Source organism: Actinomycetota bacterium, from assembly GCA_016700055.1.
Taxonomy (GTDB): domain Bacteria; phylum Actinomycetota; class Acidimicrobiia; order Acidimicrobiales; family Ilumatobacteraceae; genus Kalu-18.
In genome coordinates this window covers 1,933,787-1,990,950 of sequence record CP064997.1, presented here as the reverse complement: position 1 = coordinate 1,990,950, position 57,164 = coordinate 1,933,787, and the positions used below count along the sequence as shown (strand labels likewise).

At 67.5% G+C, this 57,164-nt stretch carries 54 protein-coding genes and 8 pseudogenes (2 of these 62 running past the window's edge); 28 read left to right on the top strand and 34 right to left on the bottom strand.

The window, feature by feature from the left end; translation table 11 throughout:
* Together IPM43_09780 and IPM43_09775 are read right to left on the bottom strand one after the other, a co-directional pair.
* Positions 1–225, bottom strand: the 5' portion of a protein-coding gene (locus IPM43_09780) for an MMPL family transporter (protein ID QQS23723.1). 2,013 nt of this gene lie to the left of the window's left edge; only the first 225 of its 2,238 coding nucleotides appear in the window; it begins with the start codon at positions 223–225; the stop codon falls past the left edge of the window.
* 103 nt (positions 226–328) lie between these two features.
* Positions 329–3,322, bottom strand: coding sequence for a winged helix-turn-helix domain-containing protein (locus IPM43_09775; GenBank protein QQS23722.1), 2,994 nt, complete (start codon positions 3,320–3,322; stop codon positions 329–331).
* A 95-nt stretch (positions 3,323–3,417) separates the two neighbouring features.
* Between IPM43_09775 and IPM43_09770 the strand changes: the two genes are divergently transcribed.
* Together IPM43_09770 and IPM43_09765 are read left to right on the top strand one after the other, a co-directional pair.
* A complete protein-coding gene (locus IPM43_09770; GenBank protein ID QQS23721.1) occupies positions 3,418–3,684 on the top strand; it encodes a hypothetical protein in 267 nt (88 codons plus the stop codon).
* Between the two features lie 164 nt (positions 3,685–3,848).
* A complete protein-coding gene (locus IPM43_09765; protein QQS23720.1) occupies positions 3,849–3,989 on the top strand; it encodes a hypothetical protein in 141 nt (46 codons plus the stop codon).
* A 14-nt stretch (positions 3,990–4,003) separates the two neighbouring features.
* Here the strand turns inward: IPM43_09765 and IPM43_09760 are convergent, their stop codons facing one another.
* Positions 4,004–5,245: a TetR/AcrR family transcriptional regulator gene (locus IPM43_09760; protein ID QQS23719.1), complete on the bottom strand. Its 1,242-nt coding sequence runs from the start codon at positions 5,243–5,245 to the stop codon at positions 4,004–4,006.
* A gap of 43 nt (positions 5,246–5,288) precedes the next feature.
* On the opposite strand from IPM43_09760, the gene IPM43_09755 reads away from it, so the two are divergent.
* Together IPM43_09755 and IPM43_09750 are read left to right on the top strand one after the other, a co-directional pair.
* Complete coding sequence (locus IPM43_09755; GenBank protein ID QQS23718.1) at positions 5,289–7,178, top strand: MBL fold metallo-hydrolase; 1,890 nt, start codon at positions 5,289–5,291, stop codon at positions 7,176–7,178.
* Between the two features lies 1 nt (position 7,179).
* Positions 7,180–7,857, top strand: coding sequence for a GAP family protein (locus IPM43_09750; protein ID QQS23717.1), 678 nt, complete (start codon positions 7,180–7,182; stop codon positions 7,855–7,857).
* A 1-nt stretch (position 7,858) separates the two neighbouring features.
* Here the strand turns inward: IPM43_09750 and IPM43_09745 are convergent, their stop codons facing one another.
* Positions 7,859–8,479: a TetR/AcrR family transcriptional regulator gene (locus tag IPM43_09745; GenBank protein ID QQS23716.1), complete on the bottom strand. Its 621-nt coding sequence runs from the start codon at positions 8,477–8,479 to the stop codon at positions 7,859–7,861.
* A 59-nt stretch (positions 8,480–8,538) separates the two neighbouring features.
* On the opposite strand from IPM43_09745, the gene IPM43_09740 reads away from it, so the two are divergent.
* Positions 8,539–8,946 carry a RidA family protein gene (locus tag IPM43_09740; GenBank protein ID QQS23715.1) on the top strand — a complete coding sequence of 136 codons (408 nt, stop codon included), beginning with the start codon at positions 8,539–8,541 and terminating at the stop codon, positions 8,944–8,946.
* 14 nt (positions 8,947–8,960) lie between these two features.
* Here the strand turns inward: IPM43_09740 and IPM43_09735 are convergent, their stop codons facing one another.
* Positions 8,961–10,127, bottom strand: coding sequence for a glycosyltransferase family 1 protein (locus tag IPM43_09735; GenBank protein QQS23714.1), 1,167 nt, complete (start codon positions 10,125–10,127; stop codon positions 8,961–8,963).
* Between the two features lie 153 nt (positions 10,128–10,280).
* Here IPM43_09735 and IPM43_09730 point away from each other — a divergent pair, with 153 nt between their 5' ends.
* Positions 10,281–10,769 carry a nuclear transport factor 2 family protein gene (locus IPM43_09730; GenBank protein ID QQS23713.1) on the top strand — a complete coding sequence of 163 codons (489 nt, stop codon included), beginning with the start codon at positions 10,281–10,283 and terminating at the stop codon, positions 10,767–10,769.
* A gap of 29 nt (positions 10,770–10,798) precedes the next feature.
* On the opposite strand, the gene IPM43_09725 is transcribed toward IPM43_09730, so the two are convergent.
* Complete coding sequence (locus IPM43_09725; protein QQS23712.1) at positions 10,799–11,227, bottom strand: MarR family transcriptional regulator; 429 nt, start codon at positions 11,225–11,227, stop codon at positions 10,799–10,801.
* 84 nt (positions 11,228–11,311) lie between these two features.
* Between IPM43_09725 and IPM43_09720 the strand changes: the two genes are divergently transcribed.
* Entirely contained in the window at positions 11,312–12,595 is a 1,284-nt protein-coding gene (locus IPM43_09720) for a hypothetical protein (protein QQS23711.1), read from the top strand.
* Here the strand turns inward: IPM43_09720 and IPM43_09715 are convergent.
* Entirely contained in the window at positions 12,592–13,197 is a 606-nt protein-coding gene (locus IPM43_09715) for a hypothetical protein (protein QQS23710.1), read from the bottom strand. The two genes, IPM43_09720 and IPM43_09715, sit on opposite strands and share 4 nt — an antisense overlap.
* Before the next feature lie 110 nt (positions 13,198–13,307).
* Here IPM43_09715 and IPM43_09710 point away from each other — a divergent pair, with 110 nt between their 5' ends.
* Both IPM43_09710 and IPM43_09705 read left to right on the top strand, forming a co-directional pair.
* A complete protein-coding gene (locus IPM43_09710; protein QQS23709.1) occupies positions 13,308–14,813 on the top strand; it encodes a sensor histidine kinase in 1,506 nt (501 codons plus the stop codon).
* A complete protein-coding gene (locus IPM43_09705; protein ID QQS26416.1) occupies positions 14,813–15,436 on the top strand; it encodes a response regulator transcription factor in 624 nt (207 codons plus the stop codon). Before IPM43_09710 ends, IPM43_09705 begins: the two co-directional genes overlap by 1 nt.
* 177 nt (positions 15,437–15,613) lie before the next feature.
* On the opposite strand, the gene IPM43_09700 is transcribed toward IPM43_09705, so the two are convergent.
* Positions 15,614–17,098: an arylsulfatase gene (locus tag IPM43_09700; GenBank protein ID QQS23708.1), complete on the bottom strand. Its 1,485-nt coding sequence runs from the start codon at positions 17,096–17,098 to the stop codon at positions 15,614–15,616.
* 150 nt (positions 17,099–17,248) lie between these two features.
* On the opposite strand from IPM43_09700, the gene IPM43_09695 reads away from it, so the two are divergent.
* A complete protein-coding gene (locus tag IPM43_09695) occupies positions 17,249–18,178 on the top strand; it encodes a formylglycine-generating enzyme family protein (protein QQS26415.1) in 930 nt (309 codons plus the stop codon).
* Positions 18,179–18,235: 57 nt separating this feature from the next.
* On the opposite strand, the gene IPM43_09690 is transcribed toward IPM43_09695, so the two are convergent.
* Positions 18,236–18,646 carry a YccF domain-containing protein gene (locus IPM43_09690; protein QQS23707.1) on the bottom strand — a complete coding sequence of 137 codons (411 nt, stop codon included), beginning with the start codon at positions 18,644–18,646 and terminating at the stop codon, positions 18,236–18,238.
* 56 nt (positions 18,647–18,702) lie between these two features.
* Positions 18,703–19,392 (bottom strand): hypothetical protein, encoded by a 690-nt coding sequence (locus tag IPM43_09685; GenBank protein ID QQS23706.1) that lies wholly within the window; start codon positions 19,390–19,392, stop codon positions 18,703–18,705.
* 107 nt (positions 19,393–19,499) lie between these two features.
* Between IPM43_09685 and IPM43_09680 the strand changes: the two genes are divergently transcribed.
* Entirely contained in the window at positions 19,500–20,639 is a 1,140-nt protein-coding gene (locus tag IPM43_09680; GenBank protein QQS23705.1) for an aminotransferase class V-fold PLP-dependent enzyme, read from the top strand.
* Positions 20,640–20,649: 10 nt separating this feature from the next.
* Here the strand turns inward: IPM43_09680 and IPM43_09675 are convergent, their stop codons facing one another.
* The 14 genes and pseudogenes from IPM43_09675 to IPM43_09610 form a co-directional block, all read right to left on the bottom strand.
* Positions 20,650–22,209: an MFS transporter gene (locus tag IPM43_09675; protein QQS26414.1), complete on the bottom strand. Its 1,560-nt coding sequence runs from the start codon at positions 22,207–22,209 to the stop codon at positions 20,650–20,652.
* A 140-nt stretch (positions 22,210–22,349) separates the two neighbouring features.
* A complete protein-coding gene (locus IPM43_09670; GenBank protein QQS23704.1) occupies positions 22,350–23,276 on the bottom strand; it encodes an amidohydrolase in 927 nt (308 codons plus the stop codon).
* Between the two features lie 45 nt (positions 23,277–23,321).
* Positions 23,322–23,480 (bottom strand): hypothetical protein, encoded by a 159-nt coding sequence (locus IPM43_09665; protein QQS23703.1) that lies wholly within the window; start codon positions 23,478–23,480, stop codon positions 23,322–23,324.
* 64 nt (positions 23,481–23,544) lie between these two features.
* Positions 23,545–24,707: pseudogene (locus tag IPM43_09660) on the bottom strand (MFS transporter).
* Complete coding sequence (locus IPM43_09655) at positions 24,704–25,009, bottom strand: thioesterase family protein (protein ID QQS23702.1); 306 nt, start codon at positions 25,007–25,009, stop codon at positions 24,704–24,706. The pseudogene IPM43_09660 and the gene IPM43_09655 overlap by 4 nt, the downstream one beginning before the upstream one ends.
* Positions 24,982–25,491 carry a thioesterase family protein gene (locus IPM43_09650; protein ID QQS26413.1) on the bottom strand — a complete coding sequence of 170 codons (510 nt, stop codon included), beginning with the start codon at positions 25,489–25,491 and terminating at the stop codon, positions 24,982–24,984. Before IPM43_09650 ends, IPM43_09655 begins: the two co-directional genes overlap by 28 nt.
* Positions 25,492–25,572: 81 nt before the next feature.
* Complete coding sequence (locus tag IPM43_09645) at positions 25,573–26,079, bottom strand: helix-turn-helix transcriptional regulator (protein ID QQS23701.1); 507 nt, start codon at positions 26,077–26,079, stop codon at positions 25,573–25,575.
* 73 nt (positions 26,080–26,152) lie between these two features.
* Positions 26,153–26,954: pseudogene (locus tag IPM43_09640) on the bottom strand (enoyl-CoA hydratase/isomerase family protein).
* Between the two features lie 82 nt (positions 26,955–27,036).
* A pseudogene (locus IPM43_09635) lies at positions 27,037–27,818 on the bottom strand (SDR family oxidoreductase).
* Positions 27,767–27,940: a hypothetical protein gene (locus IPM43_09630; GenBank protein ID QQS23700.1), complete on the bottom strand. Its 174-nt coding sequence runs from the start codon at positions 27,938–27,940 to the stop codon at positions 27,767–27,769. The pseudogene IPM43_09635 and the gene IPM43_09630 overlap by 52 nt, the downstream one beginning before the upstream one ends.
* Positions 27,941–28,079: 139 nt before the next feature.
* A pseudogene (locus IPM43_09625) lies at positions 28,080–29,508 on the bottom strand (aminotransferase class V-fold PLP-dependent enzyme).
* The gene (locus tag IPM43_09620; protein QQS26508.1) at positions 29,498–29,791 is read right to left on the bottom strand and encodes a hypothetical protein; all 294 of its coding nucleotides are present in this window, start codon (positions 29,789–29,791) and stop codon (positions 29,498–29,500) included. Before IPM43_09620 ends, IPM43_09625 begins: the two are co-directional and overlap by 11 nt.
* 17 nt (positions 29,792–29,808) lie before the next feature.
* Positions 29,809–30,351 (bottom strand): annotated as a pseudogene (locus tag IPM43_09615) (M20/M25/M40 family metallo-hydrolase).
* A gap of 285 nt (positions 30,352–30,636) precedes the next feature.
* Positions 30,637–31,861, bottom strand: a pseudogene (locus IPM43_09610) (cysteine desulfurase-like protein).
* A gap of 475 nt (positions 31,862–32,336) precedes the next feature.
* Here IPM43_09610 and IPM43_09605 point away from each other — a divergent pair.
* The 7 genes from IPM43_09605 to IPM43_09575 all read left to right on the top strand — a co-directional run bounded on the left by IPM43_09605 (position 32,337) and on the right by IPM43_09575 (position 38,555).
* Complete coding sequence (locus IPM43_09605) at positions 32,337–33,071, top strand: hypothetical protein (protein ID QQS23699.1); 735 nt, start codon at positions 32,337–32,339, stop codon at positions 33,069–33,071.
* 10 nt (positions 33,072–33,081) lie between these two features.
* A complete protein-coding gene (locus IPM43_09600) occupies positions 33,082–33,396 on the top strand; it encodes a hypothetical protein (GenBank protein ID QQS23698.1) in 315 nt (104 codons plus the stop codon).
* A 99-nt stretch (positions 33,397–33,495) separates the two neighbouring features.
* Entirely contained in the window at positions 33,496–34,092 is a 597-nt protein-coding gene (locus tag IPM43_09595) for a sigma-70 family RNA polymerase sigma factor (protein ID QQS23697.1), read from the top strand.
* Between the two features lie 110 nt (positions 34,093–34,202).
* Positions 34,203–34,850, top strand: a complete 648-nt coding sequence (locus IPM43_09590; GenBank protein ID QQS23696.1) for a hypothetical protein — start codon at positions 34,203–34,205, stop codon at positions 34,848–34,850.
* 153 nt (positions 34,851–35,003) lie between these two features.
* On the top strand, positions 35,004–36,620 hold the full coding sequence (locus IPM43_09585; protein ID QQS23695.1) for a hypothetical protein: 1,617 nt from the start codon (positions 35,004–35,006) through the stop codon (positions 36,618–36,620).
* Positions 36,617–37,354: an ABC transporter ATP-binding protein gene (locus IPM43_09580; GenBank protein ID QQS23694.1), complete on the top strand. Its 738-nt coding sequence runs from the start codon at positions 36,617–36,619 to the stop codon at positions 37,352–37,354. The genes IPM43_09585 and IPM43_09580 overlap by 4 nt, the downstream gene beginning before the upstream one ends.
* Positions 37,338–38,555, top strand: a complete 1,218-nt coding sequence (locus IPM43_09575; GenBank protein QQS23693.1) for an ABC transporter permease — start codon at positions 37,338–37,340, stop codon at positions 38,553–38,555. The genes IPM43_09580 and IPM43_09575 overlap by 17 nt, the downstream gene beginning before the upstream one ends.
* Before the next feature lie 331 nt (positions 38,556–38,886).
* Here the strand turns inward: IPM43_09575 and IPM43_09570 are convergent, their stop codons facing one another.
* Together IPM43_09570 and IPM43_09565 are read right to left on the bottom strand one after the other, a co-directional pair.
* Positions 38,887–39,255, bottom strand: coding sequence for a peptidase inhibitor family I36 protein (locus tag IPM43_09570; protein ID QQS23692.1), 369 nt, complete (start codon positions 39,253–39,255; stop codon positions 38,887–38,889).
* Positions 39,252–40,091: a hypothetical protein gene (locus tag IPM43_09565; protein ID QQS23691.1), complete on the bottom strand. Its 840-nt coding sequence runs from the start codon at positions 40,089–40,091 to the stop codon at positions 39,252–39,254. Before IPM43_09565 ends, IPM43_09570 begins: the two co-directional genes overlap by 4 nt.
* Before the next feature lie 233 nt (positions 40,092–40,324).
* Here IPM43_09565 and IPM43_09560 point away from each other — a divergent pair, with 233 nt between their 5' ends.
* Positions 40,325–40,909 (top strand): RNA polymerase sigma factor, encoded by a 585-nt coding sequence (locus IPM43_09560; protein QQS23690.1) that lies wholly within the window; start codon positions 40,325–40,327, stop codon positions 40,907–40,909.
* A 436-nt stretch (positions 40,910–41,345) separates the two neighbouring features.
* Positions 41,346–42,020 (top strand): hypothetical protein, encoded by a 675-nt coding sequence (locus IPM43_09555; GenBank protein QQS23689.1) that lies wholly within the window; start codon positions 41,346–41,348, stop codon positions 42,018–42,020.
* Positions 42,021–42,097: 77 nt separating this feature from the next.
* Here the strand turns inward: IPM43_09555 and IPM43_09550 are convergent, their stop codons facing one another.
* The 3 genes from IPM43_09550 to IPM43_09540 form a co-directional block, all read right to left on the bottom strand.
* Positions 42,098–42,625: a PIN domain-containing protein gene (locus tag IPM43_09550; GenBank protein ID QQS23688.1), complete on the bottom strand. Its 528-nt coding sequence runs from the start codon at positions 42,623–42,625 to the stop codon at positions 42,098–42,100.
* Positions 42,626–42,708: 83 nt separating this feature from the next.
* Positions 42,709–42,978 (bottom strand): excisionase family DNA-binding protein, encoded by a 270-nt coding sequence (locus IPM43_09545; GenBank protein ID QQS26412.1) that lies wholly within the window; start codon positions 42,976–42,978, stop codon positions 42,709–42,711.
* 260 nt (positions 42,979–43,238) lie between these two features.
* On the bottom strand, positions 43,239–44,378 hold the full coding sequence (locus IPM43_09540) for an acyl-CoA dehydrogenase family protein (GenBank protein ID QQS23687.1): 1,140 nt from the start codon (positions 44,376–44,378) through the stop codon (positions 43,239–43,241).
* Positions 44,379–44,569: 191 nt separating this feature from the next.
* Between IPM43_09540 and IPM43_09535 the strand changes: the two are divergent.
* Positions 44,570–44,837 (top strand): annotated as a pseudogene (locus IPM43_09535) (Rho termination factor).
* Between the two features lie 29 nt (positions 44,838–44,866).
* The gene (locus tag IPM43_09530; GenBank protein QQS26411.1) at positions 44,867–45,391 is read left to right on the top strand and encodes a tryptophan-rich sensory protein; all 525 of its coding nucleotides are present in this window, start codon (positions 44,867–44,869) and stop codon (positions 45,389–45,391) included.
* Here the strand turns inward: IPM43_09530 and IPM43_09525 are convergent.
* Both IPM43_09525 and IPM43_09520 read right to left on the bottom strand, forming a co-directional pair.
* Positions 45,381–47,669, bottom strand: a pseudogene (locus IPM43_09525) (molybdopterin-dependent oxidoreductase). The gene IPM43_09530 and the pseudogene IPM43_09525 sit on opposite strands and share 11 nt — an antisense overlap.
* Before the next feature lie 74 nt (positions 47,670–47,743).
* Positions 47,744–48,313 (bottom strand): hypothetical protein, encoded by a 570-nt coding sequence (locus tag IPM43_09520; GenBank protein QQS23686.1) that lies wholly within the window; start codon positions 48,311–48,313, stop codon positions 47,744–47,746.
* Between the two features lie 410 nt (positions 48,314–48,723).
* Here IPM43_09520 and IPM43_09515 point away from each other — a divergent pair, with 410 nt between their 5' ends.
* The gene (locus tag IPM43_09515) at positions 48,724–49,488 is read left to right on the top strand and encodes a hypothetical protein (protein QQS23685.1); all 765 of its coding nucleotides are present in this window, start codon (positions 48,724–48,726) and stop codon (positions 49,486–49,488) included.
* A 66-nt stretch (positions 49,489–49,554) separates the two neighbouring features.
* Here the strand turns inward: IPM43_09515 and IPM43_09510 are convergent, their stop codons facing one another.
* Both IPM43_09510 and IPM43_09505 read right to left on the bottom strand, forming a co-directional pair.
* Complete coding sequence (locus tag IPM43_09510) at positions 49,555–50,190, bottom strand: hypothetical protein (GenBank protein QQS23684.1); 636 nt, start codon at positions 50,188–50,190, stop codon at positions 49,555–49,557.
* Complete coding sequence (locus IPM43_09505; protein QQS23683.1) at positions 50,187–50,501, bottom strand: hypothetical protein; 315 nt, start codon at positions 50,499–50,501, stop codon at positions 50,187–50,189. Before IPM43_09505 ends, IPM43_09510 begins: the two co-directional genes overlap by 4 nt.
* 174 nt (positions 50,502–50,675) lie before the next feature.
* Between IPM43_09505 and IPM43_09500 the strand changes: the two genes are divergently transcribed.
* From IPM43_09500 to IPM43_09485, 4 genes are all read left to right on the top strand, one after another.
* Complete coding sequence (locus IPM43_09500; protein QQS23682.1) at positions 50,676–50,972, top strand: hypothetical protein; 297 nt, start codon at positions 50,676–50,678, stop codon at positions 50,970–50,972.
* A gap of 1,575 nt (positions 50,973–52,547) precedes the next feature.
* On the top strand, positions 52,548–52,799 hold the full coding sequence (locus tag IPM43_09495) for a hypothetical protein (protein QQS23681.1): 252 nt from the start codon (positions 52,548–52,550) through the stop codon (positions 52,797–52,799).
* A gap of 318 nt (positions 52,800–53,117) precedes the next feature.
* On the top strand, positions 53,118–53,873 hold the full coding sequence (locus IPM43_09490; GenBank protein ID QQS23680.1) for a hypothetical protein: 756 nt from the start codon (positions 53,118–53,120) through the stop codon (positions 53,871–53,873).
* 20 nt (positions 53,874–53,893) lie between these two features.
* Positions 53,894–54,370: a hypothetical protein gene (locus tag IPM43_09485; GenBank protein ID QQS23679.1), complete on the top strand. Its 477-nt coding sequence runs from the start codon at positions 53,894–53,896 to the stop codon at positions 54,368–54,370.
* Positions 54,371–55,292: 922 nt separating this feature from the next.
* Here the strand turns inward: IPM43_09485 and IPM43_09480 are convergent.
* Positions 55,293–55,886 (bottom strand): MFS transporter, encoded by a 594-nt coding sequence (locus IPM43_09480; GenBank protein ID QQS23678.1) that lies wholly within the window; start codon positions 55,884–55,886, stop codon positions 55,293–55,295.
* Between the two features lie 1,102 nt (positions 55,887–56,988).
* Between IPM43_09480 and IPM43_09475 the strand changes: the two genes are divergently transcribed.
* Positions 56,989–57,164: the start of a hypothetical protein gene (locus IPM43_09475; protein QQS23677.1), read on the top strand. The gene runs 520 nt beyond the window's last position; only the first 176 of its 696 coding nucleotides appear in the window; it begins with the start codon at positions 56,989–56,991; its stop codon lies off the right edge, out of view.

Sequence of the window (57,164 nt, the reverse complement as noted above, 5' to 3'; positions counted from 1 at the left end):
GATCACGATCCGGGCGGACAGCCCACCCTGGCTCGGGAACCGGTCGTTCAGAACATCGGCGGCGTGCTGTGACTCCACGCCGGGAACACGCTCGCTGTTGTCGAACTCGCCGCCGGCGCTGCCTTGCAGGGCGACGATGGCGACGGCGGCCAGCAGCCAGAAGGCGAGCACTCGAAATGGGTGCCTCGCGCTGTTACGGCCGAGTTTGTAGAGAAATGCGCTCACGGGATCCTCCTGGGTTGTGCCCCGCTTCATCCCGGGGGCGACCTCACCATCCAGGAGGGCGCTGATCTATGGCCGCGCTGGGGCTGACTTCCCTGATCAGGCGTCAGAACTCAAGGGCAGCGGACGCCGCCGCCCGGGCCCGGGCGACGTCGTCGGCAAGGAACGCCGGGACCGCTACGCCCGACTCGACTCGCAAGCGATCGGCGTCCGCGAGCAGCTCCGCCGCTCGTTCCGGCTCGTCGCGCTCTGCCCAGGTGACGGCAAGCACCTCGTTGCACACCGCTGCGGCTGCTTGCAGGTCGTACCACGGGTCGACCCGGTTTCGGAACCGGCGGAATCCGTCGGCCCGGTAGAGCTCCAGCGCCTCGGAGGCGCAGGTGACGGCGTCGTCGTTGCGTCCGTCGAGCCGATGGATCGCCGCCAGTCCGGCCTGTGCGTGGAACAGCACCATCGTGTGACTGACCCGGCGGGCCGTGTCGAGCGCGCCCTCGAACACGGACTTGGCTCGTGCTCGTTGACCGTCATGGAGAAGCACCCATCCGAGGTGCGCCGAGAGCGATCCGGTGAAGCCGCCCAACAGCGACTCGTTGGTCTCGATCGCCGCCTCGAGCCGCTCGATGGCGGCGGGATAATCACCGGCACGCTCATCGAAGTCGGCGACCATGCCGAGGCACATCGAGTTCATGACCGGCCGGTCGAGCCGCCCGAAGCCTTCGGTGGCTGCTCGGTAGTGGCGCTCGGCGGCGGCGAGGTCGCCGTCGATGATGGCCAGCTTCGCCAGCGAGTACGAACGGGCCGCTACCTCGAAGGCGCCGTCGGGAGATGCGCCGTAGAAGTCGAGTACGGCCAAGCGCCGACGGCGAGCCTCGGCGAGGCGGCCGAGCACCACTGGCTGTTCGGCGTAGAAGGAGTGGGCCAACGCCATCGATACGCGGTCGTGGTGACGCTCGAAGATCTCGAGGGCTGTCGCCAGGTCGTCGTCGCAGTGCTCGGTCTCGCCGGCGAGGAAGTCGAGCAGGCCGCGACCTGTCAGCGCCAAGGCGCGCGTCCGCTCGTCGACCGGGCCCCGGCATGCGAACGCGTCGGCGATCCAGCGCCGCCCTTCGACCACCATGCCGGTGAGCCAGTGCGGCCATGCAGCGCCGCCAGCGATCATCAGTGCGGTCTCGGCGTCGTCGTTGGCGACGGCCCAGTCGAGCGCAGCCCTGAGGTTGTCGTGGTTTCGGTCCATCGCGGTGAGCCACCATCGTTGCTGGTCGCCGGTGAACGCGGCTGCGCTCTGTGAGCACAGCCGGGAGAAGTGGGCGGCCATCGCGTCGCGGATGCGTACTGCGTCGCCTCGTTCGGTGAGCCGTTCGAAGCCGTACTGAGCGAGCGTCTGGAGCTGCGTGAACCGCAGCTCGCCATCGACGGGGACGGCCAGCACCAACGACTTCTCCACGAGAGCGTGGAGGTGATCGGCCACGTCGTCGGCGGCGATGGTGTCGTCGGCACATACCCGTTCGGCGGTGTCGAGGTCGCAACCGCCGGGGAACACCGACAGCCGTTCGAAGATGCGCTGTTCATCGTCGAAGAGCAGGTCGTAGCTCCAGTCGACAACGGCACGCAGCGTCTGCTGGCGCGGCAAGGCCGTGCGCGACCCACCGGTCAGCAGGCGGAACCGGTCGTTGAGTCGAGCGGCGATCTGGGTGATCGGGAACGCTCGGGTGCGAGCCGCAGCCAGTTCGATGGCGAGCGGCAGCCCATCGAGCTGGGTGCAGATGTCGGCGATGACCTCGCGATCGTCGTCGGCGAGCTCGATCGGCGCCCCCGCCGCCTGAGCGCGAGTCAGAAAGAGCCGGATCGCGTCGTCGGCTGCCAGCGGCGCCACGGGCCAGATCGTCTCACCGCCGACGCGCAAACCCTCGCGGCTCGTCGCGAGCAGACGCAGTCCGGGACATCGGCTCAGCAAGTGTTCGACCACCGCAGCAGCGGCGGTGATGACGTGCTCGCAGTTGTCGAGCACGATCAACCGATCCTGCTCACCGATCAGCTCGGCAAGCCGGTTCGGATCCGCGAGGTCGAGTGCCGAGGCGATCGCCGCGGGAACGCCGGCCGGGTCGCCGACCGGAGCCAGCTCGACCAGGTGTCCGCCGAAGCTCAGACGTTCTGCCTCGGCCCGTCCGACCTCGATCGCCAGGCGGGTCTTGCCCACTCCCCCGGGACCGACGAGGGTGACGAACCGGTGGTCGACGAACAGGGCGGAGAGGTCGCGCATCTCGGCGTCGCGGCCGACGAGGGGTGTCAGCGCCTCTGGGATGCCTGGGGAGCGGGAGGAGGCGACCGGGCGTTGAACGGCAGCTGGCGGCGCAGGTGCGGCCAGCGTCGCGTCGTGGTTGAGGATCGCCGACTCCAGTCGGCGCAGCTCGGGCCCCGGCTCCAGGCCGAGTTCCTCACCCAATAGCTGACGGCCCTCCTGGAAGATGCGCAAGGCGTCGGCCTGCCGCCCGCCGCGGTAGAGCGCGAGCATCAGCAACCCTCTCAGCGCCTCACGAAGGGGGTGGGCGGCGACAAGTTCCTCGAGCTGAACGATGGCCCGGTGGTGAAGGCCGAGCTGGAGCTCGAGGTCCAGCCGTTCCTCGGCGGCCACAAGTCGCAGCTCGGACAACCGGGCGATCGGCGCCGACGCGAACATCTCGTATGCGAAGTCGGCGAGAGGATCGCCTCGCCAGATCGCGTCGGCCTCGGCCAGCAGTTCGGCCGCAGGAGCGAGAGCGCCGGTGCCGGCGAGCGCCCGCCCTTCGGCAACCAGCTGCTCGAACCGCCCGATGTCGACGTCGCCCGGTGTCAGCTCCAGTACGTAGCCGTCGCCGCGCATCACGACCAGGTCGGCCGACCCCAACGCCCGTCGAAGCTTCGAAACCAACCCCTGCAGGCCATTGCGCACCTCGGCCGGCGGATTGTCCCCCCACAGCGCCTCGACCAGGTGCTCGGCGGGAACCACCCGGCCCACGTGCAGGGCCAGGATCGTGAGGAGCGAGCGCAGCTTGGCACCTGCCACCAAGACGTGCCGCTCGTCGTGCACCACCTCGAGTTCACCGAGCAACCCGATGTACATGTGGGCTGACGGTACCGGCGCCCCGAGCACCGACGTTCCGAAGCGCTTCAGTGACAGCTCAGCCCCAGATCAGCCAGCTGGTGGATGGTGGCGATGTGGACACCCGGACGAGCGCCGTCGAGCACGCCCTCTACGCCGTGTTGGCGGCCGACCGTGGCGACACCGCCGCCGCCCAAGGACACATCGCCGAGGCGCAACGGCAAACGCGCACCACCGCCCGCCGCGAGCGCCAAATCGTCGAGATCGCCGCCCTCGCCGTCACGGGCCGAGCACTTCGCGCCGGCGGACTGGCGCTGGAGCACGCGAAGGAGTTCCCGAGCGATGCAGAGCTCCTTTCCCACCTTGCGCCACAAGACGCCTGACGCCGAGGGCAGCTGGTTCGGGGCGGTCCGGGATGCCGATGGACTGTCCGAACGGGGCCAAGGACCCTGCTTGAGACTCTGCCCGAGACCCGATGATGGTGGTGACCTCTATCCACGCGATACAGGAGGTTGAGGTGTCACGAACTACTCGATGGACCATTGGCATGACCGTCCTCGGGCTGACCAGCGGCGCCATCGCCTTCGCCGCCACCGGCAGCTGGGTTTGGGGCCTCGTCGCCATGCTCGGAGCCGGCATCGTCGCCAACTCGATCGCATCTGCACGCGCACCCAGACGCTCCGGTTGAGCGCGGGCGCTACCTCATCGGCGAAGCCCCACGACAGGTTGGTCGGGATGCGGCGCGTCGAGCAGGGCGCGAGCGATGTCCGACACGGCCTGATCGAGGTCGACGCGCCGGTCGATGCCGGTGACCGCACGCAGCGGTGTGTCCCAGATGGCGGAGCCGAGAACGAGCGCGACGACAGCCGCCACCGCCAGGCGCGGATCGTCGAGCCCGCCGGTACCGGCGCCGGTGGGCACAGTGGGGTAGGCGTCGACCAATCGCCGCACGATCGGGAACTGCTCGCGCACGGATGTGATCTCGAAGTCGTCGACGAGGATGCGGGCGATGAGCAGCGGGGCCAGGGACTCGCGGCGGACCTGGCGGACGACGGTGTCGAGGTCGAACCCGGCGTCGGAGAGGGCGGCAGGGAACAGCGGCATACTCCCCTGTTCGATGGCCTCGGCGATCAACGCGGCCTTCGAGCCGAAGTGGCGATGCTGCAGCCCGAGGTTCACGTGCGCGTGGCGGGCGATCTCGCGCGTCGTCACCGCCGCGGGTCCCCGGACTGCGAACAGCTCGATGGCCGAGTCGATCAGTGCGGTGCGGGGATCGATGGGCCGGACCGGTTCGGGTGTCGTCGCGCGGGATTGGCGCGTGACAGCGTCCTCCGCCTGGAGACGTAACCGGAGTTCCGGATGATCCGCCGTGGCCATCGCCGCCACGGCGCGAGCCGCCATGGCGATCGCGTCGTCGCGCCGGGTCGCCGAGATCGGCGTCAGCCGGGCCGCCTCGCTGATGAACCCGTCGAAGGTGAGCCAGCCCAGCACGAGGCTCGCGGCCGCGTACGCGCACAGATCCGGCCGTTGCGGGCGGCGTCTGGTGGCCGAGGTCGGGGTTGCGCCCAGCGCCTCGACCAGCCGCCGCAACGGTCCGTCGTCAGCGGCGAGAGGTTCGCCCGGCAGCTCGCCGAGCCCGCAACGGATGAGGAGCTGCACGCTGACGCGGTTCGCGTGTGCACGCTCGAGGAGCACGGCCACCGGATCCGCGCCAGATCTCGGACCGATGTCGAGAGCCTCGGTCATCTCGGCGGCCAGGCTGTCGACCACGGCGTCGATCAGACCAGCCTTGGACCCGAAGTACCGCGCAACCAGGGTGTGACTGCGGTCGCTGGCGGACGCCACCTCGCGGAGCGACACTCCGTGGGGCCCGGAACCCGCCAACAGCGCTCGGGCCGCTGCGACGAACGACTTCCGCGTTGTAGGTGCTGATACTGTAGTCATTCGGTTACACGATGGTACCCGTCCCAGATGCAGGAGCGCCGACATGAGCCAGAGCCAAGCCACCGATGCGACCCGCGCCGCCATTGCCACGTTCGCGCAACACCTGCCGATGGGTGACACCCAGGACTTCGAAGATGCCGAGCGGGGGTTCGTGGCCCGCAGCGAGACCCGCCAGGTCCGCAACGCCGAGGGCCGCGTGGTGTGGGACCTCGACGCCTACCGCTTCCTCGAAGGACCGGCACCGGACACGACCAACCCGAGCCTGTGGCGCCAGGGCCAGCTGCTGATCAAGGACGGCCTGTTCGAGGTGGTGCCCGGCATCTATCAGCTGCGTGGGTACGACCTGTCGGTGATGAGCGTCATCGAAGGCGAAACCGGTGTGATCGTCGTCGACCCGTTGATCAGCAAGGAGACCGCGGCTGCGGCGTTCGAGCTCTACACCGCCAACCGCGGCCAGCGCCCCGTCGTCGCCATGATCTACAGCCACTCCCACATCGACCACTTCGGTGGCGTGAAGGGCATCCTCACCGACGACGACGTGGAGTCGGGCCGCACCCAGGTGATCGCCCCCGAGGGGTTCATGGATTACGCGGTGTCCGAGAACGTGTTCGCCGGTACCGCCATGGCGCGCCGCGCTGGCTACATGTACGGCGCCGCGCTCGACAAGGGCCCCGCCGGCCAGATCGGCGCCGGCCTCGGCCAGACCACCTCCACCGGTGAGCCCACGCTCATCCCGCCGACGGTCGACATCGGCACCACCGGCCAAGAGCTCACCATCGACGGCGTGCGCATCGTGTTCCAGGTGACCCCAGGCACCGAGGCGCCGGCGGAGATGAACTTCTACTTCCCGGGCTTCAAGGCGTTGTGCACCGCGGAGAACACGTCGCACACGCTGCACAACATCCTCACCATCCGCGGCGCCGAGGTGCGCGACGCCCGCGCATGGGCCGCCTACCTCACCGAGACCGTCGACCTGTGGGGAGACGACCTCGAAGTCGTGTTCGCGTCGCACCACTGGCCCACCTGGGGACGCGAGCGCGCTGTCGAGTTCCTCGAGATGCAGCGCGACATGTACTCGTACGTGCACGACCAGACACTGCGCCTGATGAACCAGGGGTACATCGGCGCCGAGATCGCCGAGATGCTCGAAGTGCCCCCGGCGATGGAAGCCGCCTGGCACACCCACGGCTACTACGGCTCGATCAGCCACAACGTCAAGGCCGTCTACCAGCGCTACATGGGCTGGTACAACGCCAACCCGTCGACCCTCTGGCCGCACCCGCCGGTCGAGGCCGCTCGTCGCTACGTCGCCGCCATGGGCGGAGCCGATGCCGCTGTTGCGCTCGCGCGCCGGGCCTTCGACGAAGGCGACTACCGGTGGGCGGCCGAGGTCCTCAACCACGTGATCTTCGCCGACGAGTCCCATGCCGAAGCACGGAATTTGCAGGCGGAGACCCTCGAGCAGATCGGGTTCGGCGCGGAGAACGGCACCTGGCGCAACGCCTTCCTGTCCGGCGCCCACGAGCTCCGCCATGGCCAGTTCGGCACCCCCACCAGCGCGGCCGCACCCGACATCATGGGCGCGCTGACCGTCGACCAGGTCTTCGGCAGCATCGGCATCCGCATCGACGGACCTCGGGCCTGGAACGAGCACATCGTGCTGTCATGGGTCGTCACCGACGAAGACACCACTCACATCATCGAGCTCCGCAATGGCACCCTCAACCAGCGCCGAGCCAACGCCGCCAAGCCCGGCACCACCACGTTCACCCTCACCCGGAGAGCGCTGATCGGGCTCGTCACCGGCATGTTGGACCTCGGCGCGGCCTTGGCCGACGGCACCGTCGTATGCGACGGCGACCCCGCGGATCTCGGCCGGCTCGTCGCCCTCCTCGCGCCGGTCGACCCGAACTTCGCGATCGTCACTCCCTGAGATGCTCTGGACCGCCGTCGGCGAGGCGCTGCCGCAGGCGATCGGCATCGCCGTCAGCCCCATCCCCGTCGTCCTACTGATCCTGGTACTGGTTTCGGCTCGGGCACGCGGCAACGGCGTTGCGTTCGCCGGCGGATGGACGTTGGGCGTACTCGCGGTCGCGGCGGCGGCGTTCGCCCTCGCCGACGGCGCCGACGTCGCCGGTGACACCGGCGCAGCCGATGGAGGAAACGCCCTTCAGGTGGTGCTCGGTCTGCTTTTCGCGGCGCTTGCTGTACGGCAGTGGCGCCAACGTCCGAGGCCAGGCGTCGAATCCACCCCTCCCAAGATCTTCGGCGCCATGGACTCGATGCCCACCTGGAAGGTCTTCGGTCTCGCCTTCGCCGCCGCCGCGGCCAATCCCAAGAACCTGCCACTCGCGATCAGCGGCGGGCTCGCGATCGCTCAGACAGGTGCGTCGACAGGACTAGGCCTGACTGCCATCGTCATCTTCAGCCTCGTCGCCTCGGCCACCGTGCTGATCCCTGTCGGCGCGGTGCTGCTCCTCGGCGACCGCACCCGCCAACCGCTCGACGATCTCAAGAACTGGCTGCTCGCCAACAACTCGACGATCATGATCGTGCTGTTCACGGTCCTCGCCGCCAAGATGCTCGGCTCCGGCCTCGACCTCACCAACTGAATCAGCCGCTGATGCCGCCGCGCCACGCGGCGTTCACCGACCGGCGGGCCGAGGCAGGGTTGTCCCCGGCATCGACGAACAGCGCGACGGCCATGGCCGGTGCATGTCGTCGCAGGTCCGCGACGCTCAGCACTCCGGTCACGGCGAGCGACACGATGCCGTGCCCGCTCGCCCAGAACCGAAGGGCGATGTCGGTCGGATCCTGGCCGTCCTTGAAGCGTCCCACATCGACTGACCGCGCAGCTTCCGCCACGAGGTGTCCGAAGGTCTCGTTCGCGGCGTCGGGGTCCGGCAGATCGAATGCAGCGTCGAACATCACGCGGTAGAGGTTTGGATTCGACAGGGCGTTGTCCACGTAGGCGACGCCGAGCGCGGCAAGGCGGCGGACAGAGTCCTTCCCGGGGGCGACGGATCTCGCCCGTTCGCCGAGCCGACGGAACCCCTCCTGACGAACCGCGCCCCAGAGGCCCGGCATCCCGTCGAAGTAGGTGTACACGGCCATCGTCGAGACGCCAGTACCGGCCACCAGCGAACGCAGCGTGATGGGCTCTCGCCGCGCCAGCATCGCTGCGGCGCGATCGATGAGCTGCGAGCGGACTTCGGGAGACGGCGGTCTGGGCATTGCGTTCGTAGTATAGCGTTGCTATGTTACGGGCACCAAGACCCGAGGAGGACGAAGAGATGGCCGTTGAAGTGATGAACCCGGAGGGGCTCGTGAAGCCCGATATGTACCGTCAGATCGCGGTTGCGACCGGCTCGCGACTCGTATTCATCGCCGGTCAGGTGGCCCGCGATGCCGACGGTCAACCTGTCGGCGAAGGCGACCTCGCCGCACAGACCGAGCAGGCGTTCAAGAACGTCGCCATCGCCGTCGAAGCAGCCGGTGGTCAGTTCTCCGACATCGCCAAGTTGAACGTGTACGTCGTCGACTGGTCGCCGGACAAGATGGCGGCGCTCGGCGAGGGGGCGTTCCGGGCCGCCGCCGGCGGGAACGTCGACCCACTGAGGCCCATCACCCTGATCGGCGTCGCCGCCCTCGGTGAACCCGATCTCCTGATCGAGATCGAGGCGACGGCCGTACTTGCCTGACCGGCCTCGAACGATCAGCTGGCGACGAGTGCCTCGATCTCCGGGACCAGATCGCTCGCTGTCGGCATCGCGGCGATCTCTCCGGCGACCCGAGTTGCGGCGTCACGGTGTGACGATCCGGCGAGCACCGTAGACATCGACCGTTCGAAGTCGGCGGCGCTGCGTCCGCCCGGTTCGAGGACCATGCCGCAGCCGGCGGAGTCGACGGCGACACCGTTCTCCCATTGATCGGCGAACAGCGGCACGACCAGTTGCGGCCGCCCGTGCGCCGCGGCGCCAAGGACGGTGCCGGCGCCGCCGTGGGAGACCACCGCGCTGGCCCGCCGCAGCAGGTCGGCTTGCGGGACGAAGCGCTCGACACGCACGTTGCCCGGCACGGCGCCCAGTGCCTCCGGGTCGACGTGCGTCCCGATGGTGGCGACGGCGTCCACGTCGATTGCGTCCAACGCTGCGAACAGCTCCCGCCAGGGGAAGGTGACCGATGCGCGCTCGGTCCCCGATGTCACGTAAACGAAGGGCCGCTCGACGCCGAGCGCCGCCACCCAGGCGGCCGGCTCCGGGCTGGGCGCACCCCGATCGGGACGGATCGGACGAACGACTGGCGAGTCGGGACGCTGACCGAACGAGACGGGGAACGGGTGGAGGTACAGCTGCCCGTACACGTCGGCCCACGACGGGTCGCCGAGCCCCTCGGCGTGCCACAGCGGTCGCAGGTCGTCCATCAGCTGGGCATTGGCGCCTTGGGGAAGCACACCGCTGAAGGCCACCGTGACGAGCGGTATGCCGCGAGCGGCCGCCATCGGCGCGGCGGCGAGCTCGGCCGTCTCGCGCAGCACCACGTCGGGTCGGACGCGGTCGATGATCGGCGTCAGGTCTCGCTGCATCACCGGTCCCGCCGCCCGAGCGAACATCGCCGCGAACAGCGGCCCTCGCCGTTCGCCCATCGGCAGCTCCATGATCCCGCCCAACGCAGGGGTAACCGCCTCGCGGCGAGCCGCGGTGGTCAGGCCGGCGGCGGACCACTCGAACCCCATCGCCCCGACCGCCTCGCCGCCATCGGCGGAGACCGCCCACCGCACGTCGTGGCCCCGCTCTCGCAGCGCCAGCGCGACGGGCGACAGGGCATGGACGTGCCCCGCGCCGCCGGTGCTCGTGCACAGGACCCGTAGCGGAGGCTGCATCTTCGCCAGCGTGCACCCTGCACGCTCGCGGCGCAACGCTGCGCGAAGGCCGGAGGTGACCGAGGGGTTACAGCGGCGCCGCTGGCCGGTTGCATGATGGAGCAAACGAGAGGGGAACTGCCGCCAACCCCGCTCACGGAGGAGGCCAACGCCATGAAGATCGACATCCCCACCTCGCCCGACACGCCCTTGGGGCGATGCCTCACCGTCTGGCACGAGTTCCTCAGCGGCGACCGGTCCGCTCTCGAGCGAGTGATCGCCGACGACGCAGTGCTTCACTCACCGGTGCTGTTCGCGCCGCAGCACGGCAAGGACCTCGTCGTCATGTACCTCACCGGGGCATCGATGACCTTCGTGGGCGACGGCTCCACCGCCGACGAGCCCCGGTCGTTCAAGCATCCCTCGGGCGAGAAGTGGGACGGGCGGTTCCGCTACATCCGCTCCGTCCTGGGTGATCGCGATGCCATCTTGGAGTTCGAGACCGTGATGGCCGGCAAGTACGTCAACGGGGTCGACATGATCACCTGCAACGACGATGGGCTCATCGTCGACTTCAAGGTGATGGTCCGGCCGATGCAGGCGGTGGACGCGGTGCGCCAGCAGATGATGGCCGCGCTCGAGCAGATCAACGCGGGTCGATGAGGCCGACGGGCCGACGTCCGAACACGACCTCAGGTGGTCGTGGGATCGGCGACGAGGTGACGATGGACGCGGCTCAGCAATGTCACCGCGAGCGCCTGCTCCTCGTCGGATAGCACGGAGAACCACCGGGCGACCTCGGCCTGGTCCCCGTCGTCTCGCGGTCGAAAGAGCTCGGCGACCGCTGGGGTGGCGGTGACTCGTCGGGCGCGCCGGTCATCCGCGTCGACGTGGACGTCGACCAGCCCCTTCCGTTCGAGCGCGGCGACGATCTGGCGCACGTTCTGGTGACTCGAGCCCATTGCGCGCGCGATGGATCCGAGCGTGGGCGGTGGATCGCTCTGGTCGACGATGGTTAGGGCGGCTGCCTGCTGGGTGGTGAGACCCAGCGGCGCCAGCCGGGCGTCCATCCGGCTGCGCACCTGGTTGCCCATCACGAGCAACAGGCGGAACAGCTGCACCGAGGTCGTACTCCCGAGAGATCGCGGCAACTCGTCCAAGATAGGTAATATATTGCCTTGTTTGGGGTGAGGAGGGGGTAGATCGTGATCGTCCTGCTGCCGCACTGCGGATTCCTGTCCGAGGTCTCGCGTTCCATCGAGATCGCTCGAGCACTGGTCGCTCGGGGCGCGCCTGTGCTGTTCGCAGCGCGCGGCGGAACGTACGCCCACCTCGTCACCGACGCCGGGTTCCCGATGCGAGCGCTAGAGCCCGCCATGGACCCGGCCTCGTTCGCGCAGTTCGTCCGGGCGCTGTCGGCGATGGACGGGGCCGAGCCGATGTTCGGCGACGACGAGCTGAACCGCGCCGTGGCCGCCGAGGTGGCGCTGTTCGAAGAGGTCGGGGCCAAGCTCGCCGTGACGGGCTTCACGCTGTCCGCCCACTTGTCGACGCGCGTCGCCGGCATCCCTCTGGCAACCGATCACGGCGGCTCCTTCGTGCCTCCTGTGCTGGCCCACGGGCTGTGCCCCGTGCCGGTCAACCCGCCCGTGCCTCAGCTCGCGAAGCTCCCGGCGTTCGTCCAGCGGCGTCTCGTCAACCGGATCCCGGCGCTGATGCGCAAGGTCACAGCTCAGTTCAACGCGCATGCCGACGCGCTGGGCGTCGAGCGCATTCCCGGGATGCTCGGCCTCATGTGCGGGGACCTCACGCTGGTCACCGAGACAGCCGAGGTGCTCGGGCTGTCAGCCGACCAGGTCGAGCAATGGCGACCGCGCCGGCCCTTCCGGCTGCGTTCGGGGACGACCTTCCGGCTCACCGGGCCGTTGTTCGCCCACCTCGACATGCCCGTGCCCGCGGAGGTCGACGCCTTTCTCGAGGGTGACGAACCCGTCGTGTACCTCGCACCGACCAGCGTCGAGGAGGCGTTCCTGCGCGAGTTGGTGGCGGCAGCCCGCACCGCCGGCACGAAGCTGCTGGTCGGTAGCACCGTGCACCAGGTGGACGACCTCGGCGACGACCGGACGCTGGTGACGGGCGTCGTGCCCAACCACATGGTCATGCCCAGGGTCGCCGCAGCCGTCATATTGGGAGGCCAGGGCAGCGTCCAGACCGCCCTCGCGTCGGGCACCCCGTTCGTCGGCCTGCCGCTGCATGGCGAGCAAGAGCTCAACGTGGCGGTGGCAGAACGGCTCGGCATGGCCATACGCATCAGTCCGAGCCGAGCCACCACACCCGAACTGGGCACGGCCATCCGACGCCTGCTCGACGAACCAGCCTTCGCCACTGCCGCGCAGGCGGCTTCGACGCACTACGACGGCGTCGATGGCGCCGCAGGTGCCGCCGACGCCATCCTCTCCCGGCTGGCCGAGGCTGGGGTCCGCATCTAGTCGCGCGGGGCGGTGCCGCGGCTGATCGCCAGGCCGATGAGTGCGGCAGGGATTCCCCATCCGCCGATCGCGAGCGAGTTCAGCTCGCCGATGATTGCGAACGGCAACATGACGGCGAAGAAGTACAGGCCCATGACGATGCTCGCGACGCGCAGTCGCCGGTCGGCAAGTCGCGCGAATGCGCCGTAAGCGATGCTCGACAGCGCGGTGAGCAGCGCAGCCATCGGAAGGAGGATGTCGTTCTCGGTTCCGGTGACGAGTCCGCTGACCTCGGCAGCGGCGAAGAGCACCCGGGCGGCGAGTGCTGCGATGAGTGCCACCGCAGCTCCGCGACTTGGCCCGTGCGGCCGCAGGACCATCAGGCCGACGAGGCCAGCGGCGAGAACGACGTCGGCGGCCAGCCAAACGGCCGAGCTGGCCCGGAACCTCCAGCCGCTCTCTGCATAGAGCAGCCCGGCGGCAATCCAGAGTGCCCCGCCCACGGTCCAGGCAAGTCCCGTTCGCCGGCGAGTAGCGGTGGTGTCGTCCGCCGTGCCCGTGTGGAGCGTGCCGGCGTGATCGGTGGCGAGGTGATGGGTGTGTGGCGCTGTGTTGGATGTCATGCACGTCATCGTCGGGCGCCACCGTTCCCGAGGTCACGGGCACGCGTTCCCGACCGATCGGGAAGATCGCTCGTAGCGACCGGGATCGCTCCTCGACAAGGATTGGCGTCATGCGCTTACGCGGTCGGCCGGTGATCGTCGCCGGGATCGTCGGCACGACGATCGTCGCTGCTCTGGTTGTGGCGTTCGTGCGCAGTGACGTCGTGGCCGAGGCCGACGTGCCATCGCCGCAGCTCCCGCTGGTGCAGGCGGCGCTCGCGGTGGCGTGGTGGTTGCCCGGCGCCGCGCTCGCGTGGTGGCGCCCGACGCTTCCGTTCGCGTGGCTGGCCTTGGGTGCGTCGGCTGCGCACGCCGTTGCCAGTCTCGTCAGCGGGCTCGCGCCTGCCGACCAGTGGGCGCAATGGGTGGTGTCATGGTTGATCCTCGTGGAGCTGCCGCTGCTCGGTGCGTTCCTGCAGCTGTTCCCGTCCGGCCGGCCCGTCGACCGCTGGCGTCGCTACTTCGTGGTCTCCCTGGTGGCCGGCGCACTGGGCCTGGTCGCTGCCGCGATCGAAGCACTCCCGACGGCGTCCTCGTCGCTGTCGGACGTCGCCGGCGTGGTCATGATCCCGTTGCTCGCGTTCAGCGCGATCGGGTGCGTGATCCCGCTCGTCGCCCGGTTCCGTCGCAGTGTCGACGGCGAGCGCCGCGCCGTCGGGTTCGTCATCGCCGTCGTCGTCGCCAGCCTGGTGGTGCCAGGCGCGGTCGCGGGCGGCGGCGAGAGCGGTGAGGTCGTCGGCCAGGTGTTCACCGCGGTGATGATCGCCGTCGTCACGATCGTGATCCTGCGCAACCGGATCTGGGGGTTGACCCCGATGCTGCGCCGATCGCTGCACCACGCGGTCAACGCCACCGACGCCGAACGTCGGCGGATTCGTGCCGAGTTGCACGACGGTGTCGGCGCGGGGCTCACGTCGGTGCGCATGAAGGTCGACGCGGCCAAGCACCTGGTCGACAGCAGGCCCGAGCGCGCCGCGGAGATGCTCGGCCTTGCCAGCACCGAGATCGGGACGCTGGTCGACGACGTGAGGCGGATGGTCGAAGCGATCCGGCCCGCCGTGCTGGATCACCTCCCGGTGCTCGATGCGCTGGTCGCCCGGGCCAACGAGCTGTCGGCCGCCGGTTCGATCTCCATCCACGTGGGTCGGATCGACGATCTCGGACTCACGCCGGCGGCCGAGACGGCGCTCTACCGAATCGTCAACGAAGCGCTGACCAACGTCGTGCGTCACGCGCGTGCCAGCCGCTGCATCGTCCGGTTCGCAACGACGCCCGAGAACCTGGTCGTCGAAGTGATCGACGACGGCATCGGGGCCGGGCCGAGCGAACCCGGCCGGCATGGTGTCGGTCTGTCGTCGATGGCGGCTCGGGCCAACGAGGTCGGTGGGTTCGTGACGGCAGGCCCACTGCCCGGCGGCGGGTTCTGCGTCACCGCGACGCTCCCTCGCACCCAGCCCAGCCACCACGCGTCAACCCCGTCGGCGAAGTCGGAGACGCTCGATCCGGGTGACGAGTCGCTGTTACGGCCGTCGCCGACCGATACCACCGAGGAGTCGGCACAGTGCCCCTCACCGTGATGATCGTCGACGATCACCCCCTCGTGCGGTCGGGGTTTCGTTTCCTCGCCGAAGCCCGGCCCGAGATCGAGCTCGTCGCCGAGGCCGCCACCGCAGAAGAGGCCATCGCCATGGCCCGCAGCGCACGGCCCGACGTAGTCGTGATGGACATCGGACTCGGCTCGCGCAGCGGCATCGAGGCGGCCCGCGCGATCCGTGCCGCGCAGCCCGAGACCAGGGTGCTGTTCGTGACCATGCACGACGACGAGACGACCGTCCTGCGTGCCCTCCAGTCGGGAGGCAATGGCTACGTGCTCAAAGGAGCCGACGACGACGAGCTGATCCGCGCCATCCAGGCAGTCCACGCGGGAGAAGTGATCCTCGGTCGCAAGGTCGGCGACATCGTGCTGCAAGGCGTCGGGCGCATCGAACCGGCACGGGCCCGGTTCCCGCACCTGACCGACCGTGAGCACGAGGTGCTCGACCTGCTCGCCACCGGCAAGCCGAACGGGACGATCGCAACCCAACTGGGTGTCTCCCGCAAGACCGTCGCCAACCACGTCGCCAACATCCTCACCAAGATCCAAGCCGTCGATCGCAGCCAGGCAATCCTGCTGGCCCGCGAGGCCGGCTACGGCCGCTGACCCGATGCTCGGCCGCTGTTCCAGCGGGTTGGAACTCGGGGAGCGCCGTGTAGGAAGCGACCATCAAGAACCACGCGGGCGTGAAGTGCTCACCAGCGGTCTCGTTGGAGAGCTCCGAGAAGCGCCGGATCAGCTCCTCGAGCTGAACAGCGTCGTTGTGGGCAGAGCGTCGCGGCTTCAGTTCCCGACGCTCAGGCTGCCTCCCTGCTGCTTCGGCGGGTATTGCTGCAGCGTGGCCAGGTGTCGTCCGACTCGCTCCACGATGTCGTTGTACAGCCAGGTCTTCTGCTGGGTGATCGTCGCGCGAGGTCCGGGTGCCTGGTCGTAGCTCTCGTACGGGTCCTGCCGTACGTTGAACAGGTAGGCGATGTCGAGCTTCGTGGTGTGCCCGTAATACCCATCGCGCACGAAGAAGTGAGCCTTCCACTGATTGATCCGCACCGCTTGTAGGCGGGATTCCGCGTAGTAGACGTATTCGTCCCGGGCCGACTCATCTGTCGCCCCACACCAGTAGTCGAGATTGTCGACTCCGTCGATGTAGTTCTTGTGTTCCACATCGGTGCCTAGCGTGTCGCCAGTAGCGATCCGCTCACGGATGTCGGCCACCCCGGCGGCCGCCGACAAGGTCGTGAAGACGTCCTCGTGGCTCTGGATTCCGTTGAGCTCAGTTCCTGGCTCGATCCTGCCCGGCCAGCGCACGAGCATCGGAACGCGCACGCCGCCCTCCCACGTCGTCATCTTCTCGGAGCGGAACGGTGTCGTGCCGCCATGGGGGAACGTCGAATGCTCGACGCCGTTGTCGGTCGAGTAGATGACGATGGTGTCGTCCGCGACCCCATTCGCGTCCAGCCAATCGAGGATCGAGCCCACGTTCTCGTCGTGCTGGATCATGCCCGCGCCGTAGTCGTCGTGGTAGCTGGTGTACTCCCTCGCCATGTCCCGGTACTTCTGCGGCACCCTGGTGAACGCGTGCATGCGGGAGGTCGCGAACCAGACGAAGAAGGGCCTTCCGTCCGCGTGCGCCTTGTTCATGAACTCGAGGCCCGCCTCGATGAACTCCTCGTCGACGGTCTCCATGCGCTTGCGCGTCAACGGACCCGTGTCGACGATCCGTTGCTTGCCCACCTTGCCGAATCGAGGATCGACGGAATCGTCCTCGGTGTCGCTTGCCCAGGTGTGCAACACCCCACGGGGTCCGTGACGTTCCTTGAACGAGGGATCGCGAGGGTAATCCTCGTCTTCGGGTTCTTCTTCGGTGTTGAGGTGATACAGGTTGCCGAGGAACTCGTCGAATCCGTGCAGCGTCGGCAGGTGTTCGTTCCGGTCGCCCAGGTGGTTCTTGCCGAACTGCCCCGTCGCATAGCCCTGTGTCTTCAGCACCTCGGCCAGCGTGGCGTCGTGGGCCTGCATGCCCACAGGTCCACCGACCATGCCCACCGTGGTGAGGCCAGTGCGAATCGGATACATGCCCGTGATGAACGCCGCACGCCCGGCGGTGCAGGACGGATGCCCGTAATGATCGCTGAACACCGCCCCCTCGCTCGCAATGCGATCGATGTTCGGTGTGCGGTATCCCATGACTCCGCGGCTGTACACGCTGAGGTTCGTGAAGCCCACGTCATCGCCCCAGATGACGACGATGTTCGGCTTTCCATCCGGCATGGCTCACGACCCCCTCGCTCAGCTGACGCTGCGACGGACGAGCGTAACTCAGAGGCCTTCCGAGGCCGGTCGAGGCCGGTCGTGCCGGGCCACCGACGACGGCCACTCGACCCGGGCTACCGTCTCACCGTGAGCGGGTCCGAGCAACGCATGACGCAGGGAGTCCGCATCGAGGGCGGGACATTCCTCATGGGCTCCGACCACCACTATCCCGAGGAAGCCCCCGCTCATCTGGTGCACGTCGAATCGTTCGTGATCGCCGCCCACCCGGTGACGAACGCGCAGTTCGCCGAGTTCGTCGACGCCACCGGCTACGTGACGGTCGCGGAACGACCGCTCGACCCGGCCGACTACCCCGGGGCGCCACCCGAGAACGTCGTGCCCGGATCGTTGGTGTTCACCCCCACATCGGGCCCCGTCGACCTGCGCCACCTCTACCAGTGGTGGACGTGGACCCCCGGTGCGTTCTGGCGGCAGCCGGAAGGCCCGGCAAGCTCCATCGGTGACCGCTCGGACCACCCCGTGGTGCAGGTCGCCTACGAGGACGCGGTGGCGTACGCGTCGTGGGTCGGCGGCACACTGGCGTCCGAGGCGCAGTGGGAGTACGCCGCCCGCGGCGGCTTGGAAGGAGCGGAGTTCACCTGGGGTGACGAACAGCGTCCGGGCGGACGGATCATGGCCAACACGTGGGACGGTCCGGACTTTCCGTGGCGCAGCACCGGGGAGTCGGGCTTCACCGGAACCTCGCCCGTCGGCTCGTTCCCGCCCAACCGCTACGGCCTCTACGACATGGCGGGCAACGTGTGGGAGTGGACCGACGACTGGTACGTGTCGCGCCACCCGGCGGCTGCGGACAAGCCCTGCTGTGTGCCGACCAACCCGCGGGGCGGGTCCGCCGAGGGCAGCCTCGACCCGGCGCAGCCGGCGTTTCCGGTGCCGCGCAAGGTGATCAAGGGTGGCTCGCACCTCTGCGCCGACACGTACTGCCGGCGGTACCGGCCGGCGGCACGGCGACCGCAGATGATCGACTCGGGCATGAGCCACATCGGCATGCGCGTGGTCTGGACGGAGGCGTCGTGACCGAGCCCCCGTCTGGCGCCCGCGCTTCGGGCGAAGGCACCAGTGCGCGGTGGCCTGCTATTCGCCGACGGCCGAAGAGGCGTAGAACGTTCCGACGTCCTTGGAACGAATGATCTTCTTGCCAAACGGCTGAAGCGCGAGGCCAGCCATCTTGATCGACTGGATGCCGAATGGAATGCCGATGATCGTGAGGCATAACACGGCGCCCGAGATCACGTACCCGATCGCCAGAATGATCCCCGGGATGAACCACAGCACGGCGCCGATCACTCCCAACTTCGTCGCCGACGGATCCTTCACGATCATTCGCCCGAACGGCCACAGCGAGAACCGAGCCAGCTTCACGCACTGGCGGGCAAATGGCAGCCCGACGATCGTGATCGCGAGGATCGCTGCCCAGAGCAACCAACCGAGAGCAGACCACAACCCGCAGAACACCAGCCAAAGGATGTTCCCCACCGTCTTCATTACCGCCCCCTCTGCATTCGGACCCTAGTGGTGCGTCGCGGATTCAGGGACGCGGTCTACGCGTCGGTGAGGCCCCAGAAGGCGCCGTGGAGCCCGACTTCACGGAAGTAGGAACGCGCGTCGGCGGGTTCGCGACGCGTGTAGCCGCGATCGAGGCGTCCGGCGTACCACCCAGCGGCGAACCGCCAGAGCGTGGCGAGGTCCATGCGGTAGCCCTCGTGGTTGCCGGTGCGTTCGAGCCAGGTGTCGATGCAGGAGTCGTCGCAGAACAGCAGTTGGTTGCTGCAGGTGTGGATGACGTCGTCCCACATGTGCTGAGTCGGCACCAGGAAGTGGGCTCGCTCAGCTCCATCGGGTGGGCTGGTGGTATCGATCCGCCAGACCATCGGGCGCTCGCATGCGGGACACGATCCGGCGATGATCGTCGGTCCGCAGTCGGGAACGAGGTGAGGAATGGCGAATGCATCCCAGCAGCAGCCTCCCCACCACAGGGTCGTCGCGCTCATCACGCTGTACCCGAACGATCTGGTGGCGAACGGGTGGGCGAGCACGATTCCGCCGTCGGCGCCGAGCGCCCACGCCCGCTGCCGGGCAAGCTCGAGCGTGGCCAGCGCAGCGCGCACCGGGCTGCCGGCGATCTCGGCGAGCCGGTCGGCGCTCGGGAGCCGCCCGGTGGCCGCGAGCGACCGGTATACGGCCAAGCGGACGTCCTCGAGTACGTCGGCGGTCAGATCATCCGGTTCCATTTGGTCTGCTCCACGGCTGCGGCGACCCCGATGACGCCCATCGTGATAGGCCGCACGTCATGACGCTGCAAACCGTAGACGCCCCCTGACCACCGAACGAGGCGCACATGGCCAGCACGACACCGCTCCCCGAGCTCAAGGCGAAGTTCCCGTCCGCCAACGAAACGATCCACTTCGACCACGCGTCGGTCGGGCCGATCTCGACAGACGTGCGCGACACGATCCGCCACGTGGTGGACAAGTACTGCGCGGAGGGCTTCGACAACTCGTGGCGAGACGACGCCGAGCACGTACGCGCCCGGATCGCGCTGATGGTCGGATCCACCGCGGGCAACATCGCGTTCACGCAGAACACCTCTACCGGCCTGTCGATCGCGGCGAACGGGATCGACTGGCGGCCCGGCGACAACGTCGTGCTCCCCGAGCGCGAGTTCCCCTCCAACTACTACCCGTGGCTCAACCTCGCGCCGCGAGGCGTCGAGCTCCGCACCGTGCCCGCACCGGAAGGGCACACCACACCCGAATCGATCGAGTCCGCGATCGAACATCGCACCCGCGCCGTGACCGTCAGCGCCGTCCAGTACTCCAACGGGCACCGCTACGACCTCGACACGATCGGCGCCCTCTGCCGCGAGCGTGACGTCCTGTTCGTCGTCGACGGCACCCAATCGGTCGGCGCGCTCGCGATCGAGGTCGAACGGTCGAACATCGACGTGCTCGCCGTCAGCAGCCACAAGTGGATGCTCGGTCCCGCCGGCATCGGCTTCGTCCACCTCTCCGATCGCGCGCTCGAACGCATCCGGCCCGACATCGTCGGCTGGCTGTCAGTCGAGCAACCGTTCGCGTTCGACTACCGCCTCGACCTCCCACGAACCGCCGACCGCTACGAGCCCGGAACCGAGAACATCGCCGGCATCCTCGGCCTCGGCGCAGCGGTCGACCTGTTCCTCTCCCACGGCATCCAACAAGTCGAGCACCGCGTCCTCGCGATCACCGACGAGCTGTGCGAACGCCTCGAACACGACGGCCACACCATTGTCAGCCCGCGCGCCGGACACCAGAGGTCGGGCATCGTGATCTTAAGCACCCCCGGCATCGCCCCCGAGGCACTCCACGCGCACCTCACCGCCGACGGCATCCGCTGCGCCCCACGCGGCGGCGGCATCCGCTTCTCACCCCACGTCTACAACGACCGAGACGACATCGACGCTGCACTCGCCGCTCTTCGTCGCGCACCGAGACCCTGAACGCGAGGCTTCAGTCGGTGGTGACGAGCGATTCGGCGAATCGCGGGTCGCTCGGTTGCACCTTGGGAAGCCGGCGCGCGGCGATGACGGCCACGATCGAGAACAGCCCGAGTACCGCCAACGCGGTGCGCAGTCCGTCGATGCGTGCGGTGGCGTTGGCGTCGACGATGGCGTCGGCGACTGCGGGTTCGACGTCGGCGTCGGCGAGCGCCGCTTCGAGATCTCTGTCGGAGATGAACGGGATCCCGCTGGTCAGCTGCACCTCGGCTTGCGAGACGATCTGGTCTGGCACGTCCGGGTGGTCGGCCAGGCCCGTGAAGAACGACGCCGTGAGCGCCGAGATCAGCAGCGCACCTGCGAGGGCGGTGCCGATCGAGGCGCCGAGGTTGGTGACGGTGTTCTGGAGCCCGCCGACCTCGCCGCTGCGCTCGTCGGGCACCGACGAGACGGTGACCGCGCCGAGCTGCGAGGCCAGTGCACCCACCCCCAGCCCGGCGAGCAGCATCGGCCAGGTCACGATCTCGGGTCCGGCGCCGAGTTCGAGCACGCCGACCATCACGGCGATGCCGGCGAACAGGGCGAGGAAGCCGACTCGCACGACGAAGCGCGGCGAGGCGTTGGGGAAGAGACGCGGGATGCCGACGGCGGCGAGCAGCAGCGTCACAGACAGCGGCATCAGTCGCACACCGGTGGCGATGGCCGACAAGCCGAGGGCAACCGACAAGTAGAGCGGCACGACGAAGAACAAGCCGGCCTGCAACAGGTACTGGAACATGAACGCCATCAGTCCGCCGCGAAGAACCGGGTTGCTCAGCCGCGGGAGGTTGATCAGCGGTTCCTTGCCCTGCGCGATCAGACGATCCTCCCATCTCAGGAACAGCAGGAGCACCAGCGCACCGATCGTGATGAGCCAGATAACCGGTGACAGGCCGAGCCACTCCGGTGCACTGGGCTTCGGCGTGACGAACCCCCACGAACCGGAGCGCAACACGCCATACACGACCAGACCGAGCCCCAATGCCGACAGCGCAGTCCCGACGAGATCGAGCTTGACGTCGCGGTCCGCCGGCGTGTCGGCCATCCGTCGCGTCAACACGAGGATGACGATCACCAACAGGACCTCGCCGGCGAACACCCAGCGCCACGACGCATACGTGGTGAACAACCCGCCGATCAGCGGACCCGCTGCCACGGCGATCGCCCCCGCCGACGCCACCATGCCATAAGCCCGCGGCCTGGCCTCGCGATCGAAGTTGCCCGCCACCAGCGCGACGATGGCGGGAAGAATCAGGCACGCCCCCAACCCCTCGAGCAGCGACCAGCCGAACAACAGCACCGGCAGATTCGGCGCGAGGGCGGTCGTCAACGACCCGCTCCCATAGATCACCGAGCCGATCGCGAAGGCACGCTTGCGGCCGATGATCTGTCCGATCTTGCCGCCGGTGATCATGAACGCAGCCATCACCAACGTGTACATCGTGATCGCCGTCTGGATGCCGGTCACGGTCGTCCCCACATCCGCGGCGACGGTCGCGATCGCCACGTTCATCACCGACGTGTCCAACGTCATCAAGAACTGCGCCGCCGCCAACGTGACCAGAACGACCGAGGCCCCACCAGACACCGCGGCCTCGCCCCTACCACCAGTCCCCCCGGTCACCGGGCGCAGCGTAAACGCACACCCGCCCCATCGACGGGACGCTCGATGGACTACCGGCGGAGCCTCGGGAAGAGTGCCTCGGCCGCGTCGCGGTCGATCGATGCGCGCTCGTCGTCGTCGAGCTGGTACGTCTCGTAGAGGCCAGTGAACGCGGCGACGGCGGAGTCGGGGGCATACGGCCAGTCGGTGCCGAACAGCACGTGCCCGGGTCGGGCGAAGGCGAGCAGGCTGGGGAGTGCAAACGGGCTGCCGGACAGGGCGATGTCGAAGTAGAAGCGGCTGAGCATGTCGAGGCCGTCGACGGGGTTTCCCGTGGGCGACGCTGCTTGGGAGAGGCGCATCGCGGCGTAGGGAACGAAGCCGCCCGCGTGGGACAGGATCATGCGCACGTCGGGGCAACGTTCCACGGTGCCGGACCGGCAGAGGTTGATGGCGGCGCGCGTGGTGTCGAGCAAGAAGTCGGCCACGAACGGTGGGATGCCGTCCATCGGCGCCAGGCCGGGCAGGGTGGAGGGGTGGATGAACGCAACGGCCTTGCGCCGTTGCAGTTCGTCGAAGACGGGATCGAAGGTGGAGTCCCCGAGGTAGAAACCCCGATTGTTGGCGAGCAGCACAACGCCGTCGGCGTGGAGTTCGTCGAGGGCGCGAGCGAGTTCGGTGAGTGACGCGTCGACGTCGGGGAGGGGCAGCGTGGCGAAGAACCCGAATCGGCCCGGATGCTTGTCGACCATCGCGGCGGCGTAGTCGTTGACCAGTCGGGCCATCGCCGCCGCGTCGCTGCCGTCGCCGAGGTGCGTTCCGGGTGTGGAGACCGACAGCACGGCGGTGTCGATGCGGTGTCGATCCATCAGTTCGAGCGCTGCGCGCGGCGACCAGTCCGGGATCGGCAGACCACCGGCGAGTTGGCCTTTGGCGTGGAGCCACTTCGCGTAGTCGGGTGGCACGACGTGGTGATGGGTATCGATGCGACCGGTCAATCTTCCTCCAGGTGCACATCGGGCATCATGCTCTGCGCGCGATCGTCAGTGGAACGTGTTCGGCGGCGTACCGGTTCGGAGCTCGACGTTGGCCCACGAGGTGTAGGCGGTGTCCATCGCGTCGCAGAGGTGGCTGCCCCCCGTGCGCAGGTCGCGCCAGTAGCGCTCGAGCGGGCGGGTGGTCCAAACTGCGGCGCGCGACACCGCACGACGCCAGACAGTTGGCGATGCTGACGCTCCGCCCGGAGATCCTCGCCATTGGGGGTGCTCAGCTGGGCACCGCAACGGCCGGGATGGGTTGGTTCGTGTGGTGTTTGATGCGGGTGACGCCGGCGGCGGCGATGATGCATGCGATCCCGGCGGCGATGAAGGCGGGGCGGTAGGAGCCGGTGATGTCGCGGATCTCGCCGGCACCCCATGCCGCGACGGCGGCTCCGGCTTGTGGCCGGCGAACACCCAGCCGTACACGAGGGGACCGCGGCTGATGCCGAACTGGTTGATACAGAGGGCGACGGTCGGTGGCACGGTTGCGACCCAGTCGAGGCCGTAGAACGCCATGAAGCCGAACAGGCCGGCGCCTTGGGCCGCGAGCGCGGGGTCGATGACGAGCAGGCTGAGGCCGCGGAACGTGTAGTAGATGACGAGGAGGCGCTGCGGGTCGTAGCGGTCGGTCAGCAAGCCGGAGCCGATCGTGCCGATGACGTCGAACACGCCGATGAAGGCGAGGTAGGTGGCCGCCATGCCCGCCGCGATGTGGTGGTCGTGGGCAGCGGAGATGAAGTGGGTCTGGATCAGCCCGTTGGTCGACAGGCCGCAGACGAAGAAGCTGCCGAACAGCAGCCAGAACGTGCCGCTGCGCCATGCGTCGCCCAGGGCGCTGAACGGCGTGCACGGGTCGGACCTCGCGGTCGCTGCTCGGCGCCGGTGGTTGCTCGGTGGCGCCGTAGGGCAACAGGCCGACGTCGGCGGGTTATCGCCAGGAACAGCGCCACCATCGGCACGACCGCAAGCGCCGAGATGGCGATGGCCAGCCCGACCCACCGCCAGCCCATCCCGTCGGCGAGGCGGCTGAGGAACGGAGGAACACGAGCTGACCGCTGGCGGTCGCGGCGGTGAGCGCGCCGAGCACCAGCCCGCGGCGGGCGACGAACCAGCGACTGGCGACGGTCGACGCGAACACCGTGGCCATGCAGCCCGAGCCGAGACCGACGACCACACCCCACAACAGGAACAGGTGCCAGCTCTCGGTCATCTGGGTGGTGCCGAGCGCGCCGTCGCCCGGCTCCAGCCGAACTCGTCGCGTAACGGATCGATCAGGATCGCCGGTGTCGACCGGAACCCAGCCGCGCCGAGCAGCGTCACGAACGCTGTGGCGAAGACCACCCACGCGTAGTGGACCCGGCGCGCCCGAACCGGCGGCGTCACCGTCATGTCGGTCGGAGTTGAACGAGAAGAGGCTGGCTGCACGTGCCCACCGGTCCCAGCTCATCGCTGAGGTCGGCGTGCACGGTGCCGATGCCGTCGCCGGCGAGCAGGGTGTGGGCGTCGAGGTGGAGCCAGTCGCCGTGTTGATGGCGAGCGACGGTGATCGCGATTCCGGTGGGCACGAACAACCAGTCGCGCGGGTCGAGCTCACACGACACGCCGTTGGCGGAGTCGGCGACGATGGCGAGTCGTTGCAGGCCGCTGGTCGGTTCGCCCTCGATCAGCGGGAGCCGGGTCCGCGCCCACACCGACGCCGGGCCGGTCTCGGTGTAGCTGCCGTCGATGAAGCGCCACTCGATCGCTCGCCCGTAGGGCCACGTCGATGAGACGCCGGGAAGGAACGTGGTGCTGGCGGCGATGCCATGGGGTGAGCGCGGTCGCAGTTGCGTGGCCGGTCGTGGTTCGCGCTCGTCGACGCGGATGCACCAGCAGCGTGCGATCGCACGGGCGTGTCGGTGGCGTGCATCGTCGCCTCCATCAGTTGGACGCGACGACCGGACCGCACGACCGACACGGTGACGTCGACGACGCCTCGCGGTATCGCTTCCAAGAACTCGGCGGTCACCGACGTCGCTCGCAGTCCGCTTCCGCTCAGTTCGCGTTCGACCGCGGCGATCAACAGCGCGGTCGCTGGCCCGCCGTGCTGAGCGGTGGCGTCCCAGGGCGACTCGGTCGCGGAGGTGGCCTCGTACGTGTCGTCGTCGATGCGACGGTAGAACGCCGCCGGCAGACCGGCGACCTCGCCCTCCTCCTGGCCGGCCGGTTCCGGACCTGTCGCGGCTTCGGTGTCGTCATCGTTCCCGCTGCCTCGTCATCGAACGCGACCTCGGCGAGATCGCGGGCCTGGCGAGCGGGCCGCCGAACGCTGCACCGCACACGCCGTCACAGCGCCGTCGATCAACATCACCAGCCGGCCCACCGTCCCAGCACAGGTCGACCAAACCGGCAGCTTGAAGGTGGTAGTCGGCCCGCTCTGCAAGCTGACGTCTGTAGTCCAACACGACCGTCCGACCCGGATGGCCCACCGGCAGCTCCAGCGCCGCCCGAACGAACGGACACCCCGAAAGCCGGGCTTGCGAGCCGCGCCGGCGATCCGGTCGAACACCGCCAGTACCTGCGCCTCGCCGGGGGCGTCATCGGCAACAACCAGTCGAGATGCTCGACGACCCGCTCGCCGCAGTACCTCCACCACGAGATCGTCCTTGCCGTCGAAGTGCCGGTACAACGACATCTTCCCCACGCCCGCCTCCGCCGCGATCCGATCCACGCCAGTCACGGCAATGCCGTCTCGATAGAACAGCATCGTCGCCGCCTTCATCAGACGGTGCCGAGCGCCCCGGTCTCCAGTCACGAGCCCTAACGATACCGACCTGTCTCGTCCCTCGCTTCACTTAGGCGTGGCGCTCCGGGAACACCGGTGCCCGCTTCGCGGTGCGAAGCGAGCCCTCGGCCGCGCCGGCGCCGCCGAACCCGAGGAACTCGAGGCCGAGCGAGGCGTCGAAGATCGGTCCGGCGGTTCGGAACCAGTGGTTCAACGAGTGCTTGGTCCAGCGCAACGCCGGCTGCGCCATGGAGGCCAGTTCGGTCGCCACTTCCAGCGCGCGGGTGTGGACCTGGTCGTCGTCGACGCACAGGGACACCAGTCCGATTCGCTCGGCCTCCTCACCCGTCAGGGTGGCAGGTGAGCAGGTAGTACTTGGCCTTGGCCATGACGCACAGCAGCGGCCAGCAGATGGCGGCGTGGTCGCCGGCGGCCACGCCCAGCCGGGTGTGGCCGTCGATGATCCGAGCGGTGCGGCCCACGATCGACACGTCGGCGAGCACGCCGGCGATAAGCTTCCGCCCCGACGGCGGGGCCGTGGATCGCTTGACGATCGGCTTGGAGCACTCGAGCACGTTCATCACGAGGTCGCGGGCTTCGCGCATGACCTTCATGCGGAAGTCGTAGTCGGCGATCATCCCCTCGAGCAGTTCGAAGCTGCCGCCCGCCGAGAAGCCCTTGCCGGCGCCGCGCAGCATGGCGACGTTCGTGTCGGGGTCGCGGTCGACGTCGCGCCAGACGTCGGCGAGCTCACGATGCCCGTCGGGCGACACGGCGTTGAGACCGGGCGCGTCGAGCGTGATCTGCAGCACCCGTTCCGCAGGGCGGTCGAACGTGAGGGTCGGATAGCGGGCGGCGTAGTCGATGGTCACGTAGAGCTCCTGTTGCCGGGTCGGTGTGGAACGGGGCGAGCGGGTGCGACTTCGCACCACTTGGCGATGTTGTCGGCTCCTGTCAGGTCACGGTGAGGCCACCGCTGACCGACAGCGCCCGGCCGGTGATGAAACCTGCGCCGTCCGGGACACGAGGAAGGCGATCGCCGGTGCCACGTCGTCAGGTGTGGCGAGGCGGCGCATCGGGATCGCCCGGCCAGGGCATCGACGAGCTTCTCGTCGGTGCCGAGCCTCGTCGGCCATCCCGCGGATCAGCGGCGTGTCGGTGGGGCCGGGGACACACCACGTTGACGGTGATGCCGTGCTTGGCGACCTCGCGAGCCACGCTCTTGGAGAACGAGATCACCGCCCCTTGGCGCCGGCGTAGATCGACCCCGAGCGACGAGCCGACGCGGGCCGCGCCGGACGCGACCGACACGATCCGGCCTGCGCCTGCGCTCCGATCATGCCGGGCAGGATCGCATGCACCGTGTTCAGCGTGCCGCGGTAGTTGACGTCGATGACCCGGTCCCAGAAGTCCGGGGTGGTGTCGACGAAGGCGACGAGCGGTCCCACCCGGCGACGTTCACGAGCGCATCGATCGGGCCGACCTCGCGCTCGATCCGCTGACACGTCGCCCGCACGGCGTCGGTGTCGGCGACGTCGAGAGCGGTGCCGACGTGCCCGGCGCCGGGCGACTCGCCGGGCCAACGCCTCGGCCGCCGCCCCGTCGAGGTCGGCAACTACGACGGTGTGCCCGTCGGCGGCGAGCTGGCGGCACACGGCGGCCCCGATCCCGCCCGCGCCGCCGGTCACGAACGCGAGGGAGGCTTGTGTCTCGCCGAGGGCGAACCATGCCTGCATCTTCGTCCGGAGCCCACGGCGACGAACACGTTGCGCGCGCCGGCGTAGTCGAAGTCGGCGACGACGACGGCGTCGAACCAGTGGCGGTAGAACTCGAGCGACGCGTCGATGTCGCTGGCCATGAGATGCGTGTGATGCACGGATGCCCGCCACTTCGACACGTAGCCCCCTTTCCGATGGGTCAACCGGCCGGTTCAGCTCCGCGGAGATTCCGACCGGATCCGATGGCGCAGGATATGGCCCGTCATCCGCATCCTCGGGCTACGGAGGCGCGATGACGACGCGAATGGTGGCGAGTGTCGGGTCCGCGGCGTAGGCGATCCTGATGCCGGCGGCGCGGGCGTGGTCGAGTGCCGCGAGCACTTCGGCGGTGAACCGTTCGCCAGGTGCGATGACGGGGATGCCGGGCGGGTATGGGGCGATGAGCTCGGCGCTGGTACGGCCAATTGCGGCCGCGATCGGGAGGGTTCCGGCGGGGGCAAAGAACGCGGCGCGTGGGGACACGTCGATGACGGGATCGACCCGGTACGCGGCTGGGCTGACAAACGGGCGTGGGTCGCTGCGGTGACGGTCGATCGACTCGGCGAGCGCTGCAGTGAGCGCGGAGACGGTGCGGTCGGTGTCGGCGAGCGTGACGACAGCGACCAGCACGTCGCGGTCCGCCGACTCGATCGGTAGACCCGCGGCGAGGAGATCACGTTCGATCGCGTTGCCGTCGGCGCCGGTCCCGGCGAGCAGGACGGTGAGCTTGAGGGGGTCGACGTTCGGACCGTCGAGCACCGTGACCCCCTTGATCGTGCGCAGAACGTCGCGGGCGGATCGAGTGGCGGCGATGGCTTGGCCGAGCAGTTCTTCGCCGCAGCTTTCCAGCAAGGCTCGGGCGGCATCGATGCTGGCGAGGATGGAACCGGCGGGGCTCGTCGTCGCCGTGGCCTCGAACCCTGCGTCCAGTCGAGCCGGATCGATGCGCTGGGTGCGGGCGAGCAGCAGCGCCGCCTGGCTGTACGCAGGCAGGGTCTTGTGCGCGCTCGCCACCATCACGTCGGCCCCGAGCGCCAACGCGTGTGGCGGCAGCTCGGGGTGGAACCCGAAGTGCGGGGCCCAAGCAGCGTCCACCACGAGGGGAACGTCGTGCTCGTGCGCGACCTCGGCCAGGCCGGCGATGTCGCCGACCGTGCCTACGTAAGAGGGGTCGCCGACGAACACAGCCCTGGCGCGCGGATGCCCGCGCAGTGCAGCGCGGACGGCATCGGGGGCGACGCCCAGCGGAAGGCCCGTCACCCGATGAACCTCTGGTCGCACCCAGACGGGGGTCAATCCGGCGAGCACCAGGCCGAGCAGCAGCGACCGATGCAGCGTTCGACTGACCACCACCTCGTCGCCGTCGCCGCCCACTGCCAGGGCGATCGCCTGGTTGGCGTGCGTCGAGCCACCGGTGGAGAACCGGCAGACATCGGCGCCCCACAGCGCCGCGGGCCCGCCGTTCTGCGTCGGCGAGCACGCCCTGGCTCAGCTTCATGGTGTCGAGTCCGGCGTACAGCGGGACGTCGCCGGCGATCACGTCACCAACCAGATCGTGCCGCTGCTTGTGCCCTGGGATCGTGAACGGCGTCGGCGTTGCGTCGTGGAAGCGAAGCCACGCGTCGAGCAACGGTGCCGAGTGGCGCAGACCCCTCGGGTCAGTCGGCATCGAAGACCCAATCGGTGAGTACCTCGACCAGAGCTGAGGTGAACGCCCGCACCTGGCGCAGGTCGACCCACTCGTCGACGGAGTGCATGCCGCCACCTTGGGGTCCACAGACGAGGGTGGGGCACACCGATTCCCACAGCGGTGCTTCCATCCAGTAGGGCGCGTCGAACGTCGGCCCGGTGCCGAGCACTGCGCCGAGCCGTGCGGCGAGGTCGGCGGCAGGGCCGGTGGTCTGGAGACGCCAGCCGTCACGGGCAGCCAGCACCTGGACTGCGCCTGCCATCGCGGGTCGCAGCAGCGCACCTCGTGCAACGCCGCCGCGCCCGGCAGATCTGGTGGCGTGCGCATCTCGACAATGCAGTGGGCCGAGTCGGGGATGACGAAGGGCGAGCTGCCGCCGCCTACGACGGTGACCGTGAGATCACCGCCCGTCGACCGGACGTGCGGAGCGCGCACGTCGACGGCGGCGAGCAGCCGTCCGAGGTACCTGATTGCGTTGACACCGAGCTCCGCTTGCGAGCTGTGTGCGGCACGCCCGGTGAACGTCACCTCGACGAGCCCGAACCCTCGCAGCGACCTGCTGAGTGCGAGATCGGTCGGTTCGGCGATCAGGCAGACGTCGGGAACGAGGTCGAGCTCGGCCAGCGCGGCGATCACGGCTTCGCTGCCGAGGCTGGCGTCCTCCTCGTCGGCGACGAGGGCGAGGACCGGACAGACCGGCGAGTCGACGGCGACGAGGTGTTCGGCGGCGACGACCAGCGCGGCTATGCCACCTTTCATGTCCGCGGCGCCGCGTCCGTAGAGCCGGTCGCCGTCGATTCGGGGCACGAAGGGGTCGGCCATCCCGGCGACGCCGACCGTGTCGAGATGGCCATTCAGTACGACGGTCCGGCCGACGCGGCGTCCCCGGGGGACGGCGACGATGCTCGTCCGGTCACCGGCCGGACCTCCGTTCACGACCGTCACGTCGAAGCCACTGAGCTCGAGTCGTGCACGCAACGCATCGGCTATCCCGGACTCGCCGGCCGCCCCGGGGACGAGCCCAGGGTTGACGCTGTCGATGCCGACGAGTTCGCCCAGCAACGCGACTGCCGGACTGCAACGACTCCATGTGGACAACGCTAGGCATCACCGCTTCCCCGGCAGCTGCTCAGTTCGATGCGAGGAAGTCGGCGAGCGCGGCGGGTGACGCGGGCGACGTCGTCGGTTGTGCTGTACGGCGAGCCGGAGCCGCAAGGCGTGGTCGCCGTCGAGGTCGAGACGGCGGAACGGCTCGCAGGCGCGAAGCCTGCCGGCCGGGGCAGGATGTCGCGCGCGCGAGGTGTTCGTAGGCGTCCCAGCAGCGACGCCCGGGGAATGTCACGAGCAGCGTGGGTGTCCGGTCGGCGGCGCGGGAGTGCACGATCGCCTGGTCGCCGATGCGTTCGAGGGCGTCCTCGAGTTGGCGGCGGAGTCCCATCCGTGGTCGTCGATGGCGTCGAACGCCCCCGGAGGCGTTCACGACGGCTGGTGTCGTCGCCCGGTGCGAGACCGGCGAGGAAGTCGACCGCTGCGGTGGCGCCGGCCATGATCTCGTAAGGCAGGGTGCCGAGCTCGAACTGCTCGGGACCACGTTCGTGGACGGCAGCAGCTTGTCGGGATGGATCCCCTCCAGCAGGTCCGTCTTCGCGGCGAGGACACCGCAGTGCGGTCCGAGGAACTTGTAAGGGGAGCACACGAAGAGGTCGGCCCCGAGGGCGTCGAGGTCGACAAGGTGATGCGCTGCGTAGTGGACGCCGTCGACGTGCACGAGCGCGCCGACCGAGTGGGCGAGGTCGGCGACGGCGTGCACGGGAGGTTTCGTGCCGAGCAGGTTGGATGCGGCGGTTACCGCGACGAGGCGGGTGCGTGCAGTGATCGCCTCTTCGGCACGTGCCAGGTCGAGTTCGGCTGACTTGGGGTCGATGTCGATCCAGCGCACTGTCGCCCCGGCGGCGTCGGCGGCTTGCACCCACGGGCGGACGTTGGCGTCGTGGTCGAGGCGGCTGACGACGATCTCGTCGCCCGGCTTCCACGTCTTCGCCAGCGCGCGGGAAAAGTCGTAGTTGAGCTGTGTCGCTGCGGCCGTAGACCACCCCGTTGGCCGGCACACCGAGGAAGTCCGCGAACGCAGACCGGAACGCTTCACAGCAGACTCCGGCGTTGAGTTCCGACGCGATCCCCGCCCGCGCATTCGACAGCGGTGCAGCGAGCGCCGCGCCGATCGCATCGATCACCGGCGAGGGCGTCTGGGACTTCTGGGGCCGTCGAAGTGCGCGATCCCAGAACGCAGCGACGGGAACTGCTCACGAAGAGCGGAGACGTTGTAACTCATGGGTCCTTCGATCAAGTCGGCGCGATGCCGCCCTGGACGGATGAACGGTGACCAGACGGCCGGTGCACGTGATGTGTACTACCGCCAGCCCGCGCGTGCCCACCAGCATCGAACTGGGCAAGCGGGCAGTGTCAGGAACACTTCGTGAGTTGCCGACACCTAATACGTGAGGACTCGATGGAACGGTCGAAGGAGGTGCGTGTGCGCTCACATCAGCGGAGACGATGGGCAGCCCTCGCGCCGACACTCACCCTGCTCGGATGTAGCACCAGCGAGGACTCGGTCCAGCCAGGTGTCGATGCCGCAAGCATCAGGACAATGTCAGTCTCCTACGAGGACGACAAGCTGTTCTTCGACGTCCGTCAGCGCCTGATCGAAGCGTGCATGGCCCAGCGCGGTTTCGACGTGCCGAGCGTCGCATTCGGACCTCCATCGTTGTACGCGACCGGCGAGAAGCGGTGGGGTCTGCCGGAGAGTGATCTCGATTCCGCCAGGGTGCACGGGTATCACTCTCCCGCGAGACCCGGCCCTCATTGCGTCTGAGGAGCGTGCAGCCGCCGAAACCGAGTTTCTTGCAGGGCTCTCCGCCGACGAAAGGGAGCGATACTGGCAAGCTCTCACTGACGAACCCGTCGACGGCGCGCCACGCCCGTCCCGCCGGATCGAGATCGAAGGCAGCGACCTGGTCATCGAGGTGACCGACAGCTTCGGGTCGAACGGATGCGCTGTTCGGGCCGACGACGAGCTGTTCGGTAGCAGGGATCAGTACTTGGCGACCTTGAACGCCGTTCAGAAACTGAGATCCGAGATCGACCAACGTGCCACCGCCTCCGAAGCCTTCCAGGCGGTGATCAAGAACTGGTCCGAGTGTTTCGAAGACCTCGGATACGAAGCCGCTGATCCATTGGACGCAAACGATCGATACGTCGCCCCCGGTGACACCCCCAGTGCCGAGGAGCTCGAGGCGGCGGTGGCCGACATCGAATGCAAGCGCAAGCTCGGCTTCGAGAAGGCGTGGTCCGCAGCCGTCGAGGAGGCGATCGGCAACTACGACGACGAGCTGGCATCAGCCGTTCCGGTTTGGCTGGAGATGAAGGCAAGAGCGCTCGCGGAGGCGACCCGAATCACCGCAGAGGGTTGGCAGAGAGGGCGAATGGGATCAGGTCTTGATTACAGGTGCGGCACTCCAGACGTGTCACTCGGGAGATGAGGAGGTGGAGATGCGCAGGGCGAAGAAGTTCCCTCACCCTGATTTCGAGATGTGGCAGGCGCCTCGCGCGTGCACGCCGTCCGCCGGGTTCTTGTCGGTGCCGGATCTGATCGATGCGATTGTTGCCGCGGATGAGGCAAGACGATTGTCGATGCCGCACGTGGTGCATCTCGTCGACCGGGCGAGCGGGTTGCCGAGCGTGTTCGGCCCGTTCGGAGATCCGCTCGCTGCGTCGGTGTTCGCCGATCGCTTCGTGGCAGACCTGGCCGATGAGGTGCCATCGGGATTCGTCGTCACCGTGGCTCCGCTCGAGCCGCCGGAGTGAGGACTGATGGCAGAGATGCCGGGCGCGAGAGGAACACTTCCGTCCGGCGCGACACTTCATATGAGAAGACCCTTGTCGACGGGTGCCGGATCGAGTGCCGTGGCTGAGGACAACGAAGATCGCGAGCAAACCCTGCGGGCGTTGATCGGCGCGCACGGGCTGACCGTGCGTGCCGTTCTTGCGCGATCCGAGGGCAGCCGGGACGCCGTCGATGACCTCTGGGCTGACGTGTTCCTGCTGGCGTTTCGCCGGTTGGATCAGCTGTCGGAGTTGTCGGATGGGCAGCAGCGGGGGTGGTTGATCCGCAGTGCGAGCTATCTGGCTGCGAACAACGGTCGGCGGCGCACGTCGTGGCGGACGATGCTCGATCGGTTGGCACGCGAGCCGCTCGAACAGCAGTCATCGCCCGAAGAAGCCGTGCAGGAGGCCGAGCAGCGCGTCGAAGACGCCAACACGTCGCGAGCGGTCGAGTTGACGCTTCAACGTCTCCGTGCCGCTGATCGCCAAGTACTCGTGCTGGACGCGTTGGGCCGTGACGGCCCGTCGATCGGCCGTCAGCTCGGCATCAGCGCGGGTGCGGCACGGAAACGGTTGATGGTCGCACGGATCGCGTTTCGACAGCAGTTCGGTGCACCGGGCGACGAACCGGCACCCGCGGTTGCTCCGGCACCTGAGCGAGCGAGGACGGAGCCATGAGCTCGCACGACGACGTCTACGACGACGACTTCCTTGCGGTGTGGATCCGGCAGCACCCCGAGGTGTGGGACGAGGCAAGCGAACCGATCTCGTCGGAGTTCATCGATCGGATGGTCGCCGACATCGTGTCTGGTGCTCGGCTGGAACGGCTGCAGCAGCGTGAAACGCGTCGGCGTCTCAAGTTGGTGGCGTTTGGAGTGTTGAGCACGCTGCTCGTAGCGGGCGGGGCGGTCGGTGTTGCGGCGCTCGTGCGTTCTGGTCAGCCGACCCAACCGGCTGCTGGGGTGGCGTGCCGCGGTGCGGGTGTCGACGCGGACGTGGTCGTGATCGAGCCGACGGATGATCCTGTCGGAGCCTGCGGGGCGTTGTGGGCGGCGGGTCGGTTTGACGAAGCACCGCTCGCAGGCGATGGTGTGCCTCCGCTGGTGGCGTGCATCTCCGATGCCGGGGTGATCGAGGTGCGCCCCGGTGATGCCGGCACGTGCGCCGGCCTTGGCTTCGCCGATGCCGATCCCGTCCTCGATGACGAGAACCAGGCGATCGTTTCATTGCAGGATCGCGTCGTCGAGGAGGTCAATGCTCAACCGTGTGCCTCGGCGCTGGTGGTGGAATCGATCGCCCAGCGACTCGTCGCTGAGTCGGGCCTCGCAGGCTGGACAGTCGAGATCCGATCAGACTCGATCAGCGCGCAGTGCGCGAAGGCAGTAGTCGATTCGACCACATCGGTCGTTCTGATCGTGAAGTTCCCCCGATCGTGAGCTGTGTCTACGTCACCTGACCCCGCCTCGGGCTCGCGCGCCGTCGCCGTTGGACGGACCGTCACGGCGCGGTCGACCGGTCGCGTGCTTGCGGTAGCGGTTCCCGACGGTGACGTGCCTCATCGGCGTCTCCGGCGACGGCGATGGTGGTGGGTGGCGGGGGCTGTGGGGTTGGTGATGGCGGTCGGTGTCGGGTGGGTACTCGCCCGTCAGGTGCAGTCCCCGGAGCAAGCGGCGTCGAACGCTGCACCGCCGGAACCGTCATGGGTGACCGCGACGGTGGAGCGACGGGTGCTGACACAGACGGTCATCACCCGCGGCGACGTGGTGCCGCAGGTTTCAGTGACGGTCGGTGTGCCGTCGTCGGTGGACGGCGATCCGGTTGTGACCGGGATCGGCGTCGCCGTCGGCGACGAGGTGACCGAGGGACAACGCGTGATCGAGGTGTCGGGCCGTCCGGTGCTCGTGTTGACCGGTGAGGTGCCGGTCTATCGCTCGCTACGGCCGGGCATGACCGGTGCCGATGTCGCCCAGCTCCAGGCGGCTCTCGGACGTCTCGGTTGTGCCAGCAGTGATCCGGATGGTTTCTACGGTGAGGCGACGAAGATGTGTGTCGCCGCGTTCTATACCAATGCCGGATACGAGCCGGTCCCCTCCTCGGCGACCGAGGCGATCGACATCGCTGCAGCCGAACAGGCCGTTGCCGATGCCGAGGCAGTCGTCGATGCGGCCGAGGCCACGTTCCAGGCCGCACAAGGCGGCGCGCAAGGTTCGCAGCTGCTAGCAGCGGAGCTCGAGCTTGGCGCTGCACAACGGGCATACAACGACGCTGTCGTCGCAGCTGGCACAGCAGTCGCTCAGGCCGAGTCCGATCTGGCGTTCGCGCAAGGCGAGCTCGACCGGCTGCGCACCGACCCGACCGCGACCGCGAGCGACATCGCCGCGGCCGAAGCAGACGTCGGCCGCAAGCGATCGGCAGTGGTTCAAGCGACACGCTCGGGAGACTCTGCGGTGGCCGCTGCCGCCGATTCGGTGCGCCTCGCAGAAGCACGGCTCGTCGAAGCTCGAGATCCGGATGTGACCGCGGAGTACATCGCGCTCGGTCAAGCGATGCAGGCCCGCGACACCGCCGTCGCCGCCCGCGATGCGCTGCGGGCGTTCACCGGGGCGACCGTCGCGCAGGGCGAAGTCGTGTTCGTGCCGTCGCTGCCCGCCCGCGTCCGGAGTGCGGTCACCGCACTCGGTCCAGTCGGTACGGCCAGCGCCGACCCGTCAACCGGCGCCGCGTCGACAGGGCAGCTCGTCGAGCTGTCCGCAGGCGAACTCATCGTCACGATGACACTGCGGCCCGACGAACAGCCGCTCGTCCGCAGCGGCATGACCATCGAGATGCTGGACGAACAGACCAACACCTCCTACCCCGCCACGCTGTCGACGATCGATGAGAACCCCACAACCGGACCGGACGGCCAAACCGGCTACCGGGCCGAGATCGCCCCCGACCGGCCGCTGCCCGCGGAGCTCGCCGGCGCCAACCTGCGCGTCACCATCAGCGCAGCCTCGACCGACACACCTACCCTCGTCGTCCCCGTCACCGCGATCTCCTCCTCGGCTGATGGCACCACCTCGGTGTCGGTCCTCCCCGATGGCAGTGACGCCCCGGTCTTGGTGCCCGTCACCGTCGGTTTGACCGCCGACGGGTTCGTCGCCGTCGAACCCGTCGACCCCGCCACGCTGGCAACTGGTGATCGGGTCGTCGTCGGACGATGACCATCACGGCGACGCCCGGTGTCGAAGCGACCGGTGGCGGTGACGCGGTCGTGGTCGTCGACGGGCTCACCAAGACCTTTCCCGGTCCGCCGCCGGTCACCGCGCTCCATCCGTGCAGCTTCACCATCCGCAGAGGCGACTACACCGCGATCACCGGCGCATCCGGCTCCGGCAAGACGACCCTGCTGTCGCTCCTCGGACTCCTCGACACCCCCACCGGCGGCCGGTACTTCCTCGACGGCACCGACGTCGCCGAGCTCGACGACCGTGAACGCTCAGACGTCCGCGCCCACCGCATCGGGTTCGTGTTCCAGGCGTTCCACCTCGTCTCCTACCGCAGCGTGCTCGACAACGTCGAACTGGGCCTGCTCTACCAAGGCATACCCAAACGGCAACGACGTACCCGAGCCATCGACGTCATCGAACACGTCGGCCTCACCCACCGCCGCGACGCACTGTGCGCCACACTGTCGGGCGGCGAGAAGCAACGCGTCGCGATCGCCCGCACCCTCGTACGCCACCCGGCTCTCGTCCTGTGCGACGAACCCACCGGCAACCTCGACACCACCACCACGGGCCAGATCCTCGAGCTCCTCGACGCCCTCCACGACGCAGGAATGGCGATCGTGGTCATCACCCACGACCCCGCCATTGCCGCAGGCGCCCAACGACAACTCACGATCTCCGACGGCGTTGTCAACGAACGAGAAGACTTCCGTGCGCCGACACACTGAGCGCACCCACCGTTCGACGCTCCGGCTCCGCGATGCGATCGCCGAAGCGGTCTCGGTGATCGCCCAACGGCCGATCCGCACACTGCTCACCGCGCTCGGCACCATCCTCGGGGTCGGCGCGTTCGTCACCACCACCGGCCTCGCCGAGACCGCACGAACTCAAGTGTCCTCTCGCTTCGACGCCCTTCGTGCCACCGAGGTCCGCGTCCAAGACGCCGCCCCCGACGGCACCAACCCGTTCCCCGACAACGTCGACGAACGCCTCGAGAACCTGAACGGCGTCAACCATGCCGGACTCACCTACGCCATCTCCGACGACGGCAGCATCCAGGCCCGCAACTCCGCCACGCGCCCGATCGGCACCACCACCCCGATTCCCGTCATCGCCGCCACACCCGGCGCCATCGAGGCCTCCCTCCCGTCACTCACCACCGGCCGCGTCTACGACCACTGGCACCAGCAACGACGCGAACACGTCGCCCTGCTCGGCCGCGTCGCCGCCGACCAACTCGGCATCACCCGCGTCGACCACCAACCCGTGATCTTCCTCACCGACACCCCCTACACCGTCATCGGCATCCTCGACGACGTCCGCCGCAACCCCGACCTTCTCCTTGCCGTCATCATCCCCACCACCACCGCCGACACCCAGTTCGACACCCGAAACACCGAACGAACCGTCATCATCGACACCGCCCCCGGCGCCGCCCAACTAATCGGACGTCAAGCCCCCCTCGCCCTGCGCCCCCAACAACCCGAACGCCTGCAAGCACTCGTCCCGCCCGACCCGAACACCCTCCGCAACCAAGTCGAAAGCGACGTCGAGACCCTCTTCTACGCGCTCTCCGGCCTCGCCCTGCTAATCGGCGCCGTCGCCATCACCAACGCCACGCTCCTCAACATCATCGAACGACGCCCCGAAATCGGCCTCCGCCGCGCACTCGGCGCACGACGCACCCACATCACGACCCAGATCACCCTCGAAGCCGCCCTCACCGGCATCATCGCCGGCACCGTCGGCGCCGTCCTCGGCATCGTTGCCGTCACCATCGTCGCTCTGACCCGCACCTGGACACCGACAATCCAACCCGCCACCCTCATCGCCGCACCACTCATCGGAATCCTCACCGGCACCCTCGCTGGGCTCCCACCCGCCCTCAAAGCCGCCCGTACCCCACCAGCCGAAACCCTCCGCAACTGACGAAGTCAAGGGGGCTTGGAAGCCGTCGGCGACGTACTCGGGGCCAGGTCTTCGACACGACAAGCCACACTCGGCGAGGCCCTCCGCGGAAGGAGCCCGTAAGGGTCGTTCAGACCAGTATCCGGACTGAGCCTTTCCGAGGTCCGCTCGAAGCGTTACACAAACGGTGCGCACTTCAGACAGACGATGCCTAGTCGCGATGCTGACAGGCGCACTGGCGTTCCTAGGTGGTGTGCTCGACCTCATTCGTTCACCGACACGTGAGTGCTGTGCAATACCTTCCACTGTCGTCGCGTGCCGGGTTCCGTGTGGCCGCCACGCAAACGGCCATTCAGCAGAATTGCGACGTCTGGATAGCCATCGAAGAGATCCGATTGTTGCGATCGGATGCCAAGGATGGATTGGCGTCGTTCGCTGAGACACACACGTCCCAGCCCAGGTAGTTGGCATCCCGGTAGTAGCGGGCTCGGTTGACCGATCGACTGTTGCCAAGCGAGGACGCCTTATCGTTCATGCTGCCGAGTGAGAACGCTGCAGCGGCAGCGCTGTACTGCGGCGCTCCGTAACTCGTCCCGTCGTAGACGCAGATGAAGCCGCCGGCGCAAGAAGGCGGAGCAGCCGATAGGGCGCCAGTGCTGACAACTACTGAAACCGTCGCGCCGAACGCTGCCAACGCAAAGAGCCGGACATGAATTCTCATGATGCATCTCCCTCTGATCTTCCGTATCGAAGTTGAATCAGGCTTACGATCAGCCCCTCGTTCTCGTAGACGAATGATGATTCAGCGTTTCGGAACTCGTCGATGTAGATCGCCTCGTAATCCGTCTTGACTCGACAGTCGGCATCAGCGAGAGCGATGGCAAACTCCCGGGTTGGCGTTACTGAGATACCCTGGATTCCGGGACCCTCGGTTGATGAGGCCAGGTTGACTGCATCGCTGAGGGTGTCCACCTGATAACCGGCTGACTTCATGCAATCTGACCAGTCTCTGGTCAGTGCCTCGATAGAATCGAGTGATTCGAAGGCAGTGTAGAAGTCAAGGCGCTTCTGCTCGAGCTGTTGACGAAGATCCTCGTACTGCCTCGTGTCCGCGAACAACGCCCCACGCGTGTCTTCGGAACACGTCGACACGAGCGTGTCGAAGGCTTGGATCTGCGCGGGAGCGAGAGACGACCTGTAATCGCCTACCGGATCGCCCATTTGAACCGCTGGAGTGAGATCGGCGAATCCGTACCCTTTGCTGCGAGCACCCTCGACGGACAACAGTCGCACGATCGGCTTCACATCGGCGAGGATCAGCGCCTCAGTTGGCTTGACCGCTGGCCAGTCAAAGCCGGCCGTTTGCACGCAGTACGACATCAGGTTGTAGCCAGCAAGCTCCAGTTCGAAGGCACCTGACGACTGACCGTAGAGCACGGAATCGACGATCGAGGTGTTGATGTCGGGGCGGAAATCCGCTTCCACCTCGGCCCGATGCTCCCCACTGGTATCGAGGTCAGACTCACCGTCGCCACCGCAGGATACGACCACCAGCATGGCAAGAGTGACTGCGACCAGGTGCAATGCGCCAGAAGACCTGCGCCTCCGTTGGGATGAGTCTCTCGCTCGCTCCCCGAAATGCCGGCCCCTTGCCTGCGTCACACTAGTAAGTGTCGGCTCGACCCAGTCTGTTCCTCGTTCGCACTTGTTGGTGGGCCCTGGCGAGTGGTCACTGAGCGCGTCGCCAGTCGTCTCGTGAACTCGACGATTGCTGCGGGCAAGTATTGGTCATGAACGACCCGTCGACGGCTGCGCGCGACCGCGGCGTGTCGACCGACACGCGAGCGGCCAACTTGTACGCCTCGCACGTCGACGCGCTGCACGCCTACGTCGCCAGGCGCATCGGTCGCGACCTGGCAGCCGACGTGGTCGCCGAGGCATTCCGAATCGCGTTCGAGGACCTCGACCACTACGAAGCGGCGCGCGGCTCGCAGCGTGCATGGCTGTTCGGCATCGCCACCAACCTGTTACGCCGGCACTGGCGGACCGAAACACGCCGGCTGGCGGCGATGAGCCGCTACGGCGCAACCCGAGTGCCCCCCGGCGACCCGCTGCTCCGGGTCGACGATCAGATCGATGCCAATGCCGACGTCGGCCGCCTGCTGGCAGCGATGGCAGAGCTCGATGTCGAGGATCGAGACCTCCTCGTGCTCATCGTTTGGGAGGGCTGCTCGTACCGGGACACCGCCCGCGCGCTCGGCATCCCGCTCGGGACTGTCCGCTCACGCCTGCACCGGATCCGAGGCACGTTGCGCACCGCGATTCGGCAACCAACCCCGAGCGATACGAACGAAAGGGTCTTCGACGATGAATGAGCTCAAGATGCTCGCTGACCACCGACCCGAGATCGAGCCGTTGACCGATGACGAACGTCGCCGACTGTGGGCGACGGCGAGCGGCGAGACGATGGGCATTGCCGACCGGCTAGACGACGTCGCTCCAGACATGGCCACAGTCGAGCCCATCTATCTGACCGAGCCGCGCCGTTCGGACCACCGCCGGCACCTGGTGCTGGCCGCAGCTGCAGTCGTTGCGGTGTTGGGTGTCGGCGCGCTCGCGGCCGTCAACGGGCGTAGCGGTGAGCCACCGGCGGCGGTCCCTGCGGTGACACCGGTCGTCTTGATCTCCGAGTCGCTGTCGTCTGCCGGGCTGAGGCTTCCCCAGCCCGGCGTGACTTCGACCCGCACAACTCCGTCAGCCTTCCAGCGAAGGGTGTTCGGAGCGGCTGACGATCCGTCTGACCCGACCCGGATGATCCACGTCGAGTACGCAGCGGACGGGTTCGCAACGGGCTCGTGCCAGGACATGCTCCCATTCGATGCGGGAGGCGTGACTGGCAACACCTGTGCTGAGCGCGGGCTGCTCACCGCCAGCTGGGTGATCGATGGCGTGACGGTCGAGCTCCGCGCCGGTACTGCGGTCACACGCGAGCAGCTCGTCGAGTTCGCCGGGTCGTTGCAGACCGTGCCGGCAACGGCTGCCGGTGGACCACCGGTGGACCTGATCGCGGACCCGATGCCCGCCGGCTGGACGGTGCTGGTCGGCGAGGACGTTCCCTACACACAACGGATCACGGAGAGCGCCTGGGTTGCGACACCCAGCGGAGCCGACGACGACGCACGGCAACTTGTGGTGCACACATGGACCGGAGTGGATGCTCAAGGGGTCTATGCCAAGCAGCCCCCGATCGGGGCCGATCGGATCACCATCCGCGGCCACGATGGCTACGTGTTCCAGTCGGACCAGACGGGCCTCAACGGTCCCCAGCAACTCGACATCTGGTGGACCGAGCAGCCCGGCATGGTTGTCTGGGTCAGCACCACCGATCTCTATCCGCTCGATCAACTCATCCAGATCATCGAGGAGATGGTCCCCGTCGACGAGGCCGGCTTCGCCGCCTTCGGCGCCAACTCGTCCAACTACTGACGCAGGGGAGCATCAACCCGCCTGTCGCCCAACGAATACGAGTGGTCGTCTTCGCGTTGCGCTCGCAGAGCGCAGGATCAGGGAGTGTCTGTTCTTGCCCCTCGTGCTCGGCTGGCGAAGGCGGGCAGTGCACTGTTGAGCCTGTCGAGAAGTTGGTGCACAGTCATGGCGGGACGAGTGCGCCGTCCTGCGATGTCGGAGAGCGCGATTTGGACCCTCGCCGGGTCGATCTCGGCGATCGCGGTCGTGAACGCGTCAGGATCGATCGCTTCGATTCCGTACGGTTCGCACGCGACGGCCGGAAAGTCGCGCAAGTTGAACGTGACGATGCTGTCAGCCTCGACGTGCACTGCGAGCGCGAGGACGTGCCGGTCGCGCTCGGTGATCGGCATCGCCTCGATGAGACTCTCGGGCGCCTCGTCGAGCGCACCCGGCACGGAACGGTTCATCCGGTCGACGCGGTAGGCGATCGCGTCCGGGGTGAGGTCGGCACGCTTGGCGAGGTTGCGGCGGACTTCATCGAGGATCGTCGGTGACCAGTGCACGCGGACGAGTCGATGCGATGCGAAGGTGAGCAGCAGGTCGGTCAACTCGATCGAGTACAAGACGTTCGCGCGTCAATGACCGCGACTCGACCAGACACCGCCGCAGGTTCAGTCGTAGAGGCCGAGATCTTCGGCTTGGCGGGTCAGCTCTTGAGCGCTTCACGAGAGACAGCATCTTGGCGGTCGCGGTAGGCGAGCACATCTACGAGCCGCAGGCGCCGATGTGTTCCCACCATCCGGAACGGCAGCGCGCCACCGTCGAGAAGCTTGATCAGGTGCGGGCGGCTCACGCTGAGGAGCTCGGCTGCTTCGACCGTGGTCAACTCGGCCTGCAGCGACGCGACGCTGACGCCATGCCCGGCCCGGAGGTACTCCACGATCGTCTTCATTACGCCAATCAGCTCTGAGGGCATCTCGACCGTGCCACCTTCGGAGTCGACCAATCGCGCGCCCTCGCCGCCGTCGCGAGCCAGCGCGCGTTCGATCACCTCCAAATCCCGTGCCTGGACCGAGCCGGGCCTGATCTCGACAGCGTTCGTCACACGTCCGAGATTACGCAACAAGAACAATAAATGAAACGAGGTTCAAGCCCGCCGCAGCCTGCCTGTCAGACAGCGACAGCGCCCAAGCAGCGAACAACGCAATGCTGTTGTCGTAACCGCCGTCGTCGAGCTCACAGGCTGCGGGCGATGACTTCCTTCATGATCTCGTTGGTGCCGCCGTAGATCTTCTGGATCCGCGAGTCGATGAAGATCCGAGCGATCGGGTACTCCTCCATGTAGCCGTAGCCGCCGAAGAGCTGCAGGCAGCGGTCGGCCACGATCGTCTGCTGCTCGGTCATCCACCACTTGGCCATCGCTGCGCCCTTGACGTCGAAGGTGCCGGCGACCTGCTTCTCGACACAGTCGTCGATGAACGACCAGCCGACCTCGGTCAGGGTGGCGCACTCGGCGATCTCGAAGCGGGTGTTCTGGAACTCGTAGATCGGCTTGCCGAACGCGGTGCGCTCCCTCGTGTACTCGAGGGTCAGCTCGACGGCCTTCTCCATGGCGGCCACCGAGGCGACCGCCAGGATCAGGCGCTCCTGGGGCAGTTGCTCGATGAGGTAGACGAAGCCCATCCCCTCCTCGCCGACGATGTTCGCGGCCGGGACGCGGACCTCGTCGTAGAACAGCTCGCAGGTGTCCTGGCCGTGCTGGCCCAGCTTCTTCAGGTTCTTGCCCCGCGCGAACCCTTCCCGGTCCGTCTCGACCAGGAACATCGAGAACCCCTGGCCTCCGCCCTCGGGGTCGGTCCGGCACACGACCAAGACGAAGTCGCACAGGTAGCCGTTGGAGATGAACGTCTTCGACCCGTTGATCACGAACTCGTCGCCGTCGCGCACCGCGGTGGTGCGGATGCCCTGCAGATCGGACCCGGTGCCCGGTTCGGTCATGGCGATCGCGCCGATCGCCTCGCCGGAGGCCATCTTCGGCAGCCACGCCCGCTTCATCTCTTCGGAGGCGTAGTTGGCGACGTAGTGCGCCACGATCGTGCTGTGCACCGGGCTACCCAAGCTGGGGGCCAGCGCGCGGATCTGCTCGATCGCCGCCACGGCCTCGTGGCGGAAGTCGCCGCCGCCACCGCCGTACCCCTCGGGGATGCTCAGGCACAACAAGCCGACCTCCCCGGCCTTGTTCCACACCTCGCGATCCACGTGCTGCTGCTCGCCCCAGCGCTCCTCGTGGGGTGCGCACTCCTTCTCGAAGAACCTGGCGGCCAGGTCCGAGAGCGCGTCGAGATCGTCATCCATCCACCGAGACCGGTGCGGCATCATCAGTGTCCTTCTTGCAGACCGGGCGAGTTCGACCGATCATCCCACGATGCACCGCTATGCGCACAGTGAGCAGCACCTCGACGTTCAAGGACCAGGACATCAGGCGGGTCACGTTTGATGCACCACTGACGTGGGTAGGCGCAGCTCCGCCAACACAGGGAGTGCGACTGGTAGCGAGGAGGTGCGTGATGCCCGGACAGCGTCACGGTCCGTCGATCAAGGATCCGGAGCAGTACGAAGCGCTGCGCGACGACGGGATGAGCAAGGAGAAGGCGGCTCGCATCTCGAACGCCTCGGCCAACGAGGGCCGTGCCAAGGTCGCCCGCCGCGGTGGGCGTGGCGGCGACTACGAGGATCGTACGAAGGACGACCTACTGGCAAAGGCACGTGACGTCGGCATCGAAGGGCGTTCGAAGATGTCCGCGCCAGCTGATCGACGCCCTTCGCAATCACTGAATCCGTGATGGGCGTCGTCCTCAGCACCGATCACCGCCGACGCTTCCCCGCCCGGGCACAGTCGCGTCAGCACCGGACGCGGCCTTCAAGCCGCGCTGCTCGTGGCCTCGTTGGCGCTCGTCGCCGCAGTCGCCTTGATCGGCCGCGGTTGGACCGACACCTCGGCGGGATCTTGGTACGACGAGCTGGACAAACCTCCCTGGACCCCTCCCGGGCCGGCGTTCGGGATCGTGTGGACCATCCTGTACGTCTCGATGGCGGTGGCCGCATGGCTGATCGCCCGCCACGGCACTCGGGCGCCACAGGTCCGACTCGCACTCATCGCCTACCTCGTCCAGCTTGGCCTCAACCTCGGCTGGACCGCGGTCTTCTTCGCCGCCCAACGCCCCGGCTGGGCCGTCGTCGAGATCTGCATCCTGCTGGCAGCCGTCGTTCTCACCATCGCCCGCTTCGCGCCGGTGTCCCGCACCGCCGCGTGGATGCTCGTGCCCTATCTCGCCTGGGTCACCTACGCCGCGACCCTCACAATCGGAATCGCCGTGCTCAACGAGTAGGCGCGGCGACGGGTTCCAGCCGCGCCGGCACGTGCTTGTGATACGGGGTGCCGACGAACGGGTCGCGGTGATCGCCCGACGTCAGTTCGTTCGGCGCCACACCGACGGGCGTCTCCGACGGGTGCGCCTGAGGCCGTAACCGTTGGGGATCGAGATGTGACCGGCGCGCATCATCGGGCTGATCTCGATCACCACTTCGACGCTGCCCCGGCGCGTTGTGAGACGGGCCCGGTCGCCGTCGGCCAGCCCCAGCGATGTCGCATCGGCCTCGGAGATGCGCAGGGCGCCGTCGCCGTCGCGCTTTCGCCAGTCTGGATCGCGCATGATCGTGTTCGCCGTGAACGACCGCCGCTCGCCGGCAGACAACACGAGCGGGAAGTCGGGGTCGCTCGCCGGTCGCTCGGCGGTCGCGAGGCCTCGCAGGGCGTCGAGCATCACGTCGATGCGGAGGTTGATCAGCCCACCCGGGGTGCGCACGCGGCTCCAACTGGTGTCGTACTCGTCGACGCTGAAGATCGTGCCGCTCGGGCTGTCGAGCACCGAGTCGAACAGTGCCTCGGCGAGCTCGAAGCCCTCGCCGGTGAACCCCGCCCGGTGCAGGCTCTCGCGATTCGGTCCTGCGCTCTGTTGGGCAGCTCCCCACAACAGCGCGGCAGCGGCGGCACCGTCGGGCAAGCTCGGCCCGAGGGTGCGGTACAGGATGACCGAGCTGAGCCCGGCGAGGTGAGGGTGCTCGGCCATGAACCCCATGAACTCGGCACCGAACTCGGCTCGCCCGACGCGGGCCGCGGCAGCGAGCGGTTCGAGATCCACGCCGTCGAGTGCGCCGAGCGCCTCGACGAGGCGGGCGTGGATCTCTGGCTCCGGCATCGTGCCGGGCAACGCGTCGAGCACGGGGCGGCGCAGGTGGAAGTAGTTGTCGGGGAACTCGAAGTTGAAGAACGTCGCCTCCCACTTCTCGAACTGGGATGGCGCCGGCAGCACGTAGTCGGCGAGCAGCGCCGTCTCGGTCATCGCGACGTCGATCACCACCACGAACTCGAGCGCCTCGATGGCCTCGCGCATGCGGGGGCTGTCGGCGAGCGAGTGCACCGGGTTGGACGATTCGACGATCATCGCCCGGTAGCGGTCTGGGTGGTCCGTGAGGATCTCCTCGGGGATCACGTTGCACGGGATGAGCCCGCTGATGATCGGGGCACCGACCACCGGCGACACCCCTCGAACCCGTGGAGACCGGCCACCGCCGCCTCCGGCGAGCGCGATCAGGCTGCTGAAGATGTACTGCCCGCCCGGGTTGGCGAAGTTGCCGGTGAGGGACCACAGCAGCTTGTCGAGGTAGCTGCACAGGGTGGAGTTAAGGCCCATCTGCACGCCAAGGTCCTCGAACACCGCGACGCTCGACGCGGTGGCGATCCGGCGGGCCGCGGCTCGGATCAACTCGACGTCGAGCCCGCACACCGCGGCGCACTCGTCGACGTCGACCTCCATCAACACGGCCTCGACGGGCTCCAGACCGGTGGCGTGCTCGGCGAGCCACGGCCGGTTCAGCAGGCCTTCCTGCACGATCACCGCGTTCAGCGCGGCCAGACACCAGGCATCGGTGCCGGGCTTGACGGCGAGGTGGAAGTCGGCCATCTCGGCGGTCTCGGTACGCCGCGGGTCGAGCACCACCATCGACCGCTGCGGATCGCGGGCGATCTCCTTCAACGTCGTCCGGGCGTGAGGGAAGCTGTGCGACTGGTACGGGTTCTTCCCAACGAACACGACGACCTCGGCATGCTCGATGTCAGACCGCACTCCGGCGCCGACCAACTTGGCGTTCACCCAGAACTCGCCGGTCTTCTCCTGCGCGAGGCGCGTTGACCGGTACACCGAACCGAGTGCAGCGCGTGTCGCCGCGCCGTAGGCACCGCAGGTGGTTGCCCCTGCCCCCCCCCACCGTAGGAGAGATGGTCGCTCCACCGTGGGTGTCGCGCACGCGGGCGAGGCCGGCGGCGACCTCGGTGATCGCGGTGTCCCAGTCGACCTCTTCGTACGTGCCGTCGGCCCGTCGCCGCATCGGTGACGTCAGGCGATGGCGGCCGTTCTGGTAGCTGTCGAGCCGCAACGCCTTCTCGCACGTGTAGCCCTGCGACGCCGGGTGAGCCTTGTCGCCGCGGATCCGTTCGAAGCGGCGGCCGTCATCGCCGCCGAGGCGGATCTCGATCCCGCAGTTGCACTCGCACAGGATGCACGCGCTCGGGTGCCACGCGGCCGAGACGTCGTCGAGAAGTTCCATGATGGAACTAAGGGTAGTCGGCGCAACCGGACGGATGCAATGCGTGGGTCACGCACCGGGAGGAATCGTCTCGATCAGCACTCGGCGCTAGTAGCCGCGCACGACTCGATCGGCGAAGCCGCGTGGGTCGTCCGCGCAAGGTAGGCGTCTTCGTCTGCTTGCCATCTGGCCCAGTCTTCGGCCTGGTCGGCGCCGTCGCGCTCGATGCCACGCTGCAGGCACAGATCCCGAGGAGTGTCTACCCAGATGGAGTAGGTGAGGTATGGCCGGAACTCGCGCCGAGACGAGCTGACGCCTTCGAGGATCATCACCTCCGTGATGCGTTGACCGAGGACCGGCTCCGGGCTGTGCTCAGGACCCCAGCTACCTCGCTGGTAGCTCAAGGTCCGCGCCCCGTCGCGAATCGGCTCCAGCGCCTCCGCAATCAATCGAGGCCACCAGTTCAGGGGGTTGTCCCGCGAGGCGAAGTCGTCCGTGTGGAGGATCTCGGCACTCAACGACGGCCCGAGCTGAGCCGCGAGCGTGGACTTGCCGGCGCCCCCGCGCCCGTCGATCGCCACCAGCCGGACATGCAGCCCCACGGGTGGGGCTCTGCTGAGGATCTCCGCCCTCAGCTCCTCGATCATCGCCGGTTCCCAGCCCACGGCCCAAGTATGCGGATCACCGGGTGGCCGCCACTCGACAAGACCCTCCGCCCAGGCTCCGACTCGAAGCTGACCTTGCCGGGGGCTCCGCGCCTGCAAGACCATCCGCCGCCAAAGTCGAGGCAAGCCTCGGAGGAACACTTCGTTCGGAAGCGACACCTTCTAGGTAGGAAGAATGGCGACCGTGAGTCGCCACTGTCGAGGGGGGCGTAGTGCTCGCGTTGACACCAGGGAATCGGGCGCAACGTCTCTGGATCCTCGCTGCGATCCTGAGTCTGAGCATCGCTGCTTGCTCCACATCCCCTGTCGGGCAGCGAAGCTCTGCAACGGTTCGAGCTTCGTTCACGGGCCAGTCATCCTCGACTACTCCTCCTGATGACAAGGTGATGTCTCTTCCTCTATCCGCCATCATGGACGCTGCGACCGACGACCTTCGGCTCCTCGCCGCCGCAGAGAACAAGTTGCGAGCCCAATGCATGAAGGACAGAGGCTTCGATCAGGTAACCAACGTTCGCTACGATGACGCTGGCCTCTTCAACCTCGATCGTCGGTACGCCCACGTGACGCCCGAAGTCGCTCGGGAGCGCGGTATAGACCTGTCGACCTGGAAGCCCCTGGCGGCTGCTACCGAGCCGATGCCAGCGTTCGCGCGGTCAGATGACTTCTCGGCGCTGCATGGCGAGGTTCGCGACTATCCAGATGGCTCTCGACGTCCGGATGGAACGGGATGCGAAGCGCTCGCTGCGGAAGAGATTTATGGCAACGCCGAGCGGCGCTATGGCTTCTCGGGCTGGGACGCGTTATTGAAGGTGAACGAGGATAGCTATGTACAAACAATGGCCTCTGAAGGCGTCAGAGCAGCTGAAAGCAGCTGGTCCCAGTGCATGAAGCGAGCAGGGTACGACTACGCCTCTCCGCAGGAACCTCTGGCTGACTATCCTGTCGACCCCTCTAATGTAGAGATCCTACGTGTACCGGTGTCAAACGCCGAACTTGCGACTGCAGTCGCGGATGCGAACTGCCGTATAGAAACAAACCTAAAGGAGGTGTATTTCGCTACTGAAAGTCAGATTCAACTTGAATTGATTGAAACTCACTCTGATGCGGTGCGATCGGTTCGATCTGAGCTCGACGACGCGCTGACTCGCGCCAACGAGATCATGTCATCAGACTGACATAAGCAGGATCATGTTACCCATAGAACTGATCCGATTCACTCACCACCGCCCTTGCAGGTCCGCTCAATGCCGAGCTGCTACGGCTCGGTGACCGCCGGTGATGTCCCGGTGCGCCGGGGACCTCGTGGACGGAAGTTGCAGCTGCAGGTTCGAGACCTGGATGCTGAACTCTCCGTTGGAGGGCCGGGAGTAGGGAGCGTCCTGGCCGAGCAGTTGGAGCGTCGGGACGTGGCCGTCGGAGAACCGCCATGCACTCGGATAGAGCTGGAACGCCTGGGTGCCGTTGGGATCGTCGGGGTCGATGCGGTAGAGGCCCCGTGCCACCAGCGTCTGGGTGTTCGTCGCTGGGTCGACGTCGAGCAACCTCGCGGCGATGTAAGCGTGTTCCCCGGTGACCTCGAGATCGGCGGTCACCAGCGGAGACCCGAGCAGCGTGTAGCCCGTGCCCGCGGCGGGAGGCAGCGAATAGGTGGCGAGCCCGGTTCCCTGGTCGTCTGCGGGCGTAGTGGAGCAGGCGAACCCGCCCAAGACGGGTTCGAACACTTGGGCGATGGCCGGGTTGCCGCCGCTCGACAGGACCGTCTGCTCGGGCTCGGACTCGAATCTGACCTCGCCGGGGCTCAGCGCATCCCAGGTGGTCGCCTTGTAGGGACCCTCTGACGGTTCGGTGTTCGGGCACAGCTGGGTGAGCACCGTCACGCCCGTGGAGCAGACCCTTCGCCCTGGAAATGGTGGTCGAAGAACTGGCGGATCCGCACTGGGAGCGCTTCGCTGTCCTCGTCCTTGTTCTCGGCGCGCGGGTGGCCGATGTCGGCGAAGAACAACGAGATCTGAAGGTCCGGGTACAGCGACCGGGCGAGGTCGTAGTAGCGCACCGCCTCGTCCACCGGGAACACGTCGTCGGTAAGACCGTTGGTGATGAACAGCGGAGACGGCGACCGCTGGTCCATGCCGTATGCACCGGCAAGGAGGTAATAGGGGGAACGGAAGTGGGCGAACTGCTCGACCACCGTCTCGATTTCGGGCCTGTCGTACGGCTCGCCGGCGTTGATGATCTCGACCCAGTGGAGATGTCTGCTTCCGGGTCGCTGCCTGCCGGTGCGTAGTACGCCTGCAACGTGCCGACCGTGTAGAGCCCGTTCGCGATGGACTCCTTCTGGACGCCCACTGGCGAGAGGCCGGTCATGGCCGATGCGTCGAGCGGATCGGACATCCGCCCGTTCGGCATCAGCGCAGACACCAGATCGCTCCACCCGGCGAACGGGGCGGCCGCGGCGATGTGGAGCGGCGTGCCGTCGGGGCTCGTCCAGGGGCTCAGGGATCCGTCGGCGTTCATCACCCGGTCGTTCAGGGTGGCGAGCTGGAGAGAAACCCCGGCACCGAGCGAGTCGCCGGTCACACCGACCCTTTCCGGGATCGGCGATGCCCTCGTCGACCAGCAGCCCCACTGCGTGCTGGACGTCCCGGCCTCGAACCGGTAGTCGTTGATGTGGGTGTAGCCCTTCTCGCAGGCCGCAGGGTCGACCTCCCTCGACTCTGGACTGCCGCACGATTCGCCCCAGCCACGCCCGTGAGCTGGAGTACGGCGTACCCGTCCTTCGCCCATTCCAAGGCCGTCGGTCCTCCGTACTGGGGGTCGTCAGGCCCAGTCGTCGGCGCGCCCCAGCCGTGGCTCTGGACCACCAGAGGGAAGTTGCCGTCGGAGCCATCCTCGGGCTCTGGAGGCAGAGTGACGAACAGGACCAGAGGCGATCCGTCGAAGCTCTTCAGTCGAAGGTCCACACCCTCCAGCCCGGTCTCGTCCTGGCACACGCACCCCATCGGATTGCGCCGTGCACGGGAGCGCCTGCCCGTCCATCGTGTGTTCGCCGAGCAATCCGTGATCGGGCTGGACACGCTTCGCAGGAGCGCTCGTCGAAGTGGTCGACTCTGGAGAGGTGGTCGACGTGGTCGACTCGGGAGCGGTGGTCGACTCTGGAGCGGCGGTCGACGTGGGCGACGACTCCTCGTCGGAGGAACACGCGGCCGCAACCAACCCGATGAGAACGACCATCGTCGCTATCCGCCTGGCCATCGTCATCGTCTCCCCTGCTTCAAGGGACGAACCGCCCCCGAATCGACGGAGGCTAGGCCGTTGGCCCCTACTCCGACGGGTCGGCCTGGCGCGAGCGGTTGCGTCGGATATTGGCCTCTGGGCTGCCACGTCGATCAGTCGATCAGTCGAGCTCGTCGAGCTCGTCGGCCGCGACGGTGTCACCACCGAGACGCAACACCGCAGCCGCGAGCAGCACCGAGAGCGCAGCCGCCCCCGCCAGCGCAGCGGTGATCGATCCGGGCGAGTATCTAGGAGGGTGCCAATGGCGGGGGCCGGCGAGCAGCAGCCCGGGCTGGTTGGTTATGCTCCGTGTTGGCCGCTCCAGGTGGCGAGCACGGCGATGAGCCCGAGCGCCCCGTTCCGGACGTCGGGCGAGTGTTCCGGCGAGAGCTGCTTCGGGAGCGATTTGGCGCTCGTCTGCCCGGCGCCGGGTCTGGCTACGCCGTGTGAGATAGGGATGTCGCCCACCGGGTCATCCCCGTCTCAGGCTGGCTTCAGAGATTCGCGGACGTGTTCGTCCGCCGTGCTGAGAGGGGTCCCCGGGTCTGCCTTCAGAAGCGCTGGAACACTTTCACGTGCACCGACACTTACAGGTGTGGCATCAGAGATACACGCGACGGATCAGCATGTGCTCGACATGGTCGATCGGGCAATCGCGCACGAAGAGGTGCGTGCGCTCGACCTACCGCACGTTGTGCACGTCTACGACCATCAACTCAGAGTTCCGACGGTCCTGGGTCCCTTCCTGATCCGGTGACGGCGTCGGCATTCGCCGAACGCTACCTCAGCGAGGTGACGGCGTGCGGCGACGATCGGGCGATGCTGCGTGCCGACGTGATTCCCCTCGAATCGGCCTGACTAGCTGGCCTGACTGGCGGGGAGTAACTCCTCGGGGAACACTTCGGGCCCACGCGACATCTATAGATGGTGGTGGCCCTTCGCCCCATCGGGGCGGAGGCCCATGACGAGTAAGGAAGACCGTGACGATGCCGACCTGCTGCGTGAGCTGGGTGCTACCTACGGACGTGTTGTCTGGTCAAGTGTGCGCCGCTTCGAACGCGACCCGATGGAGGTCGAAGAGATCGTCGCGGACGTGTTCCGGCTCGCTTACCAGCACATCGATCAGTTGAAGGTCGTATCTGACAGCGAAGCGCGAAGCTGGTTGCTGCGCACAGCGCGCTCCTCACCTCGAACCAGACACGGCGATCGATGAGTCGTCGACGCCTCTACGACCGCCTGGCGCGGAGCCGCTCCCTGTTGCCGCTGCCCCCGACGACGAACTGACCGCCGCCGAGAACGAGGAGGAAACGACACGGCAGTCGGAGCGGGTGTGTAGGTGCTCTCGGTCTGCGAAGCGACTATCGGCAGGTCTTGACGATGGCCGCGCTCGGCGAGCATGGTTCCGCGATCGGCACCGCGTTGGGTGTGAGTGCGAATGCCGCTCGAAAACGTCTGATGCGAGCCCGCGCGGCGTTCCGTGAGGCGTACGTCGCTTCGCTTGGCAATGATGTGAGTTCCTCGGGTGGGCCTGATGAGTGACCTGCCCGATTCACCCTTCTCCGACGAGGACCTTGCGGTCTGGATTCGCCGGCACCCTGAGGTTTGGCACTACGCCGAGCTGCAGAGTTCGGACGCTGATGTTGACAACGTCGAGGCGATCATCGAGGGAATCATCGCAGGTGACCCGCCCCGTCCGCTTCGGTCGGGCCGGCAGCGACGCCGGGTTGTCGGCGGGGCGTGCGTGGTCGCAGTCGTCGTCGGTGGTGCGGTCGGTGCCGCAGCGCTGATTCGGTCAGGGCAACCGTCGGCCCCCGAGGCTGGCGTTGTGTGTCGGGCCGAAGCACGAGTGGACGCCAACGCGATTGTTCTCCAGCCGGGCCAGGATCCGATCGAAGGATGCCGTGCTCTGTGGGCGGCCGGTCGCTTTGAGTCGCACGAGCATTCGGTCGACGTTCCAGAACTGGCTTCCTGCGTCGACCCCCGGGGAGCTGTCAATGTCTTTCCGGGCCCCGAGTCGGTGTGCCAAGAGCTTGGTCTGCAGCCCGCCGACCCAGATCTCACGCCAGTGAACCAGGCCATCGTCGAATTGCAGGACCGATTGGCACAAGAGATCAACCTCGCCGCCTGCCAGCCCGTCGGTGAGGTCGTCCCACAGGCCCGTGGCATCCTCGACGAGACGGGGATCGAGGGATGGGAGGTCGTTATCGAACCGGGCAGCGAGGAAGGTGTCTGCGGTAAGACAGCCGTTGACAGCGCTGCACGAACGGTGACGGTTCACGAACTCTAAACCAAACAAGGAGACAGCCCATGAAGAACCCCCGGACCGTGATGCACAGCATCGTTGCGACCCTGATCGCCGCACTGGCGACGATCGCGCTCGCGCCGACCGCGACCGCTGCTGATCTCGCTATCGCACCAGAGAGTGTCGTCGCGTCATTCGAAGGCGGCCGGATTCGGCTGGCCGACGGGTGGGGCGACGCACACGCGTGTCTCAGCGACGACGATGGCACTCGTTGCTATCGCACAAAGGGGGAGATGAACCGCGTTGAAGAGCTGGACACTCAGCCACTGGTGCTCTTGGTCGGGTGGGGAGGGCCCCTCTACCTCTACACCGGCAGCAGTTACACCGGGAACACCTTGGCGTTGAGCACGTGGAGTGACGATCAGCCTGTCGCCATACGGATTCAGCAACGTCACGTCGAGCTACCAGATCGGACCGTGCTCGGCCCGCTTTTACGACACCACCAGCGGAGGAACCGTTTACCCCGGCAACACAAACGCTAGCGTTTCGTCCCCTCGATGCTGGCTGGCTGGGATACCGGAGCAGTGTCTACCACCTGACTCCCCGGCTGGTGGCCGAGTAGTCAAATGAATCCCTGAGGCTCGGCCCTGGTCGGCGGCGCCAGCAAGAAATTGGTCTTCTGTGGCGGCCACGTCGTGTGACGTCAAGCACCCCCGCCCACGAGCACGACCAACCCCCCACGAGGACGCACGTCGAGCGTTCTGGCCCAGCAGTTGGATCATCGGGACTGGTCGTCGGAGAACCGCCATGCACGCGGATCGAGCTGGAAGGTGCGTCGGATAGTGGTCTCTGGTCTGCCACGTCGATCAGTCGAGCTCGTCAAGCTCGTCGGCCGCGACGGTGTCACCACCGAGACGCAACACCGCAGCCGCGAGCAGCACGGAGAGCGCAGCCGCCCCCGCCAGCGCAGCGGTGATCGACGCTTCGTCCGCGACGACACCCATCGCCACCGGGATCACAAGCGCCGGCGTGCTGAGCAGTCCCACCATCGTCGGCACCGTGGCCGACCGGTGCGGCATCAGCGTCAGGCTGCGGTGGTGCACCTTCGCCCACACCACCGCGGTGCCGTACCCGAGCGCCGCGAAGCCGACCATCTGGGCGAGCATCGCCGGCAGAGCCGCCACCGTCACCGCTCCGATCACCACCAGCGCACACCCGATCGACACCCGACGGCGGTCGAGGCCGCGGCGGGAGATCACCAGCGACCCGGCGATGCCGCCGGCCACCACACCACCGGCGAGGAGTTGCGCGGCTGCGCTCGACCCGTCGGCGGCCGATCGTGCGACAGCGAAGCCGAGGAAGGTCTCGTCGAGCGGTAGCAGCACGAACTCGGCACCGGTCAGCCACCACAGCTCCGGGTGGCGCAGGATCGCGCGGACAGATCCGGCGATCTCGTCCTCGTCGTCACCGCTCGGCGGCGACGGGAAGCGCACCGCGACGAGCACGAAAGCGAACCCGACGAACACTGCGGCGGTCAGCGCGAACACGCCGCGCCAGCCGAGCACGGTGGCCGCGCCGAGGGCCAGCAGTGCGGGCGACACGAAGTCGCCGAGCCAGGTGATCAGGTGCTGGCGGCCGAGGAGGCGATCGAGCCGACCATCGGCCAGTTCGGCGAGAGACGACTCGAGGGGGCGCAGCATCACGTCGCTTCGCGCCGCCGAGAGCGAGCGCGGCGACGACGAGCACCGGGAACGGAGCGGCTGCCGCGAAGGCCATCAGCGCGACCGCGATGGTCAAGGTGCCGCCAACGGCGAGCACCCGGCGGTGTCCACGGTCGGCAAGGGCAGCCACGGGCGAGCCGACCAGCCCGCCGAGTGTCAACAGCGCGAGCAGCCAGCCCGACTGGCCGTACGACAGGCCGAGGTCGCCGACCTGGTCGTCGATGGTGCCGGCAGGCAGGTACGACCACCACTCGTCGAGCAATCGGACGACGAGCGCGCATCGGACCACGCCAATGCCGGCGGTGAGCACGGCGCGAGGCGCCGAGTGAACGGACATGGGGAGATCTCCTCAGATGGACGACGGACACGACGGAACGGGTCGGTCGTCCGGGAGGAGCACGGGCAGGTCACCATCGTCGGCGCATGCCCGCACCGTAGTGGAGCGGTCGCCAGGTAGCGGGGTGGTTTGCCCAGCCTTCAGCCATCGCCGACACCGACCCCCGACGGGTCGGCCCTGCCGAGGTGCCGGTCCGATGGGCAGCGGAGGAGGCACGTGTTCGCGATCGAGGAGACAGCGTCTGCTACGACCGGTCGATCGACGCCAGCAGATGACGGTGGTCGTGATCTCGCGTGAGGACGCCGGCTCCAGAGGCACAATCGCTGGCGACTCGACACTTAACGCTTAGAGGAGCATCCAAAGGAGGAGCGATGGATAGGAACGCAACAGAATCCCGTCGTCGGTGGCGGCGCTGCGGGTTGGCCACCGTTCTCGTGTCCAGCCTGCTAGCAATCGGTGTGCCGGCGTCGGCGGCCGACCAGACCACGTGGTCGCGGAGTTCCGCATCGACGACGAACTGCGGCGGCCTCCAGTACGCGGGATACGTCAACTTCTGCCGCTGGCTTGGGGGCAGCTTGTCCTACAGCAACGGAACACCGACCAGAGATTCCGATCTTCGAAGCTACTCCGGGTTCTACCAGGACAAGTATCTCGATGACTACATCGTCGGCAATCTCAGCGGCTCGTCAGCCAACACGTACCGAGTAACGAACAATCTCCCGACCTACACGATCAGGGTCTGGACGGGAACTTGTTACTCAGGAACTGGAACCTATCTCTACACTGGCGACACGTTGTATCCGAGCAGCAGCAACAACCTGCGAAGCTTCGCCCGCTGGGACGTGACTAGTTGCTGAGGTCGCTGGCAGTCGGCTTGCTAGCGTTCTCGATCGCAGGCTGCTCTACCTCGAGCAGCCAGGTCAGCGAGCAAGATCGTCAGGGTGGCACCGACACCACGTCGTCATCGACGTCGATCGTGTCGAGTACTTCTACGCTGCCCAAGTCAGATGCCCCGACACTCCCTCTGTTGCCGTTTCTGGCTGAGTCCTACAGGTTCCATGCAGCGCTGGAAGTTCTCCAAGCCCGTGCTATCGAAGCTTGCATGACCGACCGTGGATTCGACTACGCAGCGCCGCCCGCATCTTCTCGGAGTGTCCCAGACGACACGAGCTTGATCCGCCGACGGTACGGAGCACCGAGTGCTACAGCCGGCGGAATCACGGGATATGGGTTTGATCGCGAGGAGGGCGACACAGTCATCGAGCCCGTCCCATCCGG

Coding starts and splice junctions, on each gene's coding strand:
- IPM43_09775 (QQS23722.1), bottom strand. CDS start 3,322: ATGTACATCGGGTTGCTCGGTGAACTCGAGGTGGTGCACGACGAGCGG.
- IPM43_09765 (QQS23720.1), top strand. CDS start 3,849: ATGACCGTCCTCGGGCTGACCAGCGGCGCCATCGCCTTCGCCGCCACC.
- IPM43_09760 (QQS23719.1), bottom strand. CDS start 5,245: ATGACTACAGTATCAGCACCTACAACGCGGAAGTCGTTCGTCGCAGCG.
- IPM43_09755 (QQS23718.1), top strand. CDS start 5,289: ATGAGCCAGAGCCAAGCCACCGATGCGACCCGCGCCGCCATTGCCACG.
- IPM43_09750 (QQS23717.1), top strand. CDS start 7,180: ATGCTCTGGACCGCCGTCGGCGAGGCGCTGCCGCAGGCGATCGGCATC.
- IPM43_09745 (QQS23716.1), bottom strand. CDS start 8,479: ATGCCCAGACCGCCGTCTCCCGAAGTCCGCTCGCAGCTCATCGATCGC.
- IPM43_09740 (QQS23715.1), top strand. CDS start 8,539: ATGGCCGTTGAAGTGATGAACCCGGAGGGGCTCGTGAAGCCCGATATG.
- IPM43_09735 (QQS23714.1), bottom strand. CDS start 10,127: ATGCAGCCTCCGCTACGGGTCCTGTGCACGAGCACCGGCGGCGCGGGG.
- IPM43_09730 (QQS23713.1), top strand. CDS start 10,281: ATGAAGATCGACATCCCCACCTCGCCCGACACGCCCTTGGGGCGATGC.
- IPM43_09715 (QQS23710.1), bottom strand. CDS start 13,197: ATGACATCCAACACAGCGCCACACACCCATCACCTCGCCACCGATCAC.
- IPM43_09710 (QQS23709.1), top strand. CDS start 13,308: ATGCGCTTACGCGGTCGGCCGGTGATCGTCGCCGGGATCGTCGGCACG.
- IPM43_09705 (QQS26416.1), top strand. CDS start 14,813: ATGATCGTCGACGATCACCCCCTCGTGCGGTCGGGGTTTCGTTTCCTC.
- IPM43_09700 (QQS23708.1), bottom strand. CDS start 17,098: ATGCCGGATGGAAAGCCGAACATCGTCGTCATCTGGGGCGATGACGTG.
- IPM43_09695 (QQS26415.1), top strand. CDS start 17,249: ATGACGCAGGGAGTCCGCATCGAGGGCGGGACATTCCTCATGGGCTCC.
- IPM43_09690 (QQS23707.1), bottom strand. CDS start 18,646: ATGAAGACGGTGGGGAACATCCTTTGGCTGGTGTTCTGCGGGTTGTGG.
- IPM43_09685 (QQS23706.1), bottom strand. CDS start 19,392: ATGGAACCGGATGATCTGACCGCCGACGTACTCGAGGACGTCCGCTTG.
- IPM43_09680 (QQS23705.1), top strand. CDS start 19,500: ATGGCCAGCACGACACCGCTCCCCGAGCTCAAGGCGAAGTTCCCGTCC.
- IPM43_09675 (QQS26414.1), bottom strand. CDS start 22,209: ATGACGTTGGACACGTCGGTGATGAACGTGGCGATCGCGACCGTCGCC.
- IPM43_09645 (QQS23701.1), bottom strand. CDS start 26,079: ATGAAGGCGGCGACGATGCTGTTCTATCGAGACGGCATTGCCGTGACT.
- IPM43_09630 (QQS23700.1), bottom strand. CDS start 27,940: ATGGCCAGCGACATCGACGCGTCGCTCGAGTTCTACCGCCACTGGTTC.
- IPM43_09620 (QQS26508.1), bottom strand. CDS start 29,791: ATGGCAGGCGCAGTCCAGGTGCTGGCTGCCCGTGACGGCTGGCGTCTC.
- IPM43_09600 (QQS23698.1), top strand. CDS start 33,082: ATGCGCAGGGCGAAGAAGTTCCCTCACCCTGATTTCGAGATGTGGCAG.
- IPM43_09590 (QQS23696.1), top strand. CDS start 34,203: ATGGTCGCCGACATCGTGTCTGGTGCTCGGCTGGAACGGCTGCAGCAG.
- IPM43_09580 (QQS23694.1), top strand. CDS start 36,617: ATGACCATCACGGCGACGCCCGGTGTCGAAGCGACCGGTGGCGGTGAC.
- IPM43_09570 (QQS23692.1), bottom strand. CDS start 39,255: ATGAGAATTCATGTCCGGCTCTTTGCGTTGGCAGCGTTCGGCGCGACG.
- IPM43_09565 (QQS23691.1), bottom strand. CDS start 40,091: ATGCTGGTGGTCGTATCCTGCGGTGGCGACGGTGAGTCTGACCTCGAT.
- IPM43_09560 (QQS23690.1), top strand. CDS start 40,325: ATGAACGACCCGTCGACGGCTGCGCGCGACCGCGGCGTGTCGACCGAC.
- IPM43_09555 (QQS23689.1), top strand. CDS start 41,346: ATGATCCACGTCGAGTACGCAGCGGACGGGTTCGCAACGGGCTCGTGC.
- IPM43_09545 (QQS26412.1), bottom strand. CDS start 42,978: ATGCCCTCAGAGCTGATTGGCGTAATGAAGACGATCGTGGAGTACCTC.
- IPM43_09540 (QQS23687.1), bottom strand. CDS start 44,378: ATGCCGCACCGGTCTCGGTGGATGGATGACGATCTCGACGCGCTCTCG.
- IPM43_09515 (QQS23685.1), top strand. CDS start 48,724: ATGGACGCTGCGACCGACGACCTTCGGCTCCTCGCCGCCGCAGAGAAC.
- IPM43_09500 (QQS23682.1), top strand. CDS start 50,676: ATGGCCGATGCGTCGAGCGGATCGGACATCCGCCCGTTCGGCATCAGC.
- IPM43_09495 (QQS23681.1), top strand. CDS start 52,548: ATGACGAGTAAGGAAGACCGTGACGATGCCGACCTGCTGCGTGAGCTG.
- IPM43_09490 (QQS23680.1), top strand. CDS start 53,118: ATGAGTGACCTGCCCGATTCACCCTTCTCCGACGAGGACCTTGCGGTC.
- IPM43_09485 (QQS23679.1), top strand. CDS start 53,894: ATGAAGAACCCCCGGACCGTGATGCACAGCATCGTTGCGACCCTGATC.
- IPM43_09480 (QQS23678.1), bottom strand. CDS start 55,886: ATGTCCGTTCACTCGGCGCCTCGCGCCGTGCTCACCGCCGGCATTGGC.